Origin of the sequence: Aeromonas sp. s1(2024) (assembly GCF_040908005.1) — a bacterium.
Classification (GTDB): domain Bacteria; phylum Pseudomonadota; class Gammaproteobacteria; order Enterobacterales; family Aeromonadaceae; genus Aeromonas; species Aeromonas caviae.
In genome coordinates, this window is record NZ_JBFOCW010000043.1 from 1 (window position 1) to 57,671 (window position 57,671).

At 63.8% G+C, this 57,671-nt stretch carries 48 protein-coding genes and 1 pseudogene; 25 read left to right on the forward strand and 24 right to left on the reverse strand.

The window, feature by feature from the left end; all coding sequences use genetic code 11:
- Positions 1–104, reverse strand: a pseudogene (locus AB5Y70_RS09840) (IS481 family transposase); the annotation flags it as partial.
- 150 nt (positions 105–254) lie between these two features.
- Positions 255–1,520 (reverse strand): RidA family protein, encoded by a 1,266-nt coding sequence (locus AB5Y70_RS09845; protein WP_043155917.1) that lies wholly within the window; start codon positions 1,518–1,520, stop codon positions 255–257.
- Between the two features lie 1,069 nt (positions 1,521–2,589).
- Here AB5Y70_RS09845 and AB5Y70_RS09850 point away from each other — a divergent pair.
- Positions 2,590–3,462, forward strand: a complete 873-nt coding sequence (locus tag AB5Y70_RS09850; protein WP_043155915.1) for a hypothetical protein — start codon at positions 2,590–2,592, stop codon at positions 3,460–3,462.
- 377 nt (positions 3,463–3,839) lie between these two features.
- The gene (locus AB5Y70_RS09855) at positions 3,840–4,241 is read left to right on the forward strand and encodes a hypothetical protein (protein WP_223930419.1); all 402 of its coding nucleotides are present in this window, start codon (positions 3,840–3,842) and stop codon (positions 4,239–4,241) included.
- A gap of 111 nt (positions 4,242–4,352) precedes the next feature.
- On the opposite strand, the gene AB5Y70_RS09860 is transcribed toward AB5Y70_RS09855, so the two are convergent.
- Both AB5Y70_RS09860 and AB5Y70_RS09865 read right to left on the reverse strand, forming a co-directional pair.
- Entirely contained in the window at positions 4,353–5,477 is a 1,125-nt protein-coding gene (locus tag AB5Y70_RS09860; protein ID WP_043155913.1) for an anhydro-N-acetylmuramic acid kinase, read from the reverse strand.
- Between the two features lie 243 nt (positions 5,478–5,720).
- The gene (locus AB5Y70_RS09865) at positions 5,721–7,031 is read right to left on the reverse strand and encodes a peptidoglycan DD-metalloendopeptidase family protein (RefSeq protein ID WP_041212599.1); all 1,311 of its coding nucleotides are present in this window, start codon (positions 7,029–7,031) and stop codon (positions 5,721–5,723) included.
- A 114-nt stretch (positions 7,032–7,145) separates the two neighbouring features.
- Between AB5Y70_RS09865 and tyrS the strand changes: the two genes are divergently transcribed.
- Positions 7,146–8,345, forward strand: a complete 1,200-nt coding sequence (gene tyrS, locus AB5Y70_RS09870; protein ID WP_039040151.1) for a tyrosine--tRNA ligase — start codon at positions 7,146–7,148, stop codon at positions 8,343–8,345.
- Between the two features lie 78 nt (positions 8,346–8,423).
- On the opposite strand, the gene ygjK is transcribed toward tyrS, so the two are convergent.
- The 4 genes from ygjK to AB5Y70_RS09890 all read right to left on the reverse strand — a co-directional run bounded on the left by ygjK (position 8,424) and on the right by AB5Y70_RS09890 (position 13,880).
- A complete protein-coding gene (ygjK, locus tag AB5Y70_RS09875; RefSeq protein WP_049637271.1) occupies positions 8,424–10,904 on the reverse strand; it encodes an alpha-glucosidase in 2,481 nt (826 codons plus the stop codon).
- A gap of 183 nt (positions 10,905–11,087) precedes the next feature.
- The gene (locus AB5Y70_RS09880) at positions 11,088–11,900 is read right to left on the reverse strand and encodes a helix-turn-helix transcriptional regulator (protein WP_042015603.1); all 813 of its coding nucleotides are present in this window, start codon (positions 11,898–11,900) and stop codon (positions 11,088–11,090) included.
- 11 nt (positions 11,901–11,911) lie between these two features.
- On the reverse strand, positions 11,912–12,445 hold the full coding sequence (locus tag AB5Y70_RS09885; protein WP_049637270.1) for a YbhB/YbcL family Raf kinase inhibitor-like protein: 534 nt from the start codon (positions 12,443–12,445) through the stop codon (positions 11,912–11,914).
- Between the two features lie 178 nt (positions 12,446–12,623).
- Complete coding sequence (locus AB5Y70_RS09890; RefSeq protein ID WP_042880306.1) at positions 12,624–13,880, reverse strand: adenylosuccinate synthetase; 1,257 nt, start codon at positions 13,878–13,880, stop codon at positions 12,624–12,626.
- Positions 13,881–14,070: 190 nt separating this feature from the next.
- Between AB5Y70_RS09890 and AB5Y70_RS09895 the strand changes: the two genes are divergently transcribed.
- Positions 14,071–14,973: a LysR family transcriptional regulator gene (locus AB5Y70_RS09895; RefSeq protein WP_041212603.1), complete on the forward strand. Its 903-nt coding sequence runs from the start codon at positions 14,071–14,073 to the stop codon at positions 14,971–14,973.
- 63 nt (positions 14,974–15,036) lie between these two features.
- On the opposite strand, the gene AB5Y70_RS09900 is transcribed toward AB5Y70_RS09895, so the two are convergent.
- On the reverse strand, positions 15,037–16,392 hold the full coding sequence (locus AB5Y70_RS09900; protein WP_049637269.1) for a TAXI family TRAP transporter solute-binding subunit: 1,356 nt from the start codon (positions 16,390–16,392) through the stop codon (positions 15,037–15,039).
- 148 nt (positions 16,393–16,540) lie between these two features.
- A complete protein-coding gene (locus AB5Y70_RS09905) occupies positions 16,541–17,680 on the reverse strand; it encodes a MalY/PatB family protein (protein ID WP_049637268.1) in 1,140 nt (379 codons plus the stop codon).
- Positions 17,681–17,844: 164 nt separating this feature from the next.
- On the opposite strand from AB5Y70_RS09905, the gene AB5Y70_RS09910 reads away from it, so the two are divergent.
- Positions 17,845–19,017: an MFS transporter gene (locus AB5Y70_RS09910; RefSeq protein ID WP_049637267.1), complete on the forward strand. Its 1,173-nt coding sequence runs from the start codon at positions 17,845–17,847 to the stop codon at positions 19,015–19,017.
- Positions 19,018–19,088: 71 nt separating this feature from the next.
- Here the strand turns inward: AB5Y70_RS09910 and AB5Y70_RS09915 are convergent, their stop codons facing one another.
- On the reverse strand, positions 19,089–19,973 hold the full coding sequence (locus AB5Y70_RS09915; RefSeq protein ID WP_049637266.1) for a LysR family transcriptional regulator: 885 nt from the start codon (positions 19,971–19,973) through the stop codon (positions 19,089–19,091).
- Between the two features lie 89 nt (positions 19,974–20,062).
- Positions 20,063–20,818, reverse strand: a complete 756-nt coding sequence (locus AB5Y70_RS09920; protein ID WP_049637265.1) for a YciK family oxidoreductase — start codon at positions 20,816–20,818, stop codon at positions 20,063–20,065.
- A 224-nt stretch (positions 20,819–21,042) separates the two neighbouring features.
- On the opposite strand from AB5Y70_RS09920, the gene sohB reads away from it, so the two are divergent.
- Positions 21,043–22,050: a protease SohB gene (gene sohB / locus AB5Y70_RS09925; protein WP_049637264.1), complete on the forward strand. Its 1,008-nt coding sequence runs from the start codon at positions 21,043–21,045 to the stop codon at positions 22,048–22,050.
- Positions 22,051–22,280: 230 nt separating this feature from the next.
- Here sohB and astB read toward each other — a convergent pair whose 3' ends face one another.
- The gene (gene astB, locus AB5Y70_RS09930) at positions 22,281–23,618 is read right to left on the reverse strand and encodes an N-succinylarginine dihydrolase (protein ID WP_049637263.1); all 1,338 of its coding nucleotides are present in this window, start codon (positions 23,616–23,618) and stop codon (positions 22,281–22,283) included.
- A 360-nt stretch (positions 23,619–23,978) separates the two neighbouring features.
- Between astB and topA the strand changes: the two genes are divergently transcribed.
- Together topA and AB5Y70_RS09940 are read left to right on the forward strand one after the other, a co-directional pair.
- Positions 23,979–26,600 (forward strand): type I DNA topoisomerase, encoded by a 2,622-nt coding sequence (topA, locus tag AB5Y70_RS09935; protein WP_010673895.1) that lies wholly within the window; start codon positions 23,979–23,981, stop codon positions 26,598–26,600.
- A gap of 115 nt (positions 26,601–26,715) precedes the next feature.
- Positions 26,716–26,886, forward strand: coding sequence for a hypothetical protein (locus AB5Y70_RS09940; RefSeq protein WP_164882955.1), 171 nt, complete (start codon positions 26,716–26,718; stop codon positions 26,884–26,886).
- Between the two features lie 83 nt (positions 26,887–26,969).
- Here the strand turns inward: AB5Y70_RS09940 and AB5Y70_RS09945 are convergent, their stop codons facing one another.
- The 11 genes from AB5Y70_RS09945 to rimO all read right to left on the reverse strand — a co-directional run bounded on the left by AB5Y70_RS09945 (position 26,970) and on the right by rimO (position 41,462).
- Positions 26,970–27,320, reverse strand: a complete 351-nt coding sequence (locus tag AB5Y70_RS09945) for an MGMT family protein (protein WP_039040524.1) — start codon at positions 27,318–27,320, stop codon at positions 26,970–26,972.
- Positions 27,321–27,386: 66 nt separating this feature from the next.
- On the reverse strand, positions 27,387–28,940 hold the full coding sequence (locus AB5Y70_RS09950) for a PAS domain-containing methyl-accepting chemotaxis protein (protein WP_049637262.1): 1,554 nt from the start codon (positions 28,938–28,940) through the stop codon (positions 27,387–27,389).
- A 192-nt stretch (positions 28,941–29,132) separates the two neighbouring features.
- Entirely contained in the window at positions 29,133–30,989 is a 1,857-nt protein-coding gene (locus tag AB5Y70_RS09955; RefSeq protein ID WP_053288710.1) for a beta-N-acetylhexosaminidase, read from the reverse strand.
- Positions 30,990–31,056: 67 nt separating this feature from the next.
- The gene (locus tag AB5Y70_RS09960; protein WP_368175991.1) at positions 31,057–31,929 is read right to left on the reverse strand and encodes a BadF/BadG/BcrA/BcrD ATPase family protein; all 873 of its coding nucleotides are present in this window, start codon (positions 31,927–31,929) and stop codon (positions 31,057–31,059) included.
- A gap of 104 nt (positions 31,930–32,033) precedes the next feature.
- Complete coding sequence (locus tag AB5Y70_RS09965; RefSeq protein ID WP_053288709.1) at positions 32,034–33,761, reverse strand: glycoside hydrolase family 9 protein; 1,728 nt, start codon at positions 33,759–33,761, stop codon at positions 32,034–32,036.
- Positions 33,762–33,868: 107 nt separating this feature from the next.
- Positions 33,869–34,867, reverse strand: coding sequence for an ABC transporter ATP-binding protein (locus AB5Y70_RS09970; protein ID WP_039040529.1), 999 nt, complete (start codon positions 34,865–34,867; stop codon positions 33,869–33,871).
- An 11-nt stretch (positions 34,868–34,878) separates the two neighbouring features.
- Positions 34,879–35,901: an ABC transporter ATP-binding protein gene (locus AB5Y70_RS09975; protein ID WP_368175992.1), complete on the reverse strand. Its 1,023-nt coding sequence runs from the start codon at positions 35,899–35,901 to the stop codon at positions 34,879–34,881.
- A complete protein-coding gene (locus AB5Y70_RS09980) occupies positions 35,898–36,803 on the reverse strand; it encodes an ABC transporter permease (RefSeq protein WP_103243534.1) in 906 nt (301 codons plus the stop codon). Before AB5Y70_RS09980 ends, AB5Y70_RS09975 begins: the two co-directional genes overlap by 4 nt.
- Position 36,804: 1 nt before the next feature.
- Positions 36,805–37,788, reverse strand: a complete 984-nt coding sequence (locus AB5Y70_RS09985; protein WP_010673905.1) for an ABC transporter permease — start codon at positions 37,786–37,788, stop codon at positions 36,805–36,807.
- Between the two features lie 117 nt (positions 37,789–37,905).
- Positions 37,906–39,588, reverse strand: a complete 1,683-nt coding sequence (locus tag AB5Y70_RS09990; RefSeq protein ID WP_043156495.1) for an ABC transporter substrate-binding protein — start codon at positions 39,586–39,588, stop codon at positions 37,906–37,908.
- Positions 39,589–40,133: 545 nt separating this feature from the next.
- Positions 40,134–41,462: a 30S ribosomal protein S12 methylthiotransferase RimO gene (gene rimO, locus AB5Y70_RS09995; protein ID WP_171865560.1), complete on the reverse strand. Its 1,329-nt coding sequence runs from the start codon at positions 41,460–41,462 to the stop codon at positions 40,134–40,136.
- 266 nt (positions 41,463–41,728) lie between these two features.
- On the opposite strand from rimO, the gene AB5Y70_RS10000 reads away from it, so the two are divergent.
- From AB5Y70_RS10000 to fliP, 17 genes are all read left to right on the forward strand, one after another.
- Positions 41,729–42,820 carry an HD-GYP domain-containing protein gene (locus tag AB5Y70_RS10000; protein WP_368175993.1) on the forward strand — a complete coding sequence of 364 codons (1,092 nt, stop codon included), beginning with the start codon at positions 41,729–41,731 and terminating at the stop codon, positions 42,818–42,820.
- 393 nt (positions 42,821–43,213) lie between these two features.
- Complete coding sequence (locus AB5Y70_RS10005) at positions 43,214–43,582, forward strand: helix-turn-helix transcriptional regulator (RefSeq protein WP_151027467.1); 369 nt, start codon at positions 43,214–43,216, stop codon at positions 43,580–43,582.
- An 88-nt stretch (positions 43,583–43,670) separates the two neighbouring features.
- Positions 43,671–44,735, forward strand: a complete 1,065-nt coding sequence (arsB, locus tag AB5Y70_RS10010; protein ID WP_161469831.1) for an ACR3 family arsenite efflux transporter — start codon at positions 43,671–43,673, stop codon at positions 44,733–44,735.
- Positions 44,736–44,786: 51 nt separating this feature from the next.
- On the forward strand, positions 44,787–45,212 hold the full coding sequence (gene arsC, locus AB5Y70_RS10015; protein WP_161469830.1) for a glutaredoxin-dependent arsenate reductase: 426 nt from the start codon (positions 44,787–44,789) through the stop codon (positions 45,210–45,212).
- Positions 45,213–45,315: 103 nt separating this feature from the next.
- Positions 45,316–46,092, forward strand: a complete 777-nt coding sequence (locus AB5Y70_RS10020; RefSeq protein ID WP_041212621.1) for a lipoprotein — start codon at positions 45,316–45,318, stop codon at positions 46,090–46,092.
- A 378-nt stretch (positions 46,093–46,470) separates the two neighbouring features.
- On the forward strand, positions 46,471–46,788 hold the full coding sequence (gene fliE / locus AB5Y70_RS10025) for a flagellar hook-basal body complex protein FliE (protein ID WP_029314161.1): 318 nt from the start codon (positions 46,471–46,473) through the stop codon (positions 46,786–46,788).
- Between the two features lie 55 nt (positions 46,789–46,843).
- The gene (gene fliF / locus AB5Y70_RS10030) at positions 46,844–48,544 is read left to right on the forward strand and encodes a flagellar basal-body MS-ring/collar protein FliF (RefSeq protein ID WP_041212623.1); all 1,701 of its coding nucleotides are present in this window, start codon (positions 46,844–46,846) and stop codon (positions 48,542–48,544) included.
- Positions 48,537–49,598, forward strand: coding sequence for a flagellar motor switch protein FliG (gene fliG, locus AB5Y70_RS10035; RefSeq protein ID WP_010673917.1), 1,062 nt, complete (start codon positions 48,537–48,539; stop codon positions 49,596–49,598). The genes fliF and fliG overlap by 8 nt, the downstream gene beginning before the upstream one ends.
- A 70-nt stretch (positions 49,599–49,668) precedes the next feature.
- Entirely contained in the window at positions 49,669–50,472 is an 804-nt protein-coding gene (gene fliH / locus AB5Y70_RS10040) for a flagellar assembly protein FliH (RefSeq protein WP_139736710.1), read from the forward strand.
- Positions 50,473–50,546: 74 nt separating this feature from the next.
- Positions 50,547–51,878, forward strand: coding sequence for a flagellar protein export ATPase FliI (gene fliI / locus AB5Y70_RS10045; RefSeq protein ID WP_319861540.1), 1,332 nt, complete (start codon positions 50,547–50,549; stop codon positions 51,876–51,878).
- Between the two features lie 16 nt (positions 51,879–51,894).
- Positions 51,895–52,335: a flagellar export protein FliJ gene (gene fliJ, locus AB5Y70_RS10050; protein ID WP_039039911.1), complete on the forward strand. Its 441-nt coding sequence runs from the start codon at positions 51,895–51,897 to the stop codon at positions 52,333–52,335.
- A 102-nt stretch (positions 52,336–52,437) separates the two neighbouring features.
- On the forward strand, positions 52,438–54,342 hold the full coding sequence (locus AB5Y70_RS10055) for a flagellar hook-length control protein FliK (RefSeq protein WP_368175994.1): 1,905 nt from the start codon (positions 52,438–52,440) through the stop codon (positions 54,340–54,342).
- A gap of 57 nt (positions 54,343–54,399) precedes the next feature.
- Complete coding sequence (fliL, locus tag AB5Y70_RS10060; protein WP_010673922.1) at positions 54,400–54,906, forward strand: flagellar basal body-associated protein FliL; 507 nt, start codon at positions 54,400–54,402, stop codon at positions 54,904–54,906.
- Positions 54,907–54,916: 10 nt separating this feature from the next.
- The gene (gene fliM / locus AB5Y70_RS10065; protein ID WP_041212627.1) at positions 54,917–55,990 is read left to right on the forward strand and encodes a flagellar motor switch protein FliM; all 1,074 of its coding nucleotides are present in this window, start codon (positions 54,917–54,919) and stop codon (positions 55,988–55,990) included.
- A 41-nt stretch (positions 55,991–56,031) separates the two neighbouring features.
- Positions 56,032–56,427 (forward strand): flagellar motor switch protein FliN, encoded by a 396-nt coding sequence (gene fliN, locus AB5Y70_RS10070; protein ID WP_010673924.1) that lies wholly within the window; start codon positions 56,032–56,034, stop codon positions 56,425–56,427.
- A complete protein-coding gene (fliO, locus tag AB5Y70_RS10075; protein ID WP_010673925.1) occupies positions 56,424–56,807 on the forward strand; it encodes a flagellar biosynthetic protein FliO in 384 nt (127 codons plus the stop codon). The genes fliN and fliO overlap by 4 nt, the downstream gene beginning before the upstream one ends.
- Entirely contained in the window at positions 56,794–57,552 is a 759-nt protein-coding gene (gene fliP / locus AB5Y70_RS10080; RefSeq protein WP_010673926.1) for a flagellar type III secretion system pore protein FliP, read from the forward strand. The genes fliO and fliP overlap by 14 nt, the downstream gene beginning before the upstream one ends.
- Positions 57,553–57,671: the final 119 nt, after the last annotated feature.

A 57,671-nucleotide genomic window follows, 5' to 3' on the forward strand; every position in this document is an offset into this window, starting at 1 on the left:
CGGCTGTAGCCGATGAGCTTGCAGGCTTTGCTGACGTTATTGAGCTCTTTGGCGAGCTCTAGCAAGCTGAGTTTACGACGTGCTACTTTCTCGTTGGTGGTCATACGGTGACTCCAGATAACACGGTAGGGGTACCGTTTTGTTATCCGGTTTGAAGCCGTATGACCACTCCCTTTTGTGGGCAACTGTCAGGTGAATACCATCTCCATACACACCGGCCTAAGCCGGTGTCTTTTTATCGTAAAAGCAACGTGCTACACCTGCGGCGGGGTGCTTTCGGCGTTGGACATCACCGCATCCATCTGCACCAGAGCGCCGGCGGGCAGCTCGCTGACGCCAATCACGGTGCGGGCAGGCAGATAGGCCGGGAAGTATTGGGTGTAGATGGCATCCACGTCCGCCAGATCCGCGATGTTGGCAAGCTGGATATTGACCTTGACGATATCGTCCATCACATGGCCGATGCTATCCACAATCGCCTTGATATGGCCGAGGCACTGGACGGTCTGCTCACGGATACAGCCGGTCAGCACCTTGCCGGTGGCCATGTCGATCGGCAGCTGGCCGGCGATATGGTTGTAGTGGGAGAAGGCGACGCTCTGGCTATGCAGCGGGCTTCTCGGTGCCTTGTCGGTATTGCGGGCACGGATCACCAGGTTGTGCCTGTCTTCCACCAGCTGGGGCGGGGTGCCGTCACCGTGGGAGATGACCGCATCCATCTGCACCCGGGCACCCAGCGGCAGGGCAGAGGCCGCGATCACGCTGCGGGCCGGCAGATAGGCGACGGCACGGGCAATGGCCGAATCGGGGAAGAAGGTGGTGTAGACCTCGTTGACGGCGTCGAGATCCGCCAGATTAGTCAGATAGACAGTCACCTTGACGATGTCGTCGAAGGGCACGTCGATGCTCTCCAGCACGGTTTTGATATTGCGCAGGCATTGGGCCGCCTGCTCGCGAATGCCACCGTCAACCAGGGCGCCGGAGGCGGGGTCGAGGGGCAGCTGGGCACCGATATTGTTGTAATGGGAGAAGGCGACGCTCTGGCTGGAGAGCGGATCCTGCGGGGCGTGGTCGCTGTTGCGGGAGATCTTGAGCAGCGGGCAGGGAGCCTGGGGGAAGGTGCCTTCCCCGTTGGAGAGCAGGGCGTCCATCTGCACCCTGGCGCCGAGCGGCAGACCGGCGACGGCGAGCACTGTGCGGGTCGGCAGCGAGTGGGGGAAGAATTCCCGATAGACGGCGTTGACGGCATCGAGGTCGGCGATGTCCGCGAGGAACAGGGTCACCTTCACCATGTCCTCCATGCCGTGGCCAATGCTCTGGACGATGGCCTGGATATTGGTGAGACACTGCCTGGCCTGGGCCTGGATATCCCCTGCGACCAGCGCGCCCGTTTTCGGGTCGACGGGGAGCTGGGCGGCAATATTGTTGTAGTGGGAGAAGGCCACGCTCTGGGTATAGGGCCCCAGATCCTGAGGCGCATTGGGGGTATTTCTGGCGGATTTGATGATGGTACCACTCATGGCGATACTCCTTTTTCGTTTTTGATGTAGGGTCCGGGCCGCATTGTTCTTCCCTGACCGAATGCGGCACGCTGATGACTCGTGATATTGCGGCAACAGTTGCCCGTTCCCGCCGCAGGGCGACGGAGAAAAGGAGAACGATCATCACAGTGTCGAGCCCTGTTTCGATGCAGACAGCGCGTGCAACAGACAAGGGAGAGAAATTGGCCTGGTGATTCAGACGGGAGAATTCTAGGGGGCGGTTATCCGGGGATGCAAACCGGGATCCTGTTTCTATGAGGTGGCTCAACAGAGTGAAATATATTCATTTTGCGATTCAATTCATGACGGGCATGGCAAATAAAGGTGATGATGATCCCGCTTTACCATGAAAGTGGAACCAGATAGCGCCATATTGTCGCGCATCAGGGTTACAGCCTGTGAATCCTCCGTTAATACTTTTGGCGAAATTGCAGCTTATTCTCCCGGTTTTGCATAGCTATCTATTTATCGCTCTCTCGACGCCCTGTTCAGCGCCGCCAAAATATGCTGCGATGAGCACACTGAAATAACATTCACCCTCTTTGCATGGCCACAGGTCATGACATAAATACGGGAGAAAGAGAGGGCGCTTTTTAGCCCCTGCGGCGGAGGCTGACATGGGCGGGTCGCCACACCGCCTATGCCATATCTTTTCAGCGGCGCGAACGCAGCCCGCCAACAAGGCTCATAAGCAAGGGGAGGGGGCCTTCCCCTTGCCTGCCCCGACTTGCCGCCCCCGATGCCTATCGCTCCTGTCATGACCCTCCCTGTGAGGGGGCCTCGGAGTCCGCCCTGCTTTGCCGCCCTGGCGTATCCCGCACTCCTCGCGATACAGCCGGCTCATCTTCCCCGCACCACCCTTATTTGTGTTCTTTGTCATCAACTGCCGTTATTGCGACCTGGGTCGGGGTTTGGGTGGATTATTAACTGTATGATTAATAATGAAATCAGGGACCCTGCCGACGAGCAGCACGGATCGGCACTCATCTGCCCGGGAGTGGCACATGCGATCGCATCGCGATCCCCGTCATCTGACTTCGGAGGTTTTATGCTTGGATTCATTCTGGGTGACATGTACAGCCGCATCAGCGGGTTTCGGCCACCCCCCCGCCTAGGCAAGCACTTCCCCCTCGTCCCCGACTATCAACTGCGCGGTCGCACCGGTGCCGCCATCCTGACCATGGAGACCCTGCTCGATACCCCCTATCCCCAGAAGAAGTTCAGGGCCCTGATCTATGGCGCCTTTATCGAGCGCCAGCGTCGCCTCTTTGCCGAGCAGGTGGTCATTGGCCGAATGGAGGAGGGTCAGGACCTGGCGATCGCCATCGATCTTGCCTTTATCAGCACGGCGGTGCCCATCGGTCTGCTCGCCATCTCGGAGGAGATCGCGCTGCTGACCACGCCCCGTCCCACCCAGACCCATCCCCATCAGGCGGCCTTGAGCCAGGCGCTCGACTGTACCGCCATGCTGATGTTCTATGCCAAGGTCATTCGCCAGCGCAATGCAGTGCTTGAGCACATCGGCCACCAGTTCGGCTACAGGCCACAGGCCGGGTTGGTGGCCAGGGTGGGCCACGGCGGGGAAGATGACTATGCCGCCTTCATGGTCAATGTGATGACCTGCATCGCCCATTCGGGCTCCTTCAAGGAGGCGCTGGAGAATGGCGTCAGGATGGGCATGCACGAGCCCGCTTTCTTCTGTATCGTCGGCGCCCTGGCCTCGACCCTGTGGGGAGTCCCCAAACCCTGGGCCCATGAGATCTCTCGATTCATCCAGCGCCAGCACCCCCACTATCTCCAGATCCCGCTGCGGGGCGAAGCCAGGGCGGGCCGCAGACAGATCAACCTGGATCCTCCCAAACCGCCGCTCTGTGCACCGGTCAAGCGCCAGGTAAACCGCTTCCTGAAGTGGGCCTTCTAGGGCCATGGGAGTGCTCTCGAGGTGCGGGTCCATGGCGCCATCCCATCGGCCCGCCCCTGCTGAGGGTCATCACGGGACTGTTATCTCACTGACCCCTGCTCCCCGGCTACCTTGCCCAAGAGGGGATGGCCAGAAAAGCCAACGGCTGCACGGGGGACAAGGGTCGGGCAGAAGGTGATCCACCTCGCCTTTTGATGTGAACGTCTTTTGATGTTTGGCGCCATACGATACCATGCGCAGCGTGTGTTCCTGTTGGGGGGAGGCGCCGCCCATCGCCCCCGTGGCTGGCCGCTGGTCCCGTCATGCCCTCGGGATGCACAACCCGGGGCCGCCACGGCAACCCCTTATCGCCATAGCCAACAGAACGGAGTATCAGGATGGCCATTGCCATTGAGCAGTCGGACAACACACTGAGGGTCAACAAGGATTGCTACGATCTGGGCCGCATCGTCGGCGTGCAGGTAAAAGCACTCGGCTGGATGGATCGGCTCAAGAAGACCTTCTTGCTGGGGGTAGTCACCTCCAGTGTGCTCTTTTACTTCACCCCTTCCTACGAGCAGGCGGGCAACTGGCTCATCGTGCTCTTCCTGCCCCTGGTGGGTTTTCTGTCTGGCGCCCTGATGGGGCTGCTCTCCAGCGCGAAATATGAGTTTTGCATCGAATTTTCCCACGCCGACGAGACGGGCGTGCAGTGGATCACCGCCGCCAGGAGTCGGCATGTTGCCGATTATGAGACCTTCAAGGCGCAGGCGGCCAGGTTGAAAGAGCGGCTCGGGTAGGGAGCACAGAGTGACGGGTCTGCGCCATCCGGCGTCAGGCATAACAACAAGCCCGATCAGGTGCACCTGTTCGGGCTTGTTCCATTAGGGGGAGGGCGCTCGGGAAGCGGCTCAGGCGGGATAGAGGGCGCCCAGCACCGCCGGGCGGCTCGCACCGGTCACCGCAGGCAGGTTGCCCGGCTTTCGCTGGATAAAGCGTTGTGCCAGCCAGGCAAAGGCGGCCCCTTCCACCCAGTCCGGTGCAAGGCCGAGCTGGGCGGTGCTGGTCAGATGCCAGTCGGGCAGCAGGGCTGCCAGCTCCGCCAGCAGCGGGGCGTTGTGGGCGCCGCCGCCGCAGACAAACAGCTCGGGCCGGGTTGGCGCGTCACTGTGGGCGGGCAGCTGGCGGGCGATGCTGTGGCAGGTGAGGGATTGCAGGGTACGCTGCACATCTGCGGGGGCGTATGCGCTGCCGTCCAGCTCGCCGTCGAGCCAGTCGAGGGTGAACATCTCACGCCCCGTGCTCTTGGGGGCGGGGGCGGCGAAGTAGGGGTGAGCCAGCAACTGCTCCAGCAGCGCAGGGATAGGCTTGCCGCTGGCGGCCCACTGGCCACCGGCATCATAGCTGTCACCGTGTGGATGGTGGCGGCGATACCAGCCGTCGAGCAGGGTGTTGGCGGGGCCGGTATCGAAGCCATATACCCCTGAACCAGCCCCCCCGTCGGCCTGGCCGGGCAGCACCGAGATATTGGCAATGCCGCCGAGGTTCAGCACCACCCGAAGGGCGCCGGGACGGGCAAAGAGCGCCTGATGGAAGGCGGGCACCAGGGGCGCACCCTGGCCGCCGAGGGCCATGTCCATGGTGCGAAAATCGGCCACCACGTCGATGCCGGTCAGGGCCGCCAGCAGGGCCGCGTTGCCAATCTGCAGGGTAAAGCCGAGGGCAGGGCGGTGGCGTATGGTCTGGCCGTGACTGCCGATGGCGCGAATCTCCTTGGGAGTCAGCGCCGCCTTGGCGAGCAGGGCCTGGGTGGCGGCGGCAAATTCGCGGGCCACCAGGTTGTCGGCGACCCCCATGCGGTCGATTTCGTTCTCCCCCGGGGTGCAAAGCTCATGCAGGGTGCGAGCCGTATCGGCAGGCCAGGGATGGCACAGCGCCGCCTCGACCCGCAGTGCATCCCCCTCGATCTGCACCAGCACGGCGTCGATACCATCCATGCTGGTACCGGACATCAAGCCTATATAGCGTTCCGTCATGACAACCCCCTTTCAATGATGCAGGGGAACGGTTCGATACCATGCCCCGCTCTGGTACCGGGCATCCAGCCTATATAGCGCTCAGTCATGACAACCCCCTTTCAATGATGCAGAGGAACGGTTCGATACCGTGTTCCGCCTTGGTCCCCGACATCAATCGGATATATGGCCCGCTCATGACATCACCTCTTCAGTGGTGCAGAGGAACGGTCTGATACCGTGTTCCGCCTTGGTCGACAGCGGTCAGCTGTCGTCGCCGTTGCCCTTGTTTCTGGCCAGTTGCAGCTCGGGGCTGTCCAGCTTGGCCAGTTGGGGCATGGCCTGAGCCTTGAAGCTGGCCAGCGCCCGCCCGCTGAGAGACTCCGCCTGGGGCAGGTTGAGGGTGCGCGGGTTCTTGTGTACGCCGCCCACCACGAATTCATAGTGCAGGTGCGGCCCGGTGACCCGGCCGGTGCCACCGAGCAGGCCGATGGTCTGCCCCTGCTTCACTCGCTGCCCCTTGTTGACGGTGCGCTTGGAGAGGTGCAGGTACTTGGTCACGTAGTTGCCGGCGTGCTTGATGAAGACGTAGTTGCCGTTGAACTGGTTGTAGCCGGCGGCCACCACGCTGCCGCCGCCCGCCGCCATGATGGGGGTCCCCACCGGCGCCACGTAGTCGATGCCGTTGTGGGGACGCACCTTGCCGGTGACCGGGTGAAGGCGGCGCGGATTGAAGTTGGAGCTGATGTATTTGAAGTTGACCGGCGCGCGCAGGAAGCTCTTGCGCATCGCCTTGCCGTCCGGGGTGTAGTAGTTGCCATCCGTGTTCAACACGGCGCGGTAGATGGCCCCCTGGTTGACGAACTCGGCGGCCAGGATGTCGCCGGAGGCAACCCGCTCGTCATCCTGGTATTTGTCCTGGTAGACCACCCGGAAGCTGTCCCCCGGCTGAAGGTCCTGGGCAAAGTCGATGTCCCAGCCGAAGATGGCGGCGAGATCCATGATCTGGTCTTCCGTCATGCCCGCTTCGACGGCGGCGCCCCAGAAGCTGGAGCGGATTTCCCCCTGGGCCACCTGTTCGCGGGTGTCGAGCTCGATCTTCACCGGCCTGGCCACGAAGCCGTCATCCCGGCGGTTCACCTTGAGCGCCTGCTCCAGGCTGTGGGGGTAATAAAGGCTGTGCAGCTCGCCGCCCTTGGTGAGCTTGAAGGTGAGCTCCTGACCGGGCTTGAGCAGGCGCAGGGTATCCGTGCCCTCGAGCTGGTCGATGAGGTGCAGATCCGTGGTACTGAGGCCCAGACGCTGGAAGATGACCCCCATGTTGTCGCCGCTGCGCACCTTCACCTGTCTGGTGACATAGCGCGGTTTGGGCGGGGTGACGGGCTCGGCCCGTGCCAGCTGCGCCTCCTCGTCGACCTGCTGCTCGACGGCCAGTTCGTTGTCGTTGTCATCGACCCGGGTGGCGACTGCCTGTTCGCTCGGCCAGGCCGCCAGCATCATCACCATGATGCTCAGGATAAGCACCATCTTGCGGTGCCAGTGAGGGAGAGAGTTGAAGGCGTGCCAAAGGACCATGAGAAGCAGACAAAGTTGAACCCGGAAGAAGGTCGGAGTTTACCGCCTTTCCAATTGGCCCGCCATTCCAGTAATATGTCTGGCCCTGTGGAATCGTGATTGGAGAGTCAAAAAATGTCCCAGCTCGAGGTGGCGCTAGCCGAGATCAAGCGCGGAGCGGAAGAAATTCTGGTTGAAGAAGAACTGATCGCCAAGTTGAAGGAAGGGCGCCCCCTGCGCATCAAGCTGGGGATGGACCCGACCGCGCCGGACATCCACCTGGGTCATACCGTGATCCTCAACAAGCTGAAGACCTTCCAGGATCTGGGCCATGAAGTGATCCTGCTGATCGGTGACTTCACCGCCATGGTGGGTGACCCCTCCGGCAAGAACGCCACCCGTCCGCCGCTCTCCGAAGAGGCCATCAAGCACAACGCCCTCACCTATGCCGAGCAGGCGTTCAAGATCCTCGACCCGGCCAAGACCCGCATCGAGTACAACTCCACCTGGCTGAGTGAGCTGGGCGCGACCGGCATGATCAAGCTGGCGGCCAAGCAGACCGTGGCCCGCATGATGGAGCGCGACGACTTCAAGAAGCGCTACAGCAACGGCCAGTCCATCGCCATTCACGAATTCCTCTATCCGCTGCTGCAAGGCTATGACTCGGTCGCGCTGAAGGCGGACGTCGAGCTCGGCGGTACCGATCAGAAGTTCAACCTGCTGATGGGTCGCGAGCTGCAAAAAGATGCGGGCATGGCGACCCAGTGCGTGCTGATGATGCCGCTGCTGGTAGGCCTGGACGGTGTCAAGAAGATGTCCAAGTCCGCTGCCAACTACATCGGCGTACACGATGCCCCGGGGGAGATGTTCGGCAAGATCATGTCCATCACCGACGATCTGATGTGGAACTACTACGAACTGCTCTCCTTCCGTCCGCTGGCTGAAATCGAAGAGTTCAAGGCAGGTATCGCCGCCGGCACCCTCAACCCGCGCGACGTGAAGATCTGGCTGGCCAAGGAGATCATCGCCCGTTATCACGACGAAGCGGCGGCCGAAGCGGCCCACGAAGATTTCACCCAGCGCTTCTCCAAGAACGCCATTCCGGACGACATGCCGGAAGTCGAGTTGGCACTGGAAGGGGAAGGGCTGGCCATTGCCAACCTGCTCAAAGACGCCGATCTGGTGGCCACCACCTCCGAAGCGTTGCGCATGATCAAGCAGGGTGCAGTCAAGGTGGACGGCGAGAAGCTGGACGATGGCAAGGCACTCATCGGTGCCGGTACCGCCGTCTACCAGGTCGGCAAGCGCAAGTTTGCCCGGGTGACCGTGAAGTAAGTCACCGCCTGCGGCGCAGCCATAAGAAAGGCCTCCCTTGCGGAGGCCTTTTTGTTGGCTCATTGCTGCAAAGAGGGATCAGCCCTCTGTTTTCAGGAAGTTGCGATAGAGCATGTAGAGGTGGGCCGAGCTCCAGCTGAAGTTGCTGGCCCCCTGCATGGCGCCGGTCTCCGGGTTGTAGTTCTCGCGGATGGGGCCGCTGCCCGCCAGCCCCTCGGCATTGCTAAACAGCTTGTTGACGAGCTGTTGGGCATCGCTGCGATAGCCGTAGTTCTCCAGCCCCTTCACCCCGAAGTAGAACTGATCCAGCCAGACCCGGCCGCGCCAGTAGATGTCGGGGTCGTAGGCCGGGTTGGTCAGTGCCGCCGTGCCGAGCGGCACCTTGGTGTTGAACTCCTGGGCATTGAGCATCACCTCGCGCACCCGCGCCGCCTTCTCCTTGTCCGCCACCTCGGCCCAGAGCGGACTCCACCCTTCCGGGCCACGGCCGCGGGCGGTCAACAGCTTGCCGACGCAGCCGTTGGCGTCGGGCAGATCCCCCTGGGCTATCTGGCGGTCGTAATAGAAGCCGGAGGCCTCATCGAACAGGCAGCTGTTGATGTAATCGGCTAGCTGGGTCGCCCCTTCGCGGTAGCGGCTCGCCTCGTCCGGCTTGCCGAGCAGCTCGGCCATGTCGGCCAGGATGCGCTTCTCCTTGGCGAGGAAGGCGTTGAGCTCCACCGACTCCTGATCGATGGAGAAGCCGATGAGGTTGCCGTCGTCCTGATGGTTTTCAAAGAAGAAGACGTTCCAGTCCTGGCGCGCCCTGGCCATGTCGCCGCCATAGGTCTTGTCGGCATAGCGCTTGAGCTGATCCGGCTCGATAAAGCCGAAGCGGGCGGCGTTGTCCATGCCGGACTCCCAGCCTGCGCCGTGCTGGGCGCCGATATCCATGTCGGCGTAGCCGCCAACGCTCAATACCTGCTGATAGAGCGCCATGCCGGCGCAGCCATACCAGCCATCTCCCTCATTGGTGCAGCTCGACAGATCCAGCCCGGCCGGAGCCCCCGTCGGGTACTGCACCTTGAAGGTGATGTTGCCAAACTCGTCGTTGTGCTCGACGTGGCGGGTGGCGCCATATTCGATGATGCCGTTGCGGTTGTTGTCCCGCGCCCGATACCACCAGTCGTGATAGGCCTGGATCTTCGGGTACATCTCGGCGATGAAGGCCTTGTCCTGGGTGGCGCTGTAGATCTCCCAGATGGCCCAGGCGGAGAGGGGCGGCTTGGTGTCGCGCTCGTTCCAGTTGCCGCCGTCGCCACCGCGATCGGCGAGCTTGTTGTAGAAGACGGCGTCGATCACCATGCCGGCATCCTGCGGCCGAACCGGGTCATCGGCCTGGATCTGGTAGTCATACATGGCGCGCACGTTGTTCTTGGCCACCTCGGGGTTGAAGTGGGCCATGGCGTAGGCGTGCTTCCAGCTGTCCCAGGCCCAGACCCCGTCGAACCAGCGGGCGGTGTTGGAGGGGGTGACCCCGTCGTGCAGGATGGCACCGGCCGGCGAGCGCCAGTTGCCGTTGAGGGTCTCCATCGCCTTGACCGCGATGCGCCGCTCCGACTCCGGGATCCCCTGATTGGAGAGGCCGCGCGCCAGGTAATCCTCCCAGCGGCGGATGGCGTCGTCGAAATGGCTGGCGGGGTCGGCCAGCAGCGCCTGGCGGCTTCGCTCGAAGCGACTCGCGTCAGCACTACTGTGGACATAGCTCTGCAGGGTGTAGATATCCTGCTGGCCCTTGGCGGCCAGGGTGAGGCTGGCCTCGCTCACGTAGCCGAGCCCCTGCTCGTCGAGGGTGGTGCGACTCGGCAAGGTGCGATCGATGCGGTAGCTGGCGCTGCCGCTTTGCATGATGTTCCAGGTGCTGCGCAGTTTGCCGAACTGGAATGCCACGCCGCGCTCGGTCTGGCTGATGGTGCGGGTCCAGGCGGGGTACTGCTCGGCGACCGTCTTGTTGGCATCCCACTGGTTGAGCAGCTCCCCCTGCCAGTTGAGCTTGAGGGTGAGGGGGGCATCAGTGTGGTTGATGAGGCGGGTACGAACCAGCGCAGTGCGGGCATCGCCGTAGCGCAGCTCCAGCTCCAGGGTGAAGGGGTCGAAATCGAAGCGCTGCACCAGCGCTCCCGGGATGGCGTACAGCGCCTGTTTGCTGGCGCTGGTGAGCGGGAAGGCGCGGCCGCTCTCGTCGCTCAGGGTCAGCTTGTCCAATTCGCTTGCGAAGAACAGGCTGTACTCCTCGGCGATGACCATGGGGCCGGTAAAGCCGCCCCACTCGCTGTCGCTGGCGGGCAGCAGGAAGCCGTGCCAGGCGCCGAGATCGAGCAGCGGGTTGTATTTGAGGTTGGCGTAGCTGTCAAAGTCACGGAACTGGAGCGGGGTGCCGCTGCGGTCGATCACGTTCTGATACTGGTTCGCCAGGGTGGTGCTGGGGGCGGCCGAGCTGCTGGAGTCATTGCCGTTGCAGGCAGTGAGGCCGAACAGGGCGACGCTCAGGGTGATGGAAAGTAAATTTTTACGAAACATCTCTCGCTCCAATGACAGTTTTTGTAGGTTGAGGAAGGTGTTTTTAGTGATTATTTTAGTGAAATCGTTTGCGGGAGCCATTATAGGGCGATTTTGGCGGGATTATTGGCGCTGTGTCACAGTGCAGGAGGGGCGAGTGTGAGCCGGATCACCCGGTTACACGAGGTTACATAGTCTTGTATTTTAGTAATTATTTACTTTCGTGGTGGCAGTCAGCGAGAGAGAGGAGGGGCAGGTACGCAGGTATTGGTGGGGGGTCAGGCCGAACTCCTCCTTGAAGCGCGCGGCAAAGCGGCCGGGGGAGTCGTAGCCACAGGCGAGGGCGGTCTGAAGCGGAGTGAGCCCCTGTTGCAGCAGGGTGAGGGCGTGCCCCAGGCGTACCTGGGTCAGCACCTGGCGAAAGCTGCGCCCCTCGGCGGCCAGTTTGCGGACCAGAGAGGCGCGGCTCATGGCGAAGTGGGTCGCTACCGTCTCCAGCCGGTGATCGAGACCAGGCTCCACGCTGAGGTAACGGGCCAGCCGTTCCCCCAGGGTCATGGTGGTGGCAGGAAAGAGCAGGCCAAGGCCCCCCGCTTCCCTGAGCTCGCCATAAAACCCTTGCAGCAGCTGGGTCTGGGCCGTCTCGCAGAGCTGCCGCTGCGCCATGGTGGTGACGAGATCGAAGCAGAAGGCGAGGGCCGACGTCACCCTGATGGCCGGTGGCTTGAGGAGATCGAGGGGGCTCTCTGCCAGCCACTCGGCCGGTGGCGGGGCCAGCAGGGTGAGCGCCTGGGAGCGAAACGTGCCCTGTTCCGGCTGGTTGACGAAGGTGAGCCGGTGACCCGCCGGGATCAGCAGCCAGCTCTCCTTGTCAAAGGAGAGGCGCTGCTCCCGCCACCACAGCTGCTTGCGGCCCTGCTGCACCCAGATGAGGGTCGGCGCGTAGATGAGCACCCGGCGCAGGGGCTGCTGGCGGATCCCGAAGTAGTGATTCAGTTGCAGCAGGGGCGTGCTCATCGGGCGGGCTCCTAGGGGGTGGTGAAGGTGGCGGTCAGGGTGGCCTTGCCAAGGGCCAGGCTGTTGAGCATGTAGCCTACCATGGCGGGCGGGGTGTTGGCCTTCACCTCCAGCGCCTTGGGCAGGGCCCAGACGGTGAACTGGTAGCGGTGCATGCCGTGACCGGCGGGCGGGCAGGGGCCGCCATAACCCTGGGTACCGTAGTCGGTGCCAAGCTCCAGCCCCTGTTTGATCTTGCCGGAGGCATTGCTCGGCAGCTCGCTCTGGCTGGCCGGCAGGTTCACCACCAGCCAGTGCCACCAGCCGCTGCCGGTGGGGGCGTCCGGGTCATAGGCGGTGATGGCGACGCTCTGGGTGCCGGCGGGCAGGCTCTGCCAGCTCAACTGGGGGGAGCGGTTCTCGCCGCTGCAACCAAAGCCGTTGAAGCTGAAGACCTTGTCCATGGGTTCACCCTCGCGGATGTCGGTACTCTTGAGGGTCATGGCACCGGCGGGCAGGGCCGCGAGGCAGAACAGGGGCAGCAGCGGGATAATGGGGGATCTCATGATGGGCACTCCTTTGTGTGAATATGGCATTCACTCTAAGGGGGCTGGCTCAAAACAGAGTGCCCGTATGGCTCAAATTATGCCATGGAGACGGCTTTTGTGAGCTGTTCGGGGCTTTTGAGGGGCATAAAAAAAACCGGCATCCTGGGATGCCGGTTTTTGGGAGAGGCGAGGGGCCTTAGCGCAGGATCATCTCGTCACGGCCCGGGCCGACGGAGACCATGGGCACCGGCACGCCCAGCAGGGCTTCGATGCGCAGCACATAGTCCTGGGCAGCCTTGGGCAGCTCGGCGAAGGTGCGGCAGGCGCTGATGTCTTCGCTCCAGCTCTCCATCTTCTCGTAGACGGGGGTGAGGGCGGCGGTCTGCGGCCAGATCGGGTTCTCGGTGTGGGCACCTTCGTAGGCCACGCAGATCTTCAGATCCGGCAGACCGGTCAGGCAGTCCAGCTTGGTCAGGGCCACTTCGGTGGCAGCCTGCAGCTCGACGCCGTTCTTGGTGGCGACGGCATCGAAGTAACCCACGTCACGGGGACGGCCGGTGGTGGCGCCGAACTCGTTGGTGATCTTGCGGAACTCGTCCTGGTTCTCCATGGCGGTCAGCAGGGTGCCGGTACCGACGGAGGAGCTGAAGGCCTTGGCCACGGCGATGACGCGCTCCGGGCGCAGACCCGGCAGACCGCCACCGATGCCGGCGTAGGCGCCGGAAACGTGGGAGGAGGTGACCCAGGGGTATTCGCCGTAGATGAGATCACGACCGGCGCCCAGCTGGGCTTCGAACAGCAGGGTCTTGCCTTCGGCTTGCAGTGCCTTGAGGGGCATGCTGACGTTGCAGACGGCGTCCAGCCAGGGAGCAGACACTTCCAGCAGCCAGTCGGCCATCTCCTGGGCGGTCTGGGTGAATTCGAAGTCCGGATAGAGAGCCTTCATCTGCGGCAGTTTCCAGTCCAGCATGAACTGGATGCGCTCCACCAGCACGTCCGGCTGTTTCAGCCAGCCCACCAGGATCGCCTTTTTCATGACCCGATCACCGTAAGCCGGGGCGATGCCCTGACGGGTGGAGCCGTATGCGCCGTCACCCAGGCGTTGCTCTTCCAGGGTGTCTTCCAGCGCGTGCAGCGGCAGGCAGAGGGTGGCACGGTCAGAGATGGCGAGCTTGGGAATGACGCCGGAGGCCTTGACCTCTTCCAGCTCGACGGTGAGCTTCTCGGGGCTGATCACCATGCCGGGGCCCAGCACGACCAGGCAATCCGGGTTGAAGACGCCGCTCGGCACCTGGTGCAGCTTGAAGGTGCCCAGATCGTTGACCACGGTGTGGCCGGCGTTGTTGCCGCCCTGGAAACGAATACTGGCGCCAGCCTGGCCTGCCAGATAATCGACGATGCGGCCTTTGCCTTCATCACCCCAGTTAGCACCTACGACTACGATAGACGACATGACTCTTTCTCCTAAGACGTTAGGCGTCCATCCTAGGAGCCCCGTGAGGATTAGAAAAATTAATTATCTTTATAATTCCGATAAGGAAGCCATATAATTCCGGTGCAATTATCGACACCGCGCTCCCTTGCGTGGTGCCCGTGCCCTGGCGGCGCTGGCCTTGCCATCGACCCGGGAGAAGAGGAACCCCATGCTGGACATTCACTGGCTGCACACCTTCGTCACCCTGGCCCGGTTGCAGCACTTCGGCCAGACGGCCACCGAACTGCACATGACGCAACCCAATGTGAGCCTGCACCTCAAGAACCTGGAGCAGGCGACCCGGGTCAAGCTGGTGGAGCGCAGCCCGTTCCGCCTGACCCAGGCGGGGGAGCGGCTGCTGCAAAGCGCCGAGCGCGCCATCAACGAGTTGCAGCTCTGCCAGTCCGATCTCAATGCCCTGAGCCAGTTGAGCCAGGGGACGCTCGCCATCGCCGCCAGCGACATCATCTCGCGCCTGCTGCTCATCCAGCCGTTCCAGCGCTTCAAGCAGGCCTTCCCCGGCATCGACCTCACCCTGTTCAACACCACCTCGGATCAGGCGGCGGATCTGGTGCGGGCGGGCAAGGCGGATCTGGGCTTCGTGATGGCACAAAAGCGCAGCGAGCCGCTCTTCTACACCGAGTTGCAGCAGGTGACCTGGTGTGCCCTGGGGCACGGCCTGGCCCGCTGGCAGGCGCGGGCCAGCTCGGGGGAGAGCGATCCTCTGGACGAGCCGACCCTGATCCTGCTGGGGCACGACACCCGGACCCGGGCATTGATCGACCCCTCCCTGCCCCTGCTCGGCCTGCCGAGCTGCCGCATCATGGAGGTGGGGAGCGTGGATGCCCAGCTCGACTGGGCCGAGGCGGGCTTTGGCGTCGCCATCGTGCCGGATTTCTCCCTTCACCCCAGGCTCAAGCTGACCGCCCCGGTGACCCGGCTCACCGATTTTCCCGGTACCAGCCTGGGGTACGTGGTGCGCCAGAACCAGGTGCTGTCGCGGGCCATCAAGCAACTGCTGCACTGGGTGGAGGAGGAGATCCAGAATCCGGCGCTGCTGCTGGCGCCGTGACAGGCCAGGCGCCCGTTCCCGATAACCAAGAGGCCACCCCTGGGGTGGCCTCTTGGTTGGTGTTCATTGCCCGGCGGGGGCTGTGGTCTCCACCGCGTGGCTGGGCGGGCTGGCCGGCATGGCCTCCGGTGATGGCGCCTCCAGCGGCGTTGCCGACGAGGCGGGCGCCTCAGGCGGGGTCAGGGGATGGCCTGGTGCCAGGGTTGTGCTGCCCGGTGTGGGCGGCTCGGTCAGTGCCGGGGCCTGGTTGGTGGAGGCCGCCCCCGAACTGGTTGAGAGGGTCGCGGCGGCCGGCTGCTCCGGCAAGGTGTCGGACCCCTCCAGTGGCGCGGTGCCTTCCTGCGTGCCAGTCCCATCGGTCGGTGTGGCCGCGCTGTTCGCCGGGGGCAAGGTTGGCAGGGCGCCCGAGGTCGCCCCTGCCCCGGATGCCGTGAGGGTGTCCGCCGGGAGGGTGGGCACGGCATCCAGCATGCCGGGATGGAGCAGGGCGATGCTGCCCGCCTGCATGCCTTCCCAGGTGAGGGTGGTCAGTGCCGGATGCAGCCGGGTGAACTGCTTGAGCCGCTCGTTCAGCACGTCCCGCAGGGTGCGCACCTCGCTCTCGGGCAGGCTTGCCAGCGCCACCAGTTCGGCGGTGACGGCGAAGGTATTGACGCTGCTTGTCTGCCCCGGATAGAGGTTGGCGCCGATGCGGCTGCGATCATAGTAGGGGTGCTGCTTGAGCAGCTTGTCCACCTGTTCCCCCTCGATGGGAATGAGGCGGGCCTGACAGCGGCCGGTGAGATCGCCGATGGCCTGATTGGGGTGACCGGCGACCACGAAGGCGGCATCCAGGGTGCCGTCACAGAGCCCCTCCAGCCGGTTGCCCGGGGAGATCACGGGCGGGCGGCTGAAGTCGGCGATCCGCCACCCCATGGCATCGAGCAGGGCCCGGCTGGTGACCCTGTCCCCGGAGTTGGGGGCGCCGACATCGACCCGCTTGCCCTTGATGTCGGCCAGGGTGGTGATGTTGCTGGTGGCGCTGGCAATCAGGGTCAGGGACTCCTTGTGGAGCCGCAAGAGGCTGCGCAGCTGATCGTCCGGGGCCTGGCCCGCGAAGGGGCCGCTGCCGTGCACCGCATGGTAGAGCACATCCGACTGCATCAGGGCGAGCTGTACCTCTCCCTTGGCGAGCGCCGCCAGATTGGCGATGGAGCCCGAGGTACTCTGCACCGTGCAGTGCAGGCCGTGGCGGGCACTCTCCTCGTTGAGCAGGCGGCAGATAGCGCCTCCTGTCGGGTAGTAGACGCCGTTGAGGGCTCCCGTGCCGATGGTGACATAGGCGGGGGAGGCGAAGAGGGAGGGCGCCAGCACGGCCGCAAGCCAGGGCAGGGCGGTACGTGACAGACGCAACAGGGCAGAGAAGGCGAATGGGCGCATAGTGGACCGAAACCGTGGCTGAACATGAGGAGGAGGCGGGCTCATCCGGTGATGAGCCTCATCTTATCCGTATCAGACGGGAAGCTGAACGGATTTTACCGCTTTTGCGCGCATCGGGCGGCCTGGGGCCGCCGCCCGGGACGGTTCGCTAGCGGGTCTGGAGAATGGCTTTCTCCATGCGGGCCAGGGCCTCGGTGAGACGGGCCCGGGTGCAGCCAAAGTTGAGCCGCACGAACTGGCCGTTGCCGAACTGGGCACCGGGGGAGAGACCCACGCCCGCCTGTTCGAAGAAGGCGACGGGATCGTCCAGGCCCAGGGCGCTCATGTCGATCCAGGCGAGGTAGGTGGCCTGGTTGCGGGCCAGCTTGACGCCGGGCCAGCGGGCCACGGCCTGCTCGATCAGGGCCAGGTTGCCGGCCAGGTAGTCGAGCTGTTCATTCAGCCACTGCTCGCCCCCCTCATAGGCCGCCTCGGCCGCCACGAACCCCAGCAGATTGACATCGGCGCTGATGCCGCGCATCGCCTGTTGCAGCTTGAGCCGCAGGCGGGCATTGGGGATCACGGCGAAGGAGCAGCACAGCCCTGCGATGTTGAAGGTCTTGCTCGGCGCCATCATGACGGCGGAGCGCTCGGCCGCCTCCGGGCTCAGGGCACCATAGGGGATGTGGCGGGCATCCTTGTCCAGCAGCAGGTCGCAGTGGATTTCGTCGGAGCAGATCACCAGGTTGTGGCGCTCGGCGATGGCGTCGATGGCCAGCAGCTCTTCCCGGGTGAAGACGGTGCCGCCCGGGTTGTGGGGGTTGCACAGCAGCAGCAGATCCGCCGAGGGGGCCTGACGCTCAAGCTCTTCGAGATCCAGCACCCAGCGGCCTTCTTCCTCCACCACGGGGACGGTGAGCAGGGGGCGGTCATTGAAGCCCGGCGCCTGCAGGAAGGGGTAGTAGACCGGCTTGGGGGTGATGATGCCGCGCCCGTGTTGGCTCCAGGCCTTGCAGGCGAGATTGAGGCCCGGCACCACCCCGGGCAGGAAGACGAGCCATTCGGGCTGGATGGTCCAGCCATAGCGGCTGGCCAGCCGCGTGATGATGAGTTCGATGAGCCGGGGAGAGGGGCGCGAATAGCCGAAGATGCCGTGGGCGACCCGTTTGGTGAGGGCCTCCAGTACGGCGGGGGGAGAGACGAAGTCGGTGTCTGCGACCCACATGGGCAGGACATCCTGACCCTTGTATTTGTCCCATTTCAGGCTCATGGTACCGCTGCGATCTATTTCCCGGTCAAAATCAAACATGTTAAATCCTTGTACTGGCGCTGGATGGGCTTCCAATGTACGGACTTGGACGCCCCCCCGCAACCCTTGAGGTGGCTGTTGATAATGGCATAAAATAGCCGCCGCCATACGCCAAGCCCGCCCGCATCTGGCTCCTTTTTTTCTTCCATATCAATGGTATCTCTATGAGTTTGCTGTCTGCTGCCCGCAAGAGGCCGGATCCCGTCTCTCTCTCGTTTCTCGCCGTGACCTTCATGACCGGGGTGGCGGTGGCGCTGCAGGTGCCGACCTTGAGCCTGTTTTTGGCCGAGGAGGTGCAGGTGCGCCCCTTCCTGGTGGGGCTCTTCTACACGGTGAACGCGGTGATCGGCATCCTCATCAGCCAGTGGCTCGGCCACCGCTCCGACAACAAGGGGGATCGCAAGCAGCTGATCCTGCGCTGCTGCTTTGCCGGCATCGTGCTCTCCCTGCTGTTTGCCTGGAACCGGCAGTACTGGTTGCTGGTGAGCCTGGGGGTGCTGCTGGCGAGCCTGACCGCCACCGCCAGCCCGCAGCTGTTCGCCCTGGCGCGGGAATACGCCGACAGCCGCAACAAACAGGCCGACATGTTCAGCTCGGTGCTGCGGGCCCAGTTCTCCCTGGCCTGGGTGATAGGGCCACCCATCGCCTTCGCGCTCGCCATCGGCTACGGCTTCAAGGTGATGTATCTGGCCTCGGCGCTGGCCTATGTCATCTGCGCCTTCGTGGTGTGGCGCTGGCTTCCCTCCCTGCCGCTGCCGGTGATGGACAGCGAGGTGGAGCGAGTGAGCAGCTGGCGGGATCCGTCGGTGCGGGCGCTCTTCATCGCCTCCACCCTGATGTGGACCTGCAACAGCATGTACCTCATCAACATGCCCCTCTACATCACCCGCGAGCTGGGGCTGGAGGAGAAGCTGGCCGGTTTGCTGATGGGCACGGCGGCGGCCCTGGAGATCCCCTTCATGCTGCTGGCGGGTCACTACACCCGGCGCTTCGGCAAGCGGCCCATGATGCTGCTGGCGGTGCTGGCCGGGGTCGGTTTCTATGGCGGTCTCGTGACCCTGTCGAGCCAGCATGCCCTCATTGCGCTGCAACTGCTCAATGCCATCTTCATCGGCATCGTGGCCGGCATCGGCATGTCCTATTTCCAGGACTTGATGCCGGGGCGCGCCGGGGTGGCGACCACGCTCTTTTCCAACAGCATCCGCACCGGCTCCATCATGGCGGGGGCCATCGCGGGGACTGTGGCGGAGCTCTGGAGCTTCCACGGGGTCTTCATGGTGGCGGCGGCCCTGGCGCTGATGGCGCTGGCCGCCTGCTGGCGGGTCCCCAACGTATAGGGGATGCAAAGGGGAGCCGATGCCCGGATGTGCCGGCACCAGTGCCCCGGTCGTGCGGGGAAGAAGCGGCCTTACCTGGGGTTGTCTCCCTGGTATTCGATGCGCAGGCAGCGCAGCAGCAGCTCGGCCGCCGGCCCCAGCGCCTCCACCGAGGGGGTGAGCAGGTAGGTGTAGAGATAGCGCTCGCTGCCGCCGGTGAGATCGAGCTGCACCAGCGAGCCCTCGGCGAGCTCCTCCTGCACCAGGTGGCGGGGCACCCAGGCGTAACCCATGCCAAGGCGCACCATGTTGAGCACCTCATGATAGTGGGTCGCCTTCCAGCCGGTGTCGTCCGCATCGTTCCAGTCCACCGAGCGGTGGATGGGGGGATGCAGGCTTATCTGGTTGTGGCTGGCCAGCACCTCGGCGGTGATGGGCTCTCCCTGCTCCGCAAGGGGGTGGCCCGCTGCGCACAGAGGAAGCAGACAGACTTCGTCCAGCGGCAGGCCGGTGCGATCCTGGGGCAGGTGCTCGGAGAGCATCAGATCTCCCGCCTGCAGCGCATTGAAGTGGCAGTGGATCCGCTCGTGCAGGTTGATGCGGCAACCGCGGCTGCGGGGGTAGAAGTGGGCCAGCGCCCGGTAGAGGCGCTCCCGCGGCTGCACCACGGACACATAGAGGTTGATCTGCGGCTCCCACTGCCGCTCCAGGTTGTTGGCCAGGTTCTCCAGCTCTTCCACCTGCTGGCTGAGCTGGCGCGCCCGCTTGAGGAAGATCTCCCCCGCCGGCGTCAGCACCGCCTTGCGTCCCCGCACCTCCAGCAGGGCCACCCCCAGACTCTGTTGCAGCTTGGCTACCGCATGATTGAGGGAGGATTGGCTCTTGTTCAGCGCCTCGGCAGCCTGGGCATAACCGCCGCAGTCCACCACCGCCTGAAAGATCCGCCATTGCTCAAACGTGCTCTTGGGACGAAACATAGTGCAACCTGTCTGGGGCCGATGGGATTCAACAGGGCGCGCCTTGGCACCCCCTCTTCACTGTAATCCCATCCGGTTGATTTGTTGATTTATTTGGGTTGGGCCACGAAGGTCTTGCCGCTCTGGCCCTGACTGTCACGCCCCATCAGGTAGAGATAGAGGGGCATCAGATCGGCCGGGGTCTTGAGGGTTTGCGGATCTTCCGCCGGGAAGGCGCTGGCTCGCATCCTGGTGCGGGTGCCGCCCGGGTTCAGGGTGTTGACCCGCACCCTGGTGTTCTCCAGCTCGTCCGCCAGCACCTCCATCATCCCCTCGATGGCGAACTTGGAAATGGCATAGGTGCCCCAGTAGGCGCGCCCTTTGCGGCCCACGCTGGAGGAGGTGTAGACGATGGAGGCCTCGCCGCGCTCCTTGGCGGTCTGGCGAATGAGGGGCAGCAGCGCCTGGGTCAGCAGGAATTCGGATTTGACGTTGACCTGCATCACCTCGTCCCACTCCTGCTCCTGAATGTGTTCGAACGGCGACAGGGTGCCGAGCAGCCCGGCGTTGAACAGCACGCCGTCGAGGCGGCCGAACTGCTGGGCGAAGGTCTCCGCCATGCCGCGGTAGTGGGCGGCAGTAGCTCCTTTCAAGTCCACCGGCACGATGGCGGGCAGGGGGTGACCGGCCGCTTCAATCTGGTCGTAGACCGCCTCCAGCTTGGCACTGGTACGCCCGAGCAGGATCACGGTGGCACCGTGGGCCGCATAGGTGAGGGCCGCTTCGCGGCCGATGCCGTCACCGGCACCCGTCACCAGAATGACCTTGTCCTTGAGCAGATCACGGGGGGCCTGATAGTCGAGCATGTGGACTCCTGTTAACAATGCCTGGCGGCTTGGCGCAACGAATCGAGTGGGCAAGTGTACTGATCCGGCCCGGCAGTTGACCAGTATGAGACGGCAAAAATGTGAATAAAACAGGGCGATAGCGTCGATCCCTCCGCCCTTGGCACGGGAGATGGCAGAGTTTTTGCGCGAGGGGGGCAAACTCCTTACTATGTGAAAAAACCGGACATTGAGCGGAGCATCAAGTGGCATTTTTGACCGAATACGGCCTGTTTCTGGCCAAGACCCTCACCTTCTTGCTGGCCATCGGCGCCGTCATCCTGATGGTGGCGAGCAGCCGCCAGCCCAAATCCCGCAAGGGGGAACTGGTGGTGACGGATCTCTCCGGCGAGCTGGAGCAAGGGCGCCATCAACTGCAGGCAGCCCTGGCGGGCAAGGCCGAGCGCAAGCAGATGGAGAAGACCCGCAAGGCCGAGCACAAGGCCAAAGCCAAGGGGGAGGATGAGCGCAGCCGGCTGTTCGTCATCGACTTCAACGGCAGCATGGATGCCAAGGAAGTGGTCTCCCTGCGGGAAGAGGTGAGTGCCGTGATAGGCGTGGCCCGGCCCGGGGACGAGGTGCTGCTGCGCCTCGAATCCGGCGGCGGCGTGGTGCATGGCTACGGCCTGGCCGCCTCCCAGTTGCAGCGGCTGCGGGACAAGGACATCACGCTGACCGTGGCCATCGACAAGGTGGCGGCAAGCGGCGGCTACATGATGGCCTGCGTGGCCGATCAGATCCTGGCGGCGCCGTTCGCCATCGTCGGCTCCATCGGTGTCATTGCCCAGATGCCGAACTTCAACAAGCTGCTCAAGAAGCACGACATCGAATTCGAGATGCACACCGCAGGCCAGTACAAGCGCACCATCACCATGTTCGGCGAGAACGACGATCAGGGGCGGGAGAAGTTTCGCGAGGAGCTGGGGGCCATCCACGAACAGTTCAAGGCCTTCGTGGCCGAGCACAGACCCGGTCTCGACATCGACAAGGTGACCACCGGCGAGCATTGGCTGGCGAGCCAGGCCAAGCAGCTCGGGTTGGTGGACAGCCTCTGCACCAGCGATGACTACCTGCTGGCCCAGGCCAGCCATCACAAGGTGGTCGGCATCCGCTACAGCAAACCCAGGAGCCTGACCCAGAAGCTTGGCAAGCAGGCGGCACTGGGGCTGGAGGGGGCCCTCGGCCGCCTGTGGCAGCAGAGCCCCTGGCGCTGAGAACCTGTTTCGAGCTTACTGCGAGGTCGTGATCAAGGCTCATGTGCTGCTCGGAATCCTCATGTGTATCTACACACTCCGGTTCCTGCGCTGCTCTTCACCTTGCTGACGATCTCTCGCTACAGCTCGTGAACAGGTTTTATAGCTCAGTGCAAAGGACTAAAAAGAGAGCCGAGCATTGCCCGGCTCTCTTTTTTTATTGCGTCGGCTCTGCAGGCCGATGGCGCACCTCAGCGTTGGAAGGGGTAGACGGAACCCAGTTTCAGGATCTGGGTCAGCTCGTCCAGGGCGGTGCGGGTCTCCAGCACCAGGGACGGGTCGCGCAGATCGTCCAGCGCCAGGCTGTCGCGATAGTGCTTCTCGACCCACTGATCCAGGCGGGCAAACTGGTTGTCGGTGATGAGGCAGGCCGGGTTGACCGCGGCGAGCTCGGTGTCGTTCATGGCGACCCGCAGGCGCAGACAGGCGGGGCCGCCGCCGTTTCTCATGCTCTGCTTCACGTCCATGTAGTGGACGTCCTTGATGGGGGTGCCCAGGGTCACCAGCCTGGCCAGATAGGCGGACACCGCCGGGTTGTCGCGGCATTCGGTGGGGGCGATGATCGCCATCTCGCCGGATGGCAGGGTGAGGATCTGGGTGTTGAACAGGTAGGACTTCACCGCATCCTGCACCGACACCTCTGCAGTCGGCACCTCGATGAAATGCAGTTCCCCGTCGCCGAACTTGGTACGCACCTCGGCCAGCGCAGCCTCGGTATTGAGGAACGCCTGCTGGTGGAAGAAGAGCACGTTCTGGTTGCCCACCGCGATGACGTCGTTGTGGAACACCCCCTGATCGATCACGTCCGGGTTCTGCTGGATGAAGACCGCACTCTCATCCCCCAGGCCATGCAGGCGGGCGATGGCCTGGCTCGCTTCCAGGGTCTGGCGGGCCGGATAGCGTTTGGGGGCGGGCTGGGAGACGTCGAAGGCGCTGCGGCCATAGACGAACAGCTCGACCCCCGCTTCGCCATAGGCGCGGCACAGCCGGGTGTGGTTGGCGGCGCCTTCGTCACCGAAGTGGTCGTTCTCCGGCAGATGCTGGTGGTGATAGAAGTGGCGATCGTTGTTGAACACGGCCCGCAGGATGCGCCCGGTCACCTCGGGCTCCAGGGAGCGGTGGAACTTGTTGGTCAGGTTGGCGGGGGTGAAGTGAATGCGGCCATCCTGGGTGTCGGCGCTCGGGGAGACGGTGGCGGCGTTGGCGGTCCACATGCTGGAGGCGGAGTAGCAGGCGGCCAGCACGGCGGGGGCCTGTCTGGCGGCCTGGGTCAGGACGCTGGCGTCGTTGCCGGTGAAGCCTAGGCGGCGCAGGGTCGCGAGATCCGGCCTCTCCTGAGGGGCCAGCACGCCCTGTACCATGCCGAGGTCGGTCAGCGCCTTCATCTTGCGCAGCCCCTGCTTGGCCGCTTCCTTGGGGTTGGAGGCCTCTTTGGCGTTGCTCTGGGAGGCGACGTTGCCATAGGAGAGGCCGGCATAGTTGTGGGTGGGGCCGACCAGGCCGTCGAAGTTGACCTCGAAGTGCTTCATGATCACATCCTTTCGATTTTTATATGGGGAGCGGTTCCTTCCGCGCACAAAGCTGCGGTGTGCGGCCATTATAAAGAGATTTCATCCTTTGTAACAAGCTGATAACCAGAATGGGTTTTTATGTCACAAGGGTGGCTGGATATGTCATTTCCAATCTAAAAAAGGGGGGGATATAGCATAAAAACAAAAAAGCGGTTGCTTCCCGCGCCCCGGCTTCGCATTAATAAATAAAGAAGCAGGGCGGTTCGGGCTGTCGGGCAAATTGACCCGCAAGATTGCTTTTTCCCGTCAAATCTCTTATACAGCCCCACAAAACCGCACGCCAACCCCGTCGGGTGCAATGAGGATAATAGTTACAGCATGGGCAAATCACTGGTCATCGTGGAGTCTCCGGCCAAGGCCAAGACCATCAACAAATATTTGGGCAAGGACTACGTGGTGAAATCCAGCGTAGGCCACGTGCGCGATCTGCCGACCAGCGGCAGCGCCAGCACCGAGCCCAAAAAACCTGTCATTCGCGGCATCAAGCTCAGCGAATCCGAGAAGGCGGCCAAGGATCGCAACGCCCTGTTCTCAAGGATGGGCATCAACCCGACCGCAGGCTGGCAGGCCAACTACCAGATTTTGCCCGGCAAGGAAAAAGTGGTCAGCGAGTTGCAAAGTCTGGCCGCCAAGGCCGACACCATCTATCTCGCAACCGACTTGGATAGAGAGGGGGAAGCGATCGCCTGGCACCTGCGCGAGATCATCGGTGGCGACGACAGCCGCTACAAGCGCGTGGTGTTCAACGAGATCACCAAGAGCGCCATCCAGGAGGCGTTCGCCCAGCCGTCCGAGTTGAACATTCATCGCGTCAACGCCCAGCAGGCCCGTCGTTTCCTCGACCGGGTGGTGGGTTACATGGTCTCCCCGCTCTTGTGGAAGAAGCTGGCCCGCGGCCTCTCCGCCGGTCGGGTGCAATCCGTCGCGGTGCGCCTCATCGTCGACAAGGAGCGCGAGATCAAGGCGTTCGTGCCGGTGGAGTTCTGGGATCTCAACGCCGACCTGCTCACCGCCGAGAAGAGCGAGCTGCGCATGGAGGTGGTCAGCCGCAACGGTGCCGACTTCAAGCCGGTGACCCAGGCCGAGACCTTCGCCGCCGTAGCGGCCCTGGAAGGGGTCGACTACAAGGTGGTCAACCGGGAAGACAAGCCGACCGGCTCCAAGCCGTCCGCTCCCTTCATCACGTCCACCTTGCAGCAGGCCGCTTCTACTCGTCTGAGCTTCGGGGTCAAGAAGACCATGATGATGGCCCAGCGTCTCTATGAAGCGGGTTACATCACCTATATGCGTACCGACTCCACCAACCTCAGCAAAGAGGCGGTGGACGCGGTGCGGGAATACATCGGCGAGCAGTATGGTGCCGCCTACCTGCCGAGCGAGCCGAACCTCTACGGCGCCAAGGCCAATGCCCAGGAGGCCCACGAGGCGATCCGCCCCTCCAGCGTCCAGGTGACTGCCGAGATGCTGGAAGGGATGGAGCCCGATGCCATGCGGCTCTATGACCTCATCTGGCGCCAATTTGTCGCCTGCCAGATGACCCCGGCCCAGTACGACTCCTCGACCCTGACCGTCAAGGCAGGGGAGTTCGAGCTCAAGGCCCGTGGTCGCACCTTGCGCTTCGCCGGCTGGACCAAGGCCCTGCCGCCCATGGGCCGCAAGGGTGAAGACAGCCAGCTGCCGGCGGTGACCGTCGGCGAGGTGCTGAAACTGGTTAAGCTGGATCCGCGCCAGCACTTCACCAAGCCGCCCGCCCGCTTCACCGAAGCGGCCCTGGTGCGCGAGCTGGAAAAGCGCGGCATCGGCCGTCCGTCCACCTATGCCTCCATCATCTCCACCATCGTCGACCGTGGGTATGTGCGGGTCGAGAGCCGCCGCTTCTTCGCCGAGAAGATGGGGGAGATCGTCACCGACCGCCTGGTGGAGAACTTCGTCGAGCTGATGAACTACGAGTTCACCGCCAAGATGGAAGACAAGCTCGACGGCATCGCCGAGGGGAGCCTGGAGTGGAAGAAGGTGCTCGACGCCTTCTACGCCGAGTTCACCCAGGAGCTGGAGCAGGCCGACAAGCCCCATGAAGAGGGGGGCATGCGTGCCAACCAGATGGTGCTGACCGACATCGACTGCCCGGATTGTGGCCGCAAGATGGGTATCCGTACCGCTACCACCGGCGTCTTCCTCGGCTGCTCCGGCTATGCCCTGCCGCCCAAGGAGCGCTGCAAGAAGACCATCAACCTGGTCAGTGCGGACGAGTTCGTCTCCGCCACCGACGGGGACGAGGCGGAAACCGATGCCCTGCGTGCCAAGCATCGCTGCGGGATCTGCGGCACCGCCATGGACGCCTACATCATCGACGACAGCCGCAAGCTGCACGTCTGCGGTCGCAACCCGGATTGCGATGGCTACGAGGTGGAGCAGGGGCAGTTCAAGCTCAAGGGCTACGAAGGGCCGAGCATCGAGTGCGATCGCTGCGGCTCCGAGATGCAGCTCAAGAACGGCCGTTTCGGCAAATACATGGGTTGCACCAACGAGAGCTGCAAGAACACCCGCAAGATCCTGAAAAATGGCGACATTGCGCCGCCGAAAGAGGATCCGGTACCCCTGCCCGAGCTGAAATGCACCCAGTCCGACGCCCACTTCGTGCTGCGGGACGGCGCCGCCGGCCTCTTCCTGGCCGCCAGCAACTTCCCCAAATCCCGCGAGACCCGTGCGCCCCTGGTGGAGGAGCTCAAGCGCTTCCGTGATCGCCTCTCTCCCAAGCACCAGTACCTGGCGGACGCCCCGGCGTCAGATCCTGACGGAAACGCCTCCGTGGTGCGCTTCAGCCGCAAGACCAAGGAGCAGTACGTGATGACCGAGGTCAACGGCAAGGCGACCGGCTGGACAGCCCATTACGACAACGGAAAATGGCAGGAGAGCCTGCCCAAGGCGAAGAAAGCCTGATGGCGACGCCGCTCACAGCATGATGAAAGAGGCCCCTTGCGAGGGGCTTCTTTGTTGGTGGATGGCGATATACTGGAATGGCTGCATGGATGGCAGCGCAAGACAGGGAGTTGTCATGGAGATACATGAAATACGGCCGGGCATGACCTGCCTGACCCGTGAAGGGACAGCCTATGTGCTGGAGGTGGACAGACAGAGTCTGCTGGTGCTCTTGCAACGGGAGGATGAGACCATCCCGGTACAGGTGCGCAGCGATGACATTCTGGGGCCCATTGCCGGCGACTAGGGAAGAGAACGTGACGGAGGGCGACCACAGAGGCCCTCCCTTTGTTGCAAGAGCCCCCATCCCTTCGGGGCGTGCCAGCCTCGTCAGAAGGGAACCAGAAAGAGCAGCTCGGCCAGGTCGGGCTGCCACTGCCACTCCCGCATCCTGACCCGCCCGCCAATCACGGGCACCCCCTCTTCCTGCAGCAGCCCCGCTTGCTTGTCAAAGCCTGCGGATCCTTTTGGCAGCGAAATGGTGCCTGCCGCCCCCAGCACCCGGTGCCAGGGCAGCACCTTGTCGGTCTCCCGCAAGACTTTCCCCACCAGTCGTGCCCGTCCGGGCAGGCCCGCGAGATCCGCCACCTGGCCGTAGCTCACCACGCGGCCGGGGGGGATCAGGGCGAGGATCGCCTCGATGCGGGCCGTCTTGTCCAGGGGGGGCGCGTTCGTTCTCATGATGATGGCTCGTCAAAAACAGCAGAAGCGCCATTGTGGCGCTTCTGTCATGGGGCTTGCAATCTGTCAGCCGAAGGTCTGGCTCAGTCCCCTGAGCTCGCGGGCCCGCCTGAGCAGCTCTTGGCTGGAGTCGTCCACCGCCTGGATCTTCTGGCTGTTGGCGCGGGAGTATTCGGAGATCTGGTGGATGTTGCGGCTGATCTCCTCCACCACCACCTGCTGCTGCTCCGCGGCGGCGGCGATCTGGGTGGAGAATTCGGTCACCTGATCGATTTCCCCCAGCACCAGGTGCAGGTTGCCTGATCCCTGGCGGGTCATCTCGACACATTCTCGGGTCTGGGCCAGGTTGTCCTGCATCATGCCCTGCCAGCGCTCCAGGGTGTGCTGGATCTGGCTGATGCTGCCCTGGATCTGCTCGGTCGCCTTGTGGGTACGGGTCGACAGGGTGCGCACCTCGTCCGCCACCACCGCAAAGCCGCGCCCTTGCTCGCCGGCACGGGCGGCTTCGATGGCGGCGTTGAGGGCCAGCAGGTTGGTCTGCTCGGCGATGCCCTGGATTTCACCCATCACGCTGCCAATGCGCTCCGACTCGCTGGCGAGCTCCACCGCGGAGTGGAAGGCCTGCTCCGCCTGGCTGGCCAGCCTGGTCATCTGCTGCTGGGTCTGATCCAGCTGTTCCACCGTGCTCTGGCAACTGCTGCGCGCCTCGGTCACCTGGCCGTTGGTGTCCTGGATGTTGCGGGCAATCTCGTGTGCGGTGCTGGCCATCTGGGTCATGGCGGCCGCCATCTGCTGGGTCTGGGCATCCTGCTCGTTGATGTCGAGGAAGGCGCGGTGTGAGGAGTCCTGCAGATCGGTTGCCAGGGCCTGAAGCGGATGGGTGGCATCGTCGACCCGCCCCAGCACGGTGCGGATCCGGGCCTGCAGCATCTTCAGGTGAAAATCGGCGATGGCACCCGGGGCATCCCCCGAATAGACCAGCCGGGTCAGGCTGTCATATTGCTGACCGAGCTGCCTGAGATAGCGGGGCAAGGCGATGAGTTCGCGCCAGTAGGCGCCCGCAATGGCGAGGGGGGGAAGCAGCATCAGCAGCGCGGTGAGGGGGCCCTGGGTGAGGGCGGCCCAGACCAGCAGCGCCAGCAGCGGCAGGCCGAGCACCAGCGGCCTGAAACGGCGCAGCGAGGGGCGGGCCGGGGTGCCCCGTTGCTCGGCCGAAAGCAGGGCCCGATAGGCCTGGGCGGCAGCCTGCTTGAGCTGGGGGTCGGGCTTGCAGCGCACCGACTGGTAGCCGCTTATCTTGCCGTGCTCGTAGATGGGGGTGACGTAGGCGTCGACCCAGTAATAGCGGCCATCCTTGCAGCGGTTTTTCACCACTCCCCGCCAGGGGTTGCCTTCCTTGAGGCGATCCCAGAGGTCGGCGAAGGCGGCCTTGGGCATGTCGGGGTGGCGAACCAGGTTGTGGTTGTGGCCGACCAGTTCATCGACCTGGTAACCGGCGATGCGGCAGAAGGCGGGGTTGGCGTAGGTAATGACGCCGCGCAGATCCGTGGTGGAAACGAGTTGCACGTCGGCGGGAAATTCCACTTCACTGTCCACGACCTGGGCGTGTTTGCGGGCCATAAGGGTAAGCTCCGATCTGTTTGCTGATTGTTATTGTGGCGGAACCGCAGGGAGGTGCATCCCCTGTCTGGTTTCATCGGGGGCCTTATTTTGCCAACAAAGGCAGATGAAAAGTAGGGGCTAGGTTGGGTTTTTGTTGTCGATGGGTAAAAAAACGGCGACCAAAAGGTCGCCGAAAAGAAAAAGATAACACTACCTCTGTGGCACCCGGTAACGCACTTGCAACTGGTCGAGGATGTGCAGCTGGCCGGGCAGACGGGCGACGAAGTGCTCCCACACCTTGCGGGCGGGAGTGCTCCAGGCCACCTCTGCCGTGGCCAGCATGCGCGGGAACAACATGTAGTCGAGACGATCGCGAGAGGTGATCAGTTCCGACCACAAGGGGCTCAGCACCCCCAGGATGTTATCGTTGGCATGGAAATCGGCCGGGGCAGGATCGCATGCATGCACCTGCGCCAGGTTGAGGGTACCCGCCCAGTAGAGTCCCGGCTCGTGGATGTCCTGACTCCAGGCGAGATCCAGATAGAGGTGCTGGGCAGGCGCCATCACCACGGGGTAACCGGATGCGGCGGCATCCAGGCCGGCCTGGAAGCTGGTCCAGGCGAAGACGGTGGCCTCCCGGCTCACCTTGTCACCGTGCAGTATCTCCTCCCACCCCAGCATCTGCTTGCCCTTGCCAGCCAGGTACTGCTGGCAGTGGCGCAGCAGGTGGCCCTGCAGCTCGCGGCAATCCTGATACCCTTGCTCGGCCATCAGCTGCTGGCAGGCGGGACTGTCGGTCCAGACGCCGGTGGGCACTTCGTCCCCCCCCATGTGAACCTGACTCCCAGGGAAGAGATCGCACACCTCGTCCATCACGGCGTCCAGGAACCGGTAGGTGCCGGGCAGGGCCGGGTTAAGCACGTTGTCGTCGAAATATTGCACCGAGAGGTAGCGGGAGCGGTCTGCCTCTTCCACCAGCAGCTCGGGCAGCGCCTTGATGGCGGCGTGACAGTGCCCCGGGATGTCTATTTCCGGAATGATGGTGATGCCAAGCCCGGCGGCGTAGGCGACCAGCTCGCGCACCTCGCTCTGGGTGTAGTAGCCGCCGTAGGGATCGGGGCCGCCGCTCAGCTGGGGCCCCACCGCCAGGCCATGGCCGCGCCAGGCTCCCACGGCGGTCAGCTGGGGGAAGGCCTTGATCTCCAGGCGCCACCCCTCGTCATCGGTCAGGTGCCAGTGGAAGCGGTTGAACTTGTAGAGGCTCATCTGTTTGAGCAGGCGCTTGAGGGTGGCGATGGAGTGGAAGTGGCGGGCACAGTCGAGGAAGATGCCGCGAAAACCGAAGCGCGGTGCATCCCGCACCGTCAGGCAGGGCAGGCTCTCTCCGTGTTGGAGCGCCCACTGGGCCAGGCTCACCAGCCCGTGGCGCCAGCCCGCCTCGCCGGCGGCCCGGATGACGATCTCCTCAGGGGTGATGGTGAGCTCATACCCCTCGGGGGGAAGTGTCGCCTCGACGAGGTGGATCTCCGCATCGTGATCCTGGGTCAGGGCCAGGCCTGTCAGCTCGTTGAAATGGGCGAGCAGGGAGGCGAGGGGAACGGGGCCGTCGACGTGGGCCCGCTCGGCCAGCCGGAAGTTGCCTTCTGTATAAATCAGGTGGGCGGGCTGGGGCACGAGGCCGTTGACGGCCTCCACCTGTGGCAGGTCGGGGCCCGGGGAGGGCGGGTTGGTCAGGCCAAGCTCTTCCCCCTCCAGCACCAGGGGTTGCAGCTGTCCCTTGCTCTCCAGGCTCAGGAAGAAACCCTTGGGCATATCGGAGTCATGCTTGAGCGGGGTGTTGCGACAACAGAAGCGCAGCTCGCTCACCCCCTCATGGGGCACCATGACCTTGTAACTGCCGCTCTGGCGCTCCAGGGCGCCCCCTTCGATCGAGTGCGGATCGATCTGGCGGGCGAGGCAGAAGTGGAGTTTCCAGGGGGCTGCTGGCAGTTGGCTCAGGGTGAAGCGAAACCAGACATCGTCACCGTCACGGTGATCGACCCGGGTGTGGATCAGGGGTGCGGACATGGGAATTCCTCTGATGGGGTGAAGGAAACGGGAGCCTGTCCCGTAGGTGTTGTCGGCCCGGCAAGGCTCAGGGATGCAGACATGGCAGCGCCTCCGTCCTGGCAAACAGGATGGCCCCCTCCAGCGCGTCGCGCTTGGGGGCGACCAGATGGAAGTGGCCCAGACGGGGGGCGAGGCGCGTGCCGATGCCGCCCAGCAGGGCGATCCGGTCTGCCCCGAGCTGGGTCATGCCCTCCAGCAGCATGCCGAGCTGGGCACAGGTCTCATCCAGCAGGGCGGTGGCGAGATCGTCCCCGTCGCTCGCGGCATCGAACACCCAGGGGGCGAAGCGGCCATAGTCGGCCGGGATGGCGCGCGCAGCCCAGCGCACCACCTCGGCCTGATCCCGCTTGAAGTGATCCATCAGGCGCACCGCCAGGGTGCTGGGGGGCAGGATGCCGTCGTGGCAGAGCAGGGATTGCTGGATGGCGCGCAGCCCGAGCCAGGCGCCGCTGCCGAGATCCGAGACGGGGAATCCGCGACCCGAGCAGGTGCGAAGGCGTCCCTCCCGGTAGATGAGCCCCGCCGAGCCGGTGCCCGCGATCAGGATGGCCCCCTCCTGGCCGTCGAAGGCGCCGAGGCAGGCACTAAAGGCATCGGAGGTGAGCTTCACCCGCGCAAACGGGAAGGGCATGGTCAGCATGGCGTGGTAGCAGTCGGCGAGCTCGGCGGAGGCGAGTGCGAGCCCGACTCCCATCCGCTGTTCGCTCTCCCTGGGCAGACCCGCGTCGATGCGGGCCTGATCGATGGCAGCCAGCACATGGCCGTGGGCGAGGGCGATGCCCAGCTCCAGGTTGGAGCCGGCGGCGCGCCCCTCGCCGAGCAGCTTGCCTGCGTTGTTGCGAATGCGGGCCCGGGTGTGGGTGCCGCCGCCATCCACCCCGACCCAGAACTCAATCATGGGGGCCTCCCTGCGCGCTTTGCCAGGTGATGGCCAGGGTAAACCTGGCTGGCGGTATGGAGGAGCCAGGGCTCTCCCCGGTGCCAGTGATGTGTGAACCACTCTCAATCATGGTGGCCTCCTTGTGCGCTCTGCCAGGTGATGGCCAGGGCGAACCAGGCGGCGTGCGGGATCCATTGCTCCCCCCAGCGCCAGTTCTGATCCAGCCGATCCTTGTACGCCTCTGGAATAAAGGCCACGTCATTTTCGTCATCGAAGCCTGCGGTGATGCCGTTGCAGATCCCCCCCTGCGCATTGGGGTAGCCGGCGGTGTATTCCGGGTTGTTGATGCCCTGACCCGCCAGCATGCAGGCGTTGAAGGGGTTTCTCCCCAGGATCCAGTCGAGCTGCTGCTGGCCGAAGGTGCAGAGCAGTGCGCTCTGCCCGGGCAGGTGCTGTGTGGCAGCAAATGCCATGGTGGCGAGTGATGCCAGCCGGGCGTTCTCCCCCTGCCACCAGTAACCGGATTCGTTGTGGTGGGGCATGAAAAAGCTCACCCGGGGCGCTTCATCGACCCCTTTCACATACTGGCGGGCGAGGGCGAAGGGATTGCCTGCCCGGGCCGCGAGGGCCAGCTCGGCCGCCAGGGCCTGCTCGGCGACGGTCCGGGCCGCCCACTGGCGCGCCGGATCCGGCTCGATGGCGAGATACTCCAGCAGCGCCAGCACCGGCAGGCCCGCCTCGGCGGCGTGGTAGTAGGGGCGAGAGCCATCGTCGTTGGCGGCCCAATGGTGGCCGAGATCGGGGTGGGCGCGCTGGCGGGCGCACAGCCGGCCGGCCCGATCCCGTGCCTCGGCGAGCCACTCGGCGCCCAGCGTTCTTGTGAGCTCGACCGCCGCCAGCAGGGCGCAATAGTCGTCGATGATGTTCTCGACCCCGTCGTCCAGGTAGGCGAGGTTGTGCTCGCGCAGGTGCAGGTAGCCGCGTCTGGCCGCGTCGGCGTACTGGCTTGTGTCAAGGTCGCCGCCACTCGGTTCCCGGGCTGCGCGGGCCAGGGCGGCGATGGTCATGCCGCCCCCCTGGCGAAAACCCGCCTGCCAGCGGGCGGACTTGATCCCCTGCTGGGTCGCATAGGCGCACAGCTCCCGCTGTTCGGGATCCTTGCTCCACTTGTCGAACAGGGTCATGTAGAAGAAGCCGCTCTCGTCCTGCATCCGGCAGAGAAAATCTGCCCCGTGCAACCCCTCGTCATTGAGCCGTTTGCGCAGGTTCACCCCGTCGATGTCGTGACGTGTCGCCAGGAGTTCCCGGCACTTGAGCAGGGACCAGACCACCATGGGGGTCTGCTGGGGATTGAGGTAGTTGGCGTAGGATAGATGGCTCAGGTACTTGCTCATGTCGCCGCTGGCGTCGAACCAGCCGCCATGTACGTCCCGGCGCTGATCGGTGCCAAAGAGGCGTGCCCTGCGGTCCGCCCGATCGAAGGTGCCGCTGGTGCGTTGTCCCTTGAAGTAGTGGATGACATCGGAGAGGCAGCGGCGCGCCAGCAGCCCCCGGCCGATGGCAAAGGGGGGGGAGCGCACCAGGCGCTCCTGCGCTCCCCTGGTCACGACGGCTTCCAGCCGGTAGTGGCCGGGCTCGGTGAAGGCGGAGAAATCGGCCCGCCAGTAGTGGCGCCCCTGCCAGCCGGGGACGCTCCCCGCCGCCACCAGCGGCGTCTCCAGCAGGAGGTGGTCGTCCTCCTGGCGCAGCAACCTGACGTGGCCGCAGATATCGAGGTCGGCGCCGCACTGCAGCAGGGCGCTCTTCTCCCCGTCACATTCGTAACCCACCTGGTTGATCAAAAGTTCCATCAAGGTCTTACTCCGAAGGATCGCCCCTGGCGGGCGAGGCTCATTGCGGGGCCTTGCGGCCCCGACGCGAGGCATGGCCGGGCGACGGCGCCCGGCCGCGGGCCTGCTTACCCCTGTTCGTGGAGGTAGCAGCGCACGAAGTGGTTGTCGGCGAGCCGGGTCACCGGCGGCAGGCTCTCCTTGCAACGGGGCATGGCCTGATGGCAGCGCCCGGCAAAGGGACAGCCACGGGATTCCGGGGTCCAGAGCGGGATCTCCCCCTTGCGGCCTCCCTCCAGCTCGGCGTGGATGCTCTTCTCGGGGTCCGGCACCGCCGAGATGAGCAACTGGGTGTAGGGGTGCTGGGGGTGGTGCAGGATCTCGTCCACCTCTCCCCACTCCACCATGTGACCCACGTACATCACCGCCAGATCTTCCGCCACGTAGCGGGCGGTGGCGATGTCGTGGGTGATGTAGAGCATGGAGACGCCGAGCTCGTTCTTCATCTGCTCCATCAGGTTGAGGATGCCGATGCGAATGGAGACGTCGAGCATGGAGGTGGGTTCGTCCGCCAGCACCACTTCCGCCTCCACCGCCAAGTTGCGGGCGATGTTGACCCGCTGGCGCTGGCCGCCGGAGAGCTGGTGCGGGTACTTGGCCGCGGTCGCCTTGGCGGGGGTCAGCCCCACCTTTTCAAGGAGGCCATAGACCATGTCGGGCAGATCCCGCTTGTCGCTCACCTTGCTGTGCAGCAGCAGGGGGCGGGCGATGTGGTGGTAGATGGTGTGGGTCGGATTCAATGAACCGAACGGATCCTGCCACACCATCTGCACGCTCTGGCGATAGTCCAGCAGGGCGGTGCCCTTGTTGAACTCCTCGAGGTCGCGGCCACGGTAGAGGATGCGGCCGTTGGAGAGCTTGTACATCTTGGCGATGATCTTGGCGATGGTGCTCTTGCCGGAGCCGGATTCCCCCACCACTGCCAGGGCGCGGCCCCGGTGCAGGTTGAAGGTGATGTCGGACAGTGCCCGCATCTTGCCGCTCTTGATGGCGTTGGAGTTGACGGCGAAGTCCTTGTAGAGGTGCTGGACCTCGATGATGGGCGCGTCGGTTTGGGCGATTTGCATGACAGACATCCTTAACAGCCAGCGGCCTTGTCCAGATGGATCGGAAGATCCGGTTGTTCCTCTGCTGCCTCATGAAGGTGGCAGGCAGCCTGTTGGCCGGGCCGGATCTCGGCCAGCCGGGTGTATTCCTGGCGGCAGCGCTCGTGCACCTTGGCGCAGCGTGCCTGGAAGCGGCAGCCCACCGGCACCTCCAGCAGATTGAGTGGGCTGCCAGGGATCCCCTCCAGCACGGTCTTGGGCCCATGCAGGGGGGGGAAGGAGTTGCCAAGGCCCCGGGTGTAGGGGTGCAGGGGCGCGGTCAGGATCGCCTTGGCCGGCGCCACCTCCACCAGTTCCCCCGCGTACATGATGCCGATGCGATCGCAGAACTCGACCATGAGCGAGAGGTCATGGGTGATGAACAGGATGGAGAAGTTGAACTTCGCCTTGAGCGCATAGACCTTCTGCAAAATCTCCCGCTGCACCACCACGTCGAGCGCCGTGGTGGGCTCGTCCATGATCAAGAGCTCGGGGTTGAGGGCCATGGCGATGGCGATCACCAGCCGCTGGCGCATGCCGCCGGAGAACTGGTGCGGGTAGTCCTTGAGCCGGCTCGGGTGGATGTCGACGATCTCCAGCAGCTCCTGGGCACGCTTGATCGCCTCATAGCGGGTCATGCCGGGGTTGTGGGCCAAGAGCACGTCGCAGAACTGCTCCTCCATGCGCAGCACGGGGTTGAGCGCATTCATGGCGGACTGGAACACCACGCTCGCCTGGCGCCAGCGGTAGCTGCGCAGTCGCTCGTCGTCGAAGGCGAGGATGTTCTCTCCCTTGAACAGGATCTCGCCGCCGCTGATGTAGGCGGGCGGCTTGTGCAGGCGCGCCACCGAGAAGGCGACCGTGGACTTGCCGCAGCCAGACTCGCCGGCGAGGCCGAACACCTCACCCGGCATGATGTCAAAACTGACCGAATTGACGGCGCGCACGTCGCCGCTCTCGGTGATGTAGTCGACGCAGAGATTGCGCACCGACAGCAGGGGTTGTTGCGGCTTCATGCTGTCTTCTCCTGAGCAGTGATGGGAGTGGCAAGCTGCTTCCAGCGACGCAGGCCCTTGTGGGAACGAAGCTGCGGGTTGGCAATTTCGTCGATGGCGAAGTTGAGCATGGCGAGGCCCGCCCCCAGGGTGGCGATGGCGAAGCAGGGGGCCAGGATCTCCCACCAGGCGCCCACCAGGATGGCGCTCGAGGTCTGGGCGTTGTAGAGCATGATGCCCCAGCTCACGACGGTGGGGTCGCCGAGTCCCAGGAACTCCAGGGTCGCCTCGGTGACGATGGCGTAGATGATGGACCCGATGAAGCTCACTCCGATGATGGAGATGAGGTTCGGCAGTATCTCCACCAGGATGATGCGCCAGGCCGGTTCACCCAGCACCTCGGCGGCGATGACGAACTCCTTTTCCCGCAGGGCCAGGGTCTGGGCGCGGATGACCCGGGCACCATAGGCCCAGGAGGTCAACCCTATGATGAGGGCGATCACCATGGGGGAGGCCTCTCCGATGAAGCTCGCCAGCACCAGCAACAGGGGGAGGTTAGGGATCACCAGCACCACGTTCATCAGGAAGGTGAGGCACTCGTCCACCACGCCGCCGAAGTAGCCGGCGGTGATGCCCACCGTGATGGCCAGGGCGCACACCAGCAGGCCTGCCCCGAAGCCCACCATCAGGGAGATGCGGGCGCCGTTGGTGAACTGGGCCCAGAGATCGTGGCCCATGCGGTTGGAACCCATCACCAGCTCCATGCTGGGGGGCTGGTGGGGGCGGGCGACCCGCTTGGTGGGTTCGTTGCTGGCGAGCAGCGGGGCGAACAGGGCCATCAGCACGAAGGTGACCACGATGGCGAGGCCGAAGGCGGCCTTCTTGTTGCCCAGCAGGATTTTCAAGATAGTCGGCATACGCATCTTATTTGCCTCCTGTACGCAGACGGGGATCCAGGAAGACGTAGAGCACGTCCGCCAGGAAATTGAAGCTGAGCATGGTGATGGTCATGATGAGCAGTTGCCCCTGGATGAGGGGGTAGTCACGGGCCAGGATGCCCTGATAGAGGGTCAATCCCAGGCCGGGGTAGTTGAAGATCACCTCGGTGATGAGGGATCCGCCGATGACGAAACCGAGCGCCATGGAGAGGGCGGTGACGCTGGGCAGCACGGCGTTGCGCGCGCCGTAGTTGAAGATCACCCGGTTGCTGGAGAGCCCCTTGGCCTTGGCCATGGTGATGTAGTCCTCGCCCAGGAGATTGATCATGTTGTTGCGCATGGTGATGAGAAAGCCTCCTACCTGCACCGCGGCCAGGGTGCCCACCGGCATGATGGCGTGCAGCAGGATGCTCTTGATGTGCTCCCAGCCAAAATCGGCGGGGATCTCGGGGCTGTAGGCGTAGCCGATGGGCAGCCAGCCGAGGCTCACGCCGAACAGGAAGAGGGCGAGCAGGGAGACCACCACGGGGGGGATGGCCTGCATCACCAGGGTGAGCGGGGAGAGGATGCTGTCCATGCGTCCGCCCCGGTACCAGGCGGCGAAGATGCCGACGATGGAGCCGATGGAGAAGCTCAGAATGGTGGAGGTGCCCACCAGGAACAGGGTCCAGCCGATGGCGCGGCCGAGGACGTCGGCAACCGGTTGGGGGTAGTAGCGCACCGAGGTGCCGAGATCCCAGGTGAAGACGCTCTTCACATAGGTGAGAAACTGGGTGCCGATGGGGCCGTCCACGAAACCGAAGGTGGCTTTGAGGGCTTCCAGCGCGGCGGGTTCCATCATGGCGCCGGCCCGGGCAAACATGACGGAGACGGGGTCCCCCGGCATGGCTCTGGGTAGCAGGAAGTTGATGGTGGCGGCCACCAGGAAGGCGACCAGATAGAAGGAGAAGCGTCTAAGTATAAATCCCATGGTGATACCTTTTACTGCAAGCCTGCCCCGCGCCGGGCAAAGCTCCCCCAACCCCGGCAACGACGGGGGATGGAAGACATGGCGGGGAAGAGGGCCCCCCGCAGGGGGCCGGGGTGATTAGCTGTTTGGCTTGAGTGACAGCACGTGCAGCAGACGCTCCGGGGTGTCCGGGTGAACCTGCGGCTTGGCGACCGGGTTGTCGGCACTGAACCAGCCATTGAAGCGCTTGGTGCTGTATTCGTACCAGGTCGGGTTGTTGAACACCGGGATGATGGTCTGGTTGGCCCCGACACGCTCCTGGATGGCGAACATGATCTCCTTCTGCTTGGCCGCATCGGCGGTCTGGGTGAAGTCGTCGATCAGCTTGTCGAGCTCGGGATCCTTGTAGCGGGGCGCCGCGAAGCGGTTGCCGCGCTCACCCATGTTGCGGGAGTGGAAGGCGGTCTCGAAGTACTTGTGCGGGTTGGCACCGGCAAAGTAACCCTGCAGGGCGACGTCGAAGTCACCGGTGATCAGGGACTCGGTCCAGACGGTGGCTTCCGGGGTGGCGGTCTTGGCGTTCAGGCCCAGGGCCTGCAGGCCTTCGACCCCGATCTGGACGGTGTTGACCCAGTCGGTCCAGCCGTTCGGTACCAGCACCTTGAACTCGATCTTCTTGCAGCTCGGGGTGTCGAGGAACTTGTCGCCGTCACAGTCCTTGTAGCCTGCCTGTTTCAGCAGGGCCTTGGCCCCTTCCAGGTCGAACTTGTTGTACTTGCCGTACTTCTTCTCGACGTCCGGGTTGTCCCAGGAGGCGAATGCCTTGCCAAGCCCTGACGGGTACTCGTTGACGGTGGGGTAGCCGTAGCCCGCGATGTCCACCATGGACTGGCGGTCCATGGCCATGGAGAAGGCGCGTCGGAAGTTGATGTCGTTGAAGGCTTCGTGGTTGCCCGGGTTCTTGCTCTGGAAGTTGACGTTGAACGCCACTGTGCCGGAAGCGGGGAACCAGTACTTGTTGTTCTTGGGATCGTTGCCGACGTAGAGGCGCTCGATGTCCGGCACGAAGGAGCCGAACCAGTCCACGTCCCCCTTCATTACGGCGGCCAGAACCTGGTCGTTGGTGGCCATCTGCGGCATGCGCAGGCAGTCGATGGAGAGGTTGGCGTTGTCCCAGTAGTGCGGGTTGCGGCACTGGGTGTAGAGCTGGGCGGAGAAGTTGTCCACTTCGGTGAAGGGACCGGTCCCGACCGGCTTGTCGTTGGTGAAGGCCACCGGGTCTTTCACCGACTTCCACTGATGCTCCGGCACGATGGGCACCAGCACCAGGTCGTTCACCACGTTGGTGTTGATCTCGGCCAGGTCGAATTTGACCTTGTGGTCACCCAGCTTCTCGACACCCTTGATCTGAGTCCAGATGGAGCGCTCGTCCAGCGCCTTGTTGGCCTTGACCAGGTTGAAGGAGAAGAGGATGTCGTCGGCGGTGAAGGCTTCACCATCGGACCACTTGACCCCTTCGCGCAGGTCGAAGGTGACGGATTTCAGATCATCGCTGAAGGCGTAGTGGGTAGCCAGACGATAGACGGGTTTGCCACCCTGCATATCGTTGAAGATCACCAGCGGCTCATAGATGAAGTGACGGGTGGTGTGGAGCAGACCCGCTTGCAGGAAGGGGTTGAAGTTCTTGACCCATGCGGTTTCCTGCTGGGCAACCAGGGTCAGCACCGTCTTGTTGTCGGCGGCCATGGCTGTGCCGGTGGCACCGGCGAGCAGAGTTCCCAGCATGACTGAGGTTGCGATTTTGGATACTTTGGCAAGCATATTTTTTCCTTTCTTATTGGTCTTCCATGGTTTTGGAATGGAGCACCGACATCCCATGCTTGGATACCGGCCCTCGCTGTTGGTCAGGTTTTGCACCCTTGTAGTTGTGTCGTCCAACGCCCTTAGAAAAGCAGAATTAACAGGAAAACAACAACTCTTCATTTCGTCGATATCGTAAAAATTGCACGGCGCACGTCATTATCGTCAAAATGCATTTTAAATCCTTTTAAATTATAAAGTTGCATTAATTCTCACAAAGTAAAAAGTCACCTTGCCACTCCCTGTGACAACGATAATGTGAGCTGGATCGTGCTCGTTTTTTCCCCGTTGACGCGGCTTATTTTTGCGCAGGAAACAAGCGGCTCATGTGGGCGGAGAGAAGTGTGCGCTGGTTCACGGGCACGTGCGAAAAGAGCAAGGAGAGGGAGACCGGTGACGAGGGGCGGCACAGGGGATGACAGGGGGGCATGCAAGAGCCTGACGGGCGGCGGACATTAAAAAAGCCAGTCGGTGAGACCGACTGGCTTTGAGGGGGAGTGGCGTGATTAATCCACCAGGCTGGCCCAGAGGTCGTACTCGTCCGCTTCGTCGATGCGGACCTTGACCATGTCGCCGGGCTTGAGGCCGGTTTCACCATTCAGGTAGACCAGGCCGTCGATCTCGGGGGCATCGGCGGCGGAGCGGCCGGTGGCACCTTCTTCGTCCACCTCGTCGATCAGCACCAGCATCTCTTTGCCCACTTTACGGGCCAGCTTGCGGATGGAGACCTGCTGTTGCAGTTCCATGAAGCGCTGGAAGCGCTCTTCCTGCACCTCGGCCGGCACCGGATCCGGCAGCTCGTTGGCCTTGGCACCCTCGACCGGGCTGTATTTGAAGCAGCCAACCCTGTCCAGTTCCGCCTTGTCGATGAAGTCCAGCAGCATCTGGAACTCTTCCTCGGTCTCGCCGGGGAAGCCGACGATGAAGGTGGAGCGCAGGGTGATCTCGGGGCAGATCTCGCGCCACTTCTGGATGCGCTCCAGGGTGCGCTCGACGGACCCGGGGCGCTTCATCAATTTGAGGATGCGCGGGCTGGCGTGCTGCAGCGGGATGTCGAGGTAGGGGAGGATCTTGCCGTCGCGCATCAGGGGAATGACGTCATCCACGTGCGGGTACGGGTAGACGTAGTGCAGGCGCACCCACATGCCGAGCTTGGCCAGCTCTTCGCACAGGGCCACCATGCTGGTCTTGACCGGCATGCCGTCGTAGAAGCCGGTGCGGTGCTTGACGTCCACGCCGTAGGCGGAGGTGTCCTGGGAGATCACCAGGATCTCCTTCACGCCAGCCTCTTTCAGGCGCTTGGCTTCGGCCAGCACTTCGCCGATGGGGCGGCTCACAAGATCCCCGCGCATGGAGGGGATGATGCAGAAGGTGCAGCGGTGGTTGCAGCCTTCGGAAATCTTGAGATAGGCGTAGTGGCGCGGGGTCAGCTTGACGCCCTGGGCCGGCACCAGGCTGGTGAAGGGGTTGTGGGTGGGTTTTTCCACGTATTTGTGGACGTGGCCCAGCACCTCTTCATAGGCGTGGGGACCGGTGATCTCGAGCACCTTGGGGTGGATCTCGCGGATCTGGTTCTCTTTGGCACCCAGGCAGCCGGTGACGATCACCTTGCCGTTCTCGGCCAGGGCTTCACCGATGGCTTCCAGGGACTCCTGCACCGCGCTGTCGATGAAGCCGCAGGTGTTGACCACCACCAGCTCCGCATCGTCATAGCTGGGCACCACGTCGTACCCTTCGGTACGCAGCTGGGTCAGGATGCGTTCGGAATCGACCAGGTTTTTGGGGCAACCCAAGGAGACGAATCCTACTTTGGGGGCCTGTTTTGTGTTGGACATCGCTCAATCACTCTTAGGTGGCTCTTATTCAAGGGCGCGGATTTTACCGGAATGGCTAACCAAAAACTATACAGCCGACACGTCGGAAGCGAACAATCTCTTTGCCCGGGGAAGCGGGGTGGGGCGGCGTGACATGACCACGGGCAGGGAGGGGGCCGTCGCCAGTGCGGGCGGGATCACGATCCCTGTGCGCCGTCACCATTTGGCAGGAGGGGCAAAACGGGTGTCACTATACTCCCAACAGGCCTATCAGAAGGATGTGCGGGATGGAGAGTTCATTTGGTGAGAAAGTGCAGAACGTGCACGCCACCCTCAGGCAGCGGTTTGACAAGTTGAGCCGGGTGGCGATCGCCATCTACGACCCGCAGATGGACCAGCTCAAGACCTTTGCCCACAGCACGGACGGGGGCTCGCCGCTGTTGCAGTACGAGGTCAGGCTGAGCGAGGTGCCTTCCCTGCGCTACCTGGCCGAGCACCAGCAGCCCAGGGTGCTCGACACCCTGGATTCCCTGCTGGGCTCCCCCTCCGAGCACAGCCGCAAAGTGCTGGCGGCCGGGTACGCGTCGAGCTATACCGAGCCGCTGCTGCTCAACAGTCGCTTGTTCGGCTTTCTGTTTTGCGATGCCAAAGAGCCCGGTTACTTCGATGGCGCCATTTGCGGTGAGCTGGCGGCCTATGCCCAGATCCTGGCGGCCATCCTCGCGGTGGAGTTCTTCTCCATCCAGACCCTGAACGGGGCCCTGACCACGGTGCGGGAGTTCAGCCGCTACCGGGACGAGGAGACCGCCAATCACCTGCACCGCATGTCGGCCTATTCGCGGCTCATCGCCCGGGAGGTGGCGGCCCATTACCCCTTGAGTGACGAGGAGGTGGAGTTCATTCACCTTTTTTCCGAGCTGCACGATATCGGCAAGATTGCGGTGCCCGACGCCATCCTGCTCAAGCCGGGCAAGCTCACGGCCGAGGAGTACGGGGTGATGAAGAGCCACCCCTTCAAGGGGCGGGAGATGATCGCCCTGATGATCCGCGAGTTCGGCCTGGACGGTATCCATCACACCGACATGCTCAAGAACATCATCGCCTACCACCACGAACGTTTCGACGGTCAGGGCTATCCGGAAGGACTGGCGGGGGAGGCGATCCCCCTGGAGGCCCGCATCGTCGCGGTGGCGGATGTGTTTGACGCCCTCACCAGCGAGCGCCCCTACAAGCAGGCCTGGCCCCTCGAAACGGCCTTCGAGTACCTCAAGACCCATGCCGGCAGCCAGTTCGACCCTGTCTGTGTCGCGGCGGCGCTGCAAAGCCGGGAGGCGTTTTGTGCCATCCACCGGCAATATCGGGATCCCGTGATCACCTGATTGCGCCCCCCTCTCTCCTCCCCGGCTTCCCCCGGATTCCCCAGGCCCCGTCATCTGATGGCGGTGCCCTGGGGCCATTTCTCGTTTCATCGCCTTTAGGTGCATCCGGCGCCGGGGGTTGTTCTGCGGCATTGCGGCTTTGCGGCGGGGCAGGGCGCCGCGGTGGGCGGGGCGGCCAACGGGGGGATTGTCCGGGGTAAGGTCATAAGAGTGCCTTATAAAGAGAGGCCAGATATTAGCCGTATGACTGACATGAGGCCGCTGGCGGGCACGACATGGCCGGGGCGGCGCCTCTGGTGGCCCGTCCCGTCGCGATGTCGGCTCGGTGGTGACACTTTGATCATTTCAATAATTCTTGTATAGTTGAAATAAAGCATCCAAGGGGGGAGACCCATGAACAAAGAGATGGCCACCAAGGTCTTTGAATCGCTGGCATCCGGGATCCGGCTCGAGGTGTGGCGGCTGCTGGTCAAGGCCGGGCTGGAGGGGCGGGTCGCGGGGGAGCTGGCCGGCGAGCTCGACATCGCCCCCAATACCCTCTCGTTTCACCTCAAGGGGATGCTCAACGCCGGGTTGCTGTCGGTGGAGCAGGAGGGGCGTTTTCTGCGCTATCGCGCCAACATCCCCCTGATGCTGGGGGTGATCGCCTACCTCACCGAGGAGTGCTGCGCCGGTCATCCCGAGGCGTGTGGCCTGCTGCCCGCCGGGCCCGGCAGCGCTTCCCGCGCCGAGGCATCGTCGCCCTGCTGCGGCGAGTCGTAACGGGCCATGCCGGGCTGTCTATGCCCATGTGCCGTGCCATTCATCTATTCAACCTGGGGTGCGAGCGTGGATCGCACCGGGAGTCATCATGTCTGCAAGCTGTGAGGCCAAGGCAGCCCCTGCCATCGGCTTTTTTGAACGTTATCTGACCGCCTGGGTCGCCCTCTGCATCCTGGTGGGCATTGGTCTGGGGCAGGGGTTGCCGAGTCTCTTCAAGGCCATCGGCGCCATGGAGGTGGCCAGGGTCAACCTGCCGGTGGGGCTGCTTATCTGGGTGATGATCATCCCCATGCTGCTCAAGATCGATTTTGGCGCCCTGCACCAGGTGAAGGGGCACCTCAAGGGAATCGGGGTCACCCTCTTCATCAACTGGCTGGTCAAGCCCTTCTCCATGGTCTTCCTCGGCTGGCTCTTCATCCGCGTGCTGTTTGCCGACTGGCTGCCGGCGGATCAGCTGGACAGCTACGTGGCGGGCCTCATCCTGCTGGCGGCGGCCCCCTGCACCGCCATGGTGTTTGTCTGGAGTCGCCTCACCAACGGCGATCCCTACTTCACCCTGTCGCAGGTGGCGGTGAACGACCTCATCATGGTGTTTGCCTTTGCCCCGCTGGTGGCGCTGCTGCTCGGGGTCTCCAGCATAGTCGTGCCCTGGGATACCCTGCTCACCTCGGTGGTGCTCTACATCGTCATCCCCGTCATCCTCGCCCAGCTGCTGCGCAAGGCCTTGCTGAGAAAGGGGCAGGCCCATTTTGACGGCGTCATGACCCGCATCCAGCCCTGGTCGGTGGCTGCCCTGCTGCTCACCCTGGTGCTGCTGTTCGCCTTCCAGGGCAACGCCATCATCGAGCAGCCGCTGGTCATCGCCCTCCTGGCGGTGCCCATCCTGATCCAGGTGCTGTTCAACTCCGGGCTCGCCTACTGGCTCAACCGCAAGGTGGGGGAGAAGCACTCGGTGGCCTGCCCTTCCGCCCTGATCGGGGCCTCCAACTTCTTCGAGCTGGCGGTGGCCGCCGCCATCAGCCTGTTCGGCTTTCATTCGGGCGCGGCGCTCGCCACCGTGGTCGGGGTGCTCATCGAGGTGCCGGTCATGCTGCTGGTGGTGCGCGTGGTCAACGCCAGCAAACCCTGGTACGAGGCGGGGCCAAGTCGCTAACGGATGGCCACTAACCCATTTCTATTCACTTGAGTCATGAGAGACAGGCAAATGAGTGCAATCACCCTCTATCACAATCCAGAGTGCGGCACCTCCCGCAACACCCTCGCGCTGATTCGCAACAGCGGTGTGGAGCCCGCCATCATTCACTATCTGGAGACGCCCCCCTCCCGCGACGAGCTGGTGGCCCTGATCGCCGCCATGGGCATGCCGGTGCGCGATCTGCTGCGAAAGAACGTGCCCCCCTACGAGGCGCTGGGGCTGGCGGAAGCGCGTTTCAGCGACGATGAGCTGATCGACGCCATGCTGGCCCATCCCATCCTCATCAACCGGCCCATCGTGGTCACCCCCCTCGGCACCCGGCTGTGCCGCCCGTCGGAGGTGGTGCTCGATATCCTGCCCGACCCGCAGCAAGGGGCCTTTGCCAAGGAGGATGGCGAGCAGGTGGTGGATGGCCAGGGCAAATGGCTTCGTTGAGCCCCTGCGCGTCAGCGTCTGACCCGCGCCGGGGGGATGCCCTTAACGGGCAGGCGCCAGATCTGCTACTGTGACCTTCGACTCATCACAGAGGGTGGAAACAATGAAGATTCGATTCCTGGTGATAGCCACGGCACTGGCGCTGGCCTCAACCCCCGGTCTGGCCGACTGGGCAAAGCTGAAGGAGGCCGCCTCCGAACTCGGTACCGCGGTGAGCGATACCAGCAAGGAGGCGTGGAAGGGGATCACCGATTTCTCCAAGGAGACCTGGGAGTCGGTGTCCAGCTGGGGGGCCGAGGCCTACAACAAGGCGGGGGCCTGGACGGCAGAGAGCGCGGCCACCGGCAAGGAGTGGCTGACCGCCGCCGACAAGAAGCTCGACACCATGCTCGAGCCCAAGACCCCGGAGGAGGCGAGAACCGCCCTCGATACCATGGCCGATACCGCCCTGGTGCGGCTGTTCAACGAGCAGCCCTCGGCCAAGTTGCTGTTTGACAAGGCTTATGGCTATGCGGTGTTCGACTCGCGCAAGTTCTCCCTGATGATCCATACCAATCAGGGGGCCGGGGTGGCCGTCAATCGCACCAGTGGCAAGCACACCTACATGAAGATGTTCGGTGCCGGTCTCGCGGCCGGGATCGGCGGCAAGTTCTACCAGCAGGTGATCCTGTTCGAAGACAAGGCGAGGTTCGATGCCTTCGTCAGCAAGGGGTGGGAAGCTACCTCCGAGGTGGGCGCCGTGGCGGGCAAGGAGAGCGCCGAGCTCACCGCCAAATACAATGGCGGCATGGCCATCTATCAGATTGGCGAGAAGGGGCTGTTGCTGGACGCCAACATCTCGGGCTCCAAGTACTGGCTGGATGATGACCTGAACAAGTAACCCCTGCCAATCTGACCCGGTCTTTCATGGATGGCTAGAGATGCACCCTGTTTACTTGTCGGGGTTTGCAGTAAAAAGAGGGCCTTGGGCCCTCTTTTTCATGGGCGCCGCACAGAGTCCGGCGACCAGGAGAGCAAGATGACCCATGAGGCCGAGCAGGATCGGATGGTTGCCCAGCGCCGGGAGTGGGACAAGCAGAGCATCTACCTGCGGCGGCGGCTGGGCGATCCCCCCGGATCTGCGACCTGATCCCCGGATGGCCGGTGCCCGCCGGCCTGATCGCGCCCCGCTTTTATCCCTGATCTCGAGATCTCGCTCTGGTTGGCACCTTTATTGCTTCAAGCCAGTCAGTGTCAATGATTTGTCTGGGAAGGGAAGATGGAAATTAGCGCAAGCAGCCTGATGCAAGAGATGCAGGCCCTCAAGGTGGAAGCCGGTGCCACGCCGTTGACCCAGCCCGGTCGTCCGGTCAGCTCGGATTTCGGCCAGATGCTGCAACAGGCCCTGGACAACGTCAACGAGTTGCAGGGCACCGCCAACGATCTGCGTACCCGCTTCGATCTCGGCGACAAGTCGGTGGATCTCTCCCAGGTGATGATCGCCGGCCAGAAATCCTCCATCGCCTTCGAGGCGACGGTGCAGGTGCGCAACAAGATGGTCGATGCCTACAAGACCATCATGAACATGCCGGTGTAACTCGGGCCCATGGCGACCGAGCATCATGAAGATGTCAGCAACAAGGACATAAACCGTGGCAACTGATCAAAACGGCGATCTGCTGATCAACAACGAGGGGGCGGCCGCCCTCGACGAGCACGAGCAGAAGAGCTCGGCGCTGGGCTTCCTGTCCAACACCGATGTGTTGCGCCAGATCACCCTGATCCTGGGGCTGACCATCTGCCTAGCCATCGCCGTCTTCATCCTCTTGTGGGGCAAGGAGCCGGAGATGCGTCCCCTCGGCACCTTCACCACCCAGGAGCTGGTCTCCACCCTGGATTACCTGGATCAGCAGAAGATCCCCTATCAGGTGGATGGCAAGAGCGTGCTGGTCAGTGCCGAAAACTATGCGGACATCCGGTTGCGCCTGACCCGCGCCGGTCTGGCCAACAACAGCGACGCCAGCAACGACGGCGAAGCTATCCTGCTCAAGGACTCCAGCTTCGGCGTCAGCCAGCGCATGGAGAGCGAGCGCCTGAAACTGAGCCGCGAGCGCCAGCTGGCGAGCGCCATTGAGCAGTTCCAGAACGTCGCCAAGGCCCAGGTGCTGCTGGCCATCCCGAAAGACAACGTGTTCGCCCGCAACGAACGCAAGCCCAGCGCCACCGTGGTCCTGAGCCTCAAGGGCAACGCCCTGGGCCAGGGTGAGGTGGACTCCATCGTCGACATGGTCGCCTCCGCCGTTCACGGTCTGGAGCCGACCCGCGTCACCGTGACCGACCAGAACGGTCGCCTGCTCAACTCCGGCTCCCAGGATCCCCTCTCTGCCCAGACCCGCAAGGAGTTTGCGATGCAGCAGAAGCAGGAGCTCGAATACAAACAAAAAATTGACGCCATCCTGATCCCGGTGCTGGGGGCCGACAACTATACGGCGGAGGTGGATCTCTCCCTCGACTTCTCCCAGCAGGAACAGACCCGCAAGACCTACAACCCGGACCTGCCGGCGGTGCGCTCCGAAATGACCATGGAAGAGAACAGCGCCAGCGGCAGCAACGGCGGGGTGCCCGGCGCCCTCTCCAACCAGCCGCCCGCCGCGTCCAACATTCCCGAGCAGGCTGCCGGCGGGGAAGGAACCGCCTCTTCCGGCCGTTCCCGCAAGGAAGCGACCCGCAACTTCGAACTGGACACCACCGTCAGCCACATCCGGCGCCAGCAGGGCGGCATTCGCCGCATGACGGTGTCGGTGGCGGTGGATTACAAGGCCATCCCCGGCGCCGACGGTGCCGTGACCCGGGAAGCCCGCAGCCAGGCCGAACTCGATACCCTGCGCCGTCTGCTGAGCGGCGGTCTGGGCTTTGACGTGACCCGGGGGGATACCCTGGAGGTGGTCGCCATTCCGTTCAACCGCCCGGAACTCGAGACCGTTGCCGACATTCCTCTCTACGAGCAGCCCTGGTTCTGGCGCGCGGTGCGCATCGCCGCCTCCGTGCTGGTCATCATAGTGCTCATCGTCACCGTGGTGCGGCCCATGCTCAAGCGCCTGCTCTACCCGGACGCCAAGCCGGAAGGGGAGCTGGACTTCGACAACCACACCGTGCTGGGTGGCGACGACGAACTGAGCCTGCTGGCCGCCCAGGCCGAGGCCGAACCGGTATTCGGTCTGCGGGATGGTCAGCTCAAGCTGCCTGACCTGCACCGTGACGAGGATCTGCTCAAGGCCGTGCGCGCCCTGGTAGCGAACGAACCTGACCTGGCCGCCCAGGTCATCAAAGAATGGGTAACCAAAGATGCCTGAAGAGAATAAAAGCCAGGTCACCGGCAACGACATCACCGAAAGCCAGCGCCTGATCCTGGATCAGATGGGCGGCATGGAGATGGCGGCGGTGCTGATGCTGAGCCTCAACGAGGAGGACGCGGCCCAGATCTTCCGCCACCTCGAGCCCAAGCAGGTGCAGCGGCTCGGCATGTCCATGGCCTCCATGTCGGATTTCAGCCACGATCGGGTGGCGGCGGTGCATCGTCAATTTATCGACGACATCCAGAAGTACACCAATATCGGCATCGGCAGTGAAGACTTCGTGCGCAAGGCTCTGGTGGCGGCGCTCGGGGAGGACAAGGCCAGCAACCTGGTGGATCAGATCATCCTGGGCTCAGGCGCCCGTGGCCTCGACTCCCTCAAGTGGATGGATGCCCGCCAGGTGGCCAGCATCATCCAGAACGAGCACCCGCAGATCCAGACCATCGTCCTCTCCTATCTGGAGCCGGAGCAGTCCGCCGAGATCCTGAGCCAGTTCCCGGAGCAGGTGCGCCTGGATCTGGTGATGCGCATCGCCAACCTCGAAGAGGTACAACCGGCGGCGCTGCAGGAGCTCAACGACATCATGGAGAAACAGTTCGCCGGTGCGGCCGGTGCCCAGGCGGCCAAGATGGGCGGCCTGAAGGCGGCGGCCAACATCATGAACTACCTGGACACCAACATCGAAGGGCAGCTGATGGACTCCATCCGCGAGTCGGACGAGGAGATGAGCCAGCAGATCCAGGATCTGATGTTCGTGTTCGAAAACCTCATCGACGTGGACGATCGGGGCATCCAGACCCTGTTGCGGGAAGTGCCCGGGGATCTGCTGCAACGGGCCCTCAAGGGGTCGGACGACCAGATGCGGGAAAAAGTATTCAAGAACATGTCCAAGCGGGCCGCCGAGATGCTGGCGGATGACCTCGAGGCCATGGGGCCGATCCGGGTCTCCGAGGTGGAGGCCGCCCAGAAGGAGATCCTCTCCACGGCGCGCCGCCTGGCGGATGCGGGCGAGATCATGTTGGGAGCGGGTGGTGGCGAAGAGTTCCTCTAAGCCATGGGCCATGGAATGTGCGATGATGTCGGCCCCTGTACCCGGCCCTCGATAGGAGTCTCTTCGGCACATGAATGACAAGAACAGCAAACTGCGCGGCTATCTGAGGCCCGAGTCCGACACGGCGCAGATTGAGACCTGGGGCTGGCCAGAGATGGAGACCGAAGCCGAGGTCGAGACCAATGCCCTGGGGCTGGCCCCTGACTGGTATCGTCAGGAGCAGGCCGATGCGGCCCTGCCGGAAGAACAACCCGAAGAGCCCGCCCCCAGCATCACCGCCGAAGAGGTGGAGGCGATTCGTCAGGCCGCCTGGGAAGAGGGGATGCGCGATGGGCGCGAGGCCGGTTTTGCCAAGGGGCTGGAAGAGGGCAAGCTCGAAGGCTTGCAGCAGGGCCACCAGGCCGGGCTGGAGCAGGGCAGGGAAGAGGGACTCGCCATGGGGCGGGAGCAGGTGGAGCTGGAGATAGCCCGCTGGCAAGCCCTGGTCTCACGCCTGGCCACTCCCCTTGGCGAGATGGACGAGGCGGTGGAGCAGCAGCTCATCGCCCTGGTGCAACAGCTCGCCCGCGCCCTCATCCGCCATGAGGCGCAAACCTCCCCCACGCTGCTGCTGGAGGCCCTCAAGCAGGGGTTGGCCCTGCTCCCTGCCGCCGAGCAGGGGGTCACCCTGATGCTGCACCCGGAGGATGTGATCCGGGTAGAGGCCGCCTTTGGCGCCGAGGAGTGCGCCAGGCGCCACTGGCGGCTGCAAAGCGAGCCCACCTTCTCCCCCGGCGATCTGCAACTGGCCACCGAGCTTTCCAGCATTGATCTCACCCTCTCCGGGCGCATCGATCAGCTGCTGCGCAATTTCCTGCGTGACAACGCGAGCTGAGCCATGGCCCGGTTCGAACCCGTCGTGCAGCGCCCTGCTGACGGCATCATCAGGCACTCATCGTCGGAGGCGACATGACGGCACCCCTTCTTGAGCGGCTTAAAGGCTACCGGGTTCGCGAGCAGGCCCCCATACCACCGGTGGCAGGCAAGCTCACCCGGGTGGTGGGGCTGACCCTGGAAGCCATTGGCTGCCGCGCCGCCATCGGCTCCCTGTGCCGCATCGATACCCAGGATGGGGCCCTGGAGGCCGAGGTGGTGGGGTTTGCCGGGGATCGCCTGTTCTTGATGCCGAGCGAGCAGCTCAAGGGGGTCATTCCCGGCGCCCGGGTGGTGCCCGTCACCGAAGATCACGGCATTCCGGTGGGCATGAGTCTGCTTGGCCGGGTCATCGATGGCATCGGCCAGCCCCTGGACGGGCTCGGTCCCATCATCTCGTCCCAGACGGTGCAGTTCGCCCAGCACCGCATCAATCCCCTGGCCCGTCGCCCCATCCATCAACCCATGGACGTGGGGGTACGGGCCATCAATGCCGTGCTCACCGTGGGCCGGGGTCAGCGCATGGGGCTGTTCGCCGGCTCCGGTGTCGGCAAATCCGTGCTGCTTGGCATGATGACCCGGGGCTCGGTGGCAGATGTCGTCGTGGTGGGCCTCATCGGCGAGCGGGGCCGGGAGGTGAAGGAGTTCATCGAGGAGATCCTCGGCGCCGAGGGGCGCGAGCGCGCCGTGGTGGTGGCCGCCCCTGCCGATGCCTCGCCGCTGATGCGCCTCAAGGGGTGCGAGACGGCGCTCGCCATCGCCGAGTATTTCCGCGAGCAGGGGCTCAACGTGCTGCTGCTGATGGACTCCCTCACCCGCTACGCCCAGGCCCAGCGGGAAATTGCACTGGCGGTGGGGGAGCCGCCGGCCACCAAGGGCTATCCCCCCTCGGTGTTTGCCAAATTGCCGGCGCTGGTGGAGCGGGCCGGCAACGGCAGCGACGGCCAGGGCTCCATCACCGCCTTTTTCACCGTGCTGACGGAGGGGGACGATCTGCAGGATCCCATCGCCGACGCGGCCCGGGCCATCCTCGATGGTCACATCGTGCTGGCGCGGGAGCTGGCGGATGCGGGCCACTATCCGGCCATCGACATCGAAAAATCCATCAGCCGGGTCATGCCCATGGTGACCTCACCGGAGCACATGGAGCTGGCGCGCACCTTCAAGCAGTTCTACTCCCTCTACCAGCAGAACCGGGATCTCATCACTATCGGCGCCTACAGCCAGGGATCGGATCCGCGCATCGACCGGGCCATCATCCAGAAACCCTATCTGGATCAGTTCTTGCAGCAGAAAATGCGCGAGGTCATTCACTACGATGAAGGCCTGCAATCCCTGCAACTGGTGGCCATGCCCCTGATGCGTTGACCGGTGGAGAGCCCTTATGAGTAAAGGATTGACGTTGCTGGCGAGTCGGCTGGAGGAGGCCGAACAGCAGGCCGCCATGGCGCTGGCCAAGGCCCAGCAGGATCTCAAGCTGTTCATGGATCAGCAAAACGCCCTCAACCAGTATCGCCAGATCTACCACCAGCAGTGGACGGAGCGCGGTCTGCAGGGGATCAGCCCCCAGCAGAACAGCCAGTATCACGCCTTCATCAACAAGCTCGAAAACGCGGCGACCCAGCAGTACCAAGGGGTGTTGCAGGTGCGCGAAGCACTGGCCGAGTGCCGCACCCAGTGGCTCGAAGCCCAGCAGCGGCGCAAGGCGGTCGAGCTGCTGCTGGAGAAGAAGGCGGACAAGGTGCGCCAGAAGGCCCAGCGCCAGGAGCAGAAGATGCTGGATGACTACGCCATCCTGCGTCGTTATCACCAATCTGGCCTGTAATTTGCTTTCTTCCGGTCATGCGAGGCCGATGGGCCAAGCCATGACCGCACGTGCGGCCGTCACCGAATCGTCGTCAGGGCTCCCAGCATGATACAGACCCCCTTGATTAGCACTCTCCCCCAGGCGCCTTCTGCCGATGGCAGCGCCACCCTGCTGGCTCCCACCATTGGGGGCGAAGGGGGCGTGCAGCCGTCAGGCGAGGGCAAGGCCGCCTTCTCGCAAGCCATGGCCATGGCCCAGCTGATGGGCAAGGCGCCAGCCAGTCAGGGCAACCCACCGCTCCAGGGCCCCGCCGAGGGCGCCCGGGAGGGGCTTGCTCCGGCTGCCAAATCTTTGGCGTCTGACGAGCCCGCCACCGAGTCTGCGTCTTCCTTGAAGGGGGCGGACGACGAGGGCGAGCTGCCTCCCGACGACTTCCTGCAACAGTTGCAAGCCTCCCTGCGCCAGGATGTGAGCCTGGTGGTGCCCCCGACATCGCCCGCCATGGCCGGTGAGGCGGCGGCGCCTGTGGACGGCAACCCCTTGCCGCCTGGCGCCGCTGCGCCTGGGATGGCAGAGGGGGTGGGAATGGCAGAGGACGTGGGGTTGGCAGAGAGCGTGGAGGCGGCAGAGGGGAGCGCCTCCCTGCCGCAGATGGCGCCAGAGCGTCAGCATGAAGGGAACAAAACGAAAGCCATCCCCGGTGCGGCCCAAGGCGCCAGCGCCGTGCCGAGCGGTCAGGGGGCTCTGCCGCTGGGGGCGGAAGAGCCCCCCTTGGCCGATGACGCTGCCGTGGCCGACCAGGGCGGAGCGACCCGCCAGCCCATGGCAGGGAAGGGAGCGGAGCCGGATGCCAAGGGGGTCGAGCCCCCTCTCTCGGGTCAGGAGCGTGCTGCCCTGCTCGCCAAAGTGGTGGCAGGAGAAAACGCCCTGGCTCCCACTGTCACCCGGGCTGACTCATCGCAAGAGGCACAGGTGGCCAATCCCCTGACGTCGGCCGGACAGGGGGCAACCGCTTCCCGTGCCACCAGCGCCTATGGCGATGGCGTGATCCGGACGGTGGCGCAGGGGCCGGCCCCTGTGGCCACACCGGAGTCCGCCCCGCCAGCCACTGCGGCAGGGGCAGAGAAGGACGCCCCTGTCGCCGGTGAGGCCAGACAGGCTGAGGCCGCGAGCGGGCAGGGAGCCCGTGCAGGGGCCGAGCCTGCGGTGAATGCAGGGAGCAGCCAGCCCGTGACGACGGAGGACCCGGCCCCCGTGCAGGTGGCGCCGCAGATCCTGGCCCGTCACGAATCCCAGGGGGCACAGGCCCCCCTGACGGCCCTCTCGGCGGGCCTGGACCAGATGGAGAGCGCCCCCGTGGTGGTGGCCGGCGCTGCCGTGTCGGTGAAGCCCGCGGTGGACAAGTCCCGGCTCGATGAGCTGGGAAAACAGTCGGGGATGGAGGTCAAGGGCAGTGAACCCGCCGAGGGGAGCCAGCCTTTGCATCAGGCACAGAGCCAGGTCGGCGAGAACCGACCGCTGGCCGAGGCGACCGTCAGACGGGAGCCCCAGAGCCTGCCCCACCTCAAGCTGGCGACCCCTGAGGCCCCCGAGCAGCTGCACCACAAGGTGAACTTGATGCTGGCGGACAAGCTGCAACAGGCGGAGATCCAGCTAGACCCCCTGGGGCTTGGCAAGATGAAGATCCAAATCCAGATGGATGCCTCCAGCCAGGCCAGCGTGCACTTCGTGGTGCAGCATGGCCAGACCCGTGAGATGCTGGAGCAGGCCATGCCGCGCCTGCGCGACATGCTGGCAGGGCAGGGGATCCAGCTCGGCCAGACCGTGGTGCAACAACAGGCGCAGCAGCAAGCCTTCCAGCAGCAGGGGCAGTCATCCTCCCAGGGTCAGTCCGGTTTCGGTGACCAGGGGCGACAGGGGGGAAATGGTGGCGGCAGCGATGGCAGAGAGGCCGAGGGGAGCGCTCGCAACCTCACGCTGCTGGTGGAATCGGCAAACGATGCCGGAATCGATTTCTATGCTTGATGCATTCTTAAGTAAGTTTATGATACCGAACAAGTTTGAGACTAGGGTGGACAAGGGATGGCAGACGATAACGAACTGACGCTGAAGGATCCGGCGGCAGGCAAGAAAAAGAAGCTGATCATGATAGTCGCCCTGGCCGTCGTGCTCCTTGGTGGGGGTGGCGCCGGCGCCTGGTTCATGCTCGCCGGTGGGGATGAGCCCGCGGCCGAAAAAAGCGAGGCCAAGCCGGAGGCGAACACGCCCCAGCCCTCGCTCTATGTGGGCATGCCCCGTCCCTTCGTGTTCAACGTGGCGGGAGGCCAGCGGGATCGGCTGGTGCAGATCAAGATCCAGCTGATGGTGCGTGGCACCGCCGACGAAACCCTGGCCAAACAGAACATTCCCCTGATCGAAGGCACCTTGCTGCGGGTCTTCAGCTCGGCGACCGCCGAACAGCTGATGACCTTCGAGGGCAAGGAGAAGCTGCGTCAGGATTCGCTGGAAGAGTGCCGCCGGGTGCTGAACGACCTGGTCTCTTCTCCCGTAATCGAACAAGTGCTGTTTACCGGCTTTGTCATGCAATGAAAGGTGAAGCGTGAGCGATCTGTTAAGTCAGGACGAGATTGATGCCCTGCTGCACGGCGTCGACGATGTCGAGGAGGAGGAGCTGGGATCAGCCGGGGATCCCGGTATCGCCCAGTTCGACTTCTCCTCCCAGGACCGCATCGTCCGCGGCCGCATGCCGACCCTGGAGCTGGTGAACGAACGGTTTGCCCGCCACATGCGCATCAGCCTGTTCAACATGATGCGACGCACCGCCGAGGTCTCCATCAATGGCGTGCAGATGCTCAAGTTCGGCGAATATGTCCACACCCTGTTCGTGCCCACCAGCCTGAACATGGTGCGTTTCCGCCCCCTCAAGGGGACGGCGCTCATCACCATGGAGGCGCGGCTCGTCTTCATCCTGGTGGAGAACTTCTTTGGCGGTGATGGCCGCTACCACGCCAAGATCGAGGGGCGGGAGTTCACCCCCACCGAGCGGCGCATCATCCAGATGCTGCTCAAGCTGGTGTTCGAGGACTACAAGGATGCCTGGGCGCCGGTGATGGACGTGGGCTTTGAATACCTCGACTCCGAAGTGAACCCGGCCATGGCGAACATCGTCAGCCCCACCGAGGTGATCGTGGTGAGCTCCTTCCACATCGAGCTGGACGGCGGTGGCGGTGACTTCCACGTGGCCATGCCCTACTCCATGCTGGAACCCATCCGCGAACTGCTGGATGCGGGGGTGCAGAGCGACAAGGGGGATACCGACGTGCGCTGGAGCAAGGCCCTGCGCGACGAGATCATGGACGTCAAGGTGGAGCTCAAGGCCAAGCTGCTGGAGACCGAGCTCTCCTTGCGTGAGCTGATGGAGCTCAGACCCGGGGACATCATCCCGGTGGAGATGCCGGAGAACCTGCTGGTCTTTGTGGAGGATCTGCCCACCTTCCACGCCAAGATGGGGCGCACCAAGGAGAACGTGGCGCTCAAGATCACCGACAAAATCAAGCGCCCTGACGGGGTCAAGACAGAGATGCATCTGGTGACCCGCGGGGGCGTGCGCATTGATGGCGAAGCCGAGCTGGAAGAGCTCGAGCGAAGCATCTCTGACAAACACCCTGATTGATCCTCCCCCCGGGGAGGTGTTGCAACACTGAGGAATTGAAGATGAGCGGAACCGATGACGAGCAGGATTTGATGGCTGACGCCTGGGCGGCCGCACTGGAGGAGCAGGTCACGGCCGAAGCCAAGCCTGCCCCCCTGGAGGAGTTGAAGGACGAAGCCCCCATCAGCGCCGAAGAGCGGCGCAAGCTGGACACCATTCTGGACATCCCGGTGACCATCGCCATGGAAGTGGGCCGCAGCCAGATCAGCATTCGCAACCTGCTGCAACTGAACCAGGGCTCGGTGGTGGAGCTGGATCGGGTGGCGGGTGAACCCCTGGACGTGCTGGTCAACGGCACCCTGATCGCCCACGGCGAGGTGGTGGTGGTGAACGACAAGTTCGGTATCCGCCTTACCGACGTCATCAGCCAGATTGAAAGGATCAAGAAGCTCAAATGATCCGTGTGCTCCCGTTGTGGCTGTTTTCCCTGCCTGCCCTGGCCAACCCGGGGGTAGGGGCCAATCCCCCCAGCCTCACCTCCTGGCTGCTCTCCAGCCTGATGGTGATCGGCCTCATCCTGGTGCTGGGCTTCCTGCTCAAGAAGAGCAAGCTTTCCCAGGTGATGGGAGGGGGCCAGATGAAGGTCATCGCCACCCTGCCCCTTGGCTACAAGGAGAAGCTGATGGTGGTCAAGGTGGGCGGCCAGCAGCTGCTGGTCGGGGTGACGCCGCAGCAGGTCAACTTCCTCTATCGCCTGGAAGAGCCGCTGGACGAGAGCCAGCCTCAGGCGTTCTCCGAGCAACTGGGCAAACTGATGGGCAAGCATGAAAAACGTTAACTGGACCCGGTGGCTGGCACTGCTCTCCCTGGTGCTCTCGCCCCTGGCGATGGCCCAGGACGGCATGTCTGCACTCACCGTCAAGACCATGGCGGATGGCAGTCAGGAGTACAGCCTGACCCTGCAGGTGCTGGCGCTGATGACCGCGCTCTCCTTCCTGCCGGCCATGGTGATCATGATGACCTCCTTCACCCGGATCATCGTGGTGCTCGGCATCCTGCGCCAGGCCATCGGTCTGCAGCAGAGCCCCTCCAACCAGGTGCTGATCGGCATCGCCCTCTTCATGTCGTTTTTCATCATGTCGCCAGTGCTGGATCGCATCAACAACGAGGCGTTGCAGCCCTATCTGGCCGAGACCATCGGGGCCAAGGAGGCCCTGGAGAAGGCGGAGCTGCCCATTCACCAGTTCATGCTGGCCCAGACCCGGGTCAAGGATCTCAATACTTTCATGGAGATAGCGAACGTGCAGGTGGCCGAGCCTGCGGACGTGCCGCTACGGGTGCTGATCCCGGCCTTTGTCACCAGCGAGCTCAAGACCGCCTTCCAGATAGGCTTCATGTTGTTTCTGCCCTTCCTGGTCATCGATCTGGTGGTCGCCAGTATCCTGATGGCCATGGGGATGATGATGCTCTCCCCCATGCTGGTCTCCCTGCCGTTCAAGCTGATGCTGTTCGTCATGGTGGATGGCTGGAACCTCATTCTGGGCTCCCTGGCCACCAGCTTCGGGCTGGGCTCGGGTGGTTAGGGGAGGGCAGACCTTCCCCCCGGCTCTCCCCTTCACTCGGGGAGGGCGCGAGGCCTCTCTTTCTCTCAAAAGAGGAGGTCAGAAGGATGCGGCCCTGGGCAAACCCATCACAAGGAGCG

Coding starts and splice junctions, on each gene's coding strand:
- AB5Y70_RS09885 (WP_049637270.1), bottom strand. CDS start 12,445: ATGAGATCCCCCATTATCCCGCTGCTGCCCCTGTTCTGCCTCGCGGCC.
- fliL (WP_010673922.1), top strand. CDS start 54,400: ATGGCAGACGATAACGAACTGACGCTGAAGGATCCGGCGGCAGGCAAG.
- arsB (WP_161469831.1), top strand. CDS start 43,671: ATGTCTGCAAGCTGTGAGGCCAAGGCAGCCCCTGCCATCGGCTTTTTT.
- AB5Y70_RS10005 (WP_151027467.1), top strand. CDS start 43,214: ATGAACAAAGAGATGGCCACCAAGGTCTTTGAATCGCTGGCATCCGGG.
- fliN (WP_010673924.1), top strand. CDS start 56,032: ATGAGCGGAACCGATGACGAGCAGGATTTGATGGCTGACGCCTGGGCG.
- fliG (WP_010673917.1), top strand. CDS start 48,537: ATGCCTGAAGAGAATAAAAGCCAGGTCACCGGCAACGACATCACCGAA.
- AB5Y70_RS09915 (WP_049637266.1), bottom strand. CDS start 19,973: ATGTTTCGTCCCAAGAGCACGTTTGAGCAATGGCGGATCTTTCAGGCG.
- AB5Y70_RS09910 (WP_049637267.1), top strand. CDS start 17,845: ATGAGTTTGCTGTCTGCTGCCCGCAAGAGGCCGGATCCCGTCTCTCTC.
- AB5Y70_RS09955 (WP_053288710.1), bottom strand. CDS start 30,989: ATGTCCGCACCCCTGATCCACACCCGGGTCGATCACCGTGACGGTGAC.
- fliP (WP_010673926.1), top strand. CDS start 56,794: ATGAAAAACGTTAACTGGACCCGGTGGCTGGCACTGCTCTCCCTGGTG.
- fliO (WP_010673925.1), top strand. CDS start 56,424: ATGATCCGTGTGCTCCCGTTGTGGCTGTTTTCCCTGCCTGCCCTGGCC.
- AB5Y70_RS09880 (WP_042015603.1), bottom strand. CDS start 11,900: ATGAGCACGCCCCTGCTGCAACTGAATCACTACTTCGGGATCCGCCAG.
- fliJ (WP_039039911.1), top strand. CDS start 51,895: ATGAGTAAAGGATTGACGTTGCTGGCGAGTCGGCTGGAGGAGGCCGAA.
- rimO (WP_171865560.1), bottom strand. CDS start 41,462: ATGTCCAACACAAAACAGGCCCCCAAAGTAGGATTCGTCTCCTTGGGT.
- topA (WP_010673895.1), top strand. CDS start 23,979: ATGGGCAAATCACTGGTCATCGTGGAGTCTCCGGCCAAGGCCAAGACC.
- AB5Y70_RS09960 (WP_368175991.1), bottom strand. CDS start 31,929: ATGATTGAGTTCTGGGTCGGGGTGGATGGCGGCGGCACCCACACCCGG.
- fliI (WP_319861540.1), top strand. CDS start 50,547: ATGACGGCACCCCTTCTTGAGCGGCTTAAAGGCTACCGGGTTCGCGAG.
- AB5Y70_RS09920 (WP_049637265.1), bottom strand. CDS start 20,818: ATGCTCGACTATCAGGCCCCCCGTGATCTGCTCAAGGACAAGGTCATT.
- AB5Y70_RS09975 (WP_368175992.1), bottom strand. CDS start 35,901: ATGAAGCCGCAACAACCCCTGCTGTCGGTGCGCAATCTCTGCGTCGAC.
- AB5Y70_RS09940 (WP_164882955.1), top strand. CDS start 26,716: ATGGAGATACATGAAATACGGCCGGGCATGACCTGCCTGACCCGTGAA.
- AB5Y70_RS09860 (WP_043155913.1), bottom strand. CDS start 5,477: ATGACGGAACGCTATATAGGCTTGATGTCCGGTACCAGCATGGATGGT.
- AB5Y70_RS09900 (WP_049637269.1), bottom strand. CDS start 16,392: ATGCGCCCATTCGCCTTCTCTGCCCTGTTGCGTCTGTCACGTACCGCC.
- AB5Y70_RS09855 (WP_223930419.1), top strand. CDS start 3,840: ATGGCCATTGCCATTGAGCAGTCGGACAACACACTGAGGGTCAACAAG.
- fliH (WP_139736710.1), top strand. CDS start 49,669: ATGAATGACAAGAACAGCAAACTGCGCGGCTATCTGAGGCCCGAGTCC.
- AB5Y70_RS09950 (WP_049637262.1), bottom strand. CDS start 28,940: ATGGCCCGCAAACACGCCCAGGTCGTGGACAGTGAAGTGGAATTTCCC.
- AB5Y70_RS10000 (WP_368175993.1), top strand. CDS start 41,729: ATGGAGAGTTCATTTGGTGAGAAAGTGCAGAACGTGCACGCCACCCTC.
- AB5Y70_RS09980 (WP_103243534.1), bottom strand. CDS start 36,803: ATGCGTATGCCGACTATCTTGAAAATCCTGCTGGGCAACAAGAAGGCC.
- AB5Y70_RS10020 (WP_041212621.1), top strand. CDS start 45,316: ATGAAGATTCGATTCCTGGTGATAGCCACGGCACTGGCGCTGGCCTCA.
- ygjK (WP_049637271.1), bottom strand. CDS start 10,904: ATGTTTCGTAAAAATTTACTTTCCATCACCCTGAGCGTCGCCCTGTTC.
- AB5Y70_RS09905 (WP_049637268.1), bottom strand. CDS start 17,680: ATGTTTGATTTTGACCGGGAAATAGATCGCAGCGGTACCATGAGCCTG.
- astB (WP_049637263.1), bottom strand. CDS start 23,618: ATGAAGCACTTCGAGGTCAACTTCGACGGCCTGGTCGGCCCCACCCAC.
- AB5Y70_RS09965 (WP_053288709.1), bottom strand. CDS start 33,761: ATGGAACTTTTGATCAACCAGGTGGGTTACGAATGTGACGGGGAGAAG.
- AB5Y70_RS09865 (WP_041212599.1), bottom strand. CDS start 7,031: ATGGTCCTTTGGCACGCCTTCAACTCTCTCCCTCACTGGCACCGCAAG.
- AB5Y70_RS09985 (WP_010673905.1), bottom strand. CDS start 37,788: ATGGGATTTATACTTAGACGCTTCTCCTTCTATCTGGTCGCCTTCCTG.
- arsC (WP_161469830.1), top strand. CDS start 44,787: ATGAGTGCAATCACCCTCTATCACAATCCAGAGTGCGGCACCTCCCGC.
- fliE (WP_029314161.1), top strand. CDS start 46,471: ATGGAAATTAGCGCAAGCAGCCTGATGCAAGAGATGCAGGCCCTCAAG.
- AB5Y70_RS09945 (WP_039040524.1), bottom strand. CDS start 27,320: ATGAGAACGAACGCGCCCCCCCTGGACAAGACGGCCCGCATCGAGGCG.
- AB5Y70_RS09890 (WP_042880306.1), bottom strand. CDS start 13,880: ATGTCGTCTATCGTAGTCGTAGGTGCTAACTGGGGTGATGAAGGCAAA.
- AB5Y70_RS09850 (WP_043155915.1), top strand. CDS start 2,590: ATGCTTGGATTCATTCTGGGTGACATGTACAGCCGCATCAGCGGGTTT.
- AB5Y70_RS09845 (WP_043155917.1), bottom strand. CDS start 1,520: ATGAGTGGTACCATCATCAAATCCGCCAGAAATACCCCCAATGCGCCT.
- AB5Y70_RS09970 (WP_039040529.1), bottom strand. CDS start 34,867: ATGCAAATCGCCCAAACCGACGCGCCCATCATCGAGGTCCAGCACCTC.
- AB5Y70_RS09990 (WP_043156495.1), bottom strand. CDS start 39,588: ATGCTTGCCAAAGTATCCAAAATCGCAACCTCAGTCATGCTGGGAACT.
- tyrS (WP_039040151.1), top strand. CDS start 7,146: ATGTCCCAGCTCGAGGTGGCGCTAGCCGAGATCAAGCGCGGAGCGGAA.
- AB5Y70_RS09895 (WP_041212603.1), top strand. CDS start 14,071: ATGCTGGACATTCACTGGCTGCACACCTTCGTCACCCTGGCCCGGTTG.